Here is a 56,746-nt window from a genome sequence, read left to right as displayed (position 1 = left end):
AAAAGAGCACAGCCTCGCGACAGCTGTCCCGGCCGAATAAGGAGGGCCGAGACAATGAGTGACGAAAAAACACCGAACAACCCCAAGATCAGCGATCCGGAGGACGATCCGAAAGTATCCACGCTCGAGGATCTGCCCGATGAGGTGCCGAACGAGCTGCCACATCACACGTGGTTCCTCGACAAGCACAAGTTCATCGAGACCAACGCGACGCTGCTGCTTGTGCTGAGCTTTCTTGTGGTGACCGTCGGCGGGATCGTGGAAATTGCGCCTCTGTTCTATCTTCAGAACACGATCGAAAAGGTTGAAGGCGTGCGGCCCTATTCGCCGCTCGAGCTGACCGGGCGCGAGGTCTACATCCGCGAAGGCTGCTACGTGTGCCACAGCCAGATGATCCGTCCGATGCGCGACGAGGTCGAACGCTATGGGCATTATTCGCTGGCGGCGGAATCGATGTATGACCATCCGTTCCAGTGGGGGTCCAAACGGACCGGTCCCGATCTGGCGCGGGTCGGCGGACGCTACTCGGATGATTGGCATCTGGACCACCTGCGCGATCCGCAGTCGGTCGTGCCGGAATCCGTGATGCCGAAGTACGGCTTTCTCGAGAATACCATCATCGAGGGCGAGTACGTGCAGGAGCTGATGGAGACACATCAATTCGTGGGCGTTCCCTATACCGAAGAGATGATCGTAAACGCCTCGGCCGATTTCCAGGCACAGGCAGACCCGGACAGCGATTACGACGGCATGCTGGAACGCTATCCCGGCGCGCAGGTTCGTAACTTTGACCGCCAGCCGGGGATTTCCGAGGCGGATGCGCTGATCGCCTATCTTCAGATGCTGGGTACGCTGGTCGACTTCTCGACCTTCACGCCTGATGCCAGCCGCTAAGGGGGACTTGAAATGGACATGTATTCAATCCTGCGCGAATTCGCCGACAGCTGGATGCTGCTGAGCCTGTTCCTGTTCTTTGTCGGGGTCGTCCTTTGGGTGTTCCGGCCGGGCAGCAGCAAGACCTACGCGGAGACATCTGAAATCCCGTTCCGCCACGCAGACAAGCCTGCAAAGGAGCCAAGAAAATGAGTAAAGTACCTCCTAAAAAGGCAGGTGATCCGGAAACAACCGGCCATAGCTGGGACGGGATCGAAGAGTTCAACAACCCGTTGCCGCGTTGGTGGCTCTGGACCTTTTACGCGACGATCATCTGGGGTCTGGGCTATACGATTGCCTATCCGGCCTGGCCGATGATCAACGAGGCGACTGCGGGTGTCCTTGGCTATTCCACTCGTAACGAGCTGGTCGAAGATCTGGCCCGCGCCGAAGCGGCCAATGCCGAGATCAACGCCAAGCTGGCATCGGTTGATCTTGCCTCGATTTCGGAAGATCCGGAGCTGACGCAATATGCCACCTCGGCGGGCGGCGCGGTGTTCCGCACCTTCTGCGCCCAGTGTCACGGGTCCGGTGCGGCGGGGGCCAAGGGCTATCCCAACCTGCTGGACGATGACTGGCTGTGGGGTGGCGATATCGAATCCATTCATTACACGATCTCGCACGGGATCCGGAACGAACAGGATTTCGACGCGCGCTATTCCGAAATGCCGGCGTTTGGACGTGATGGCATCCTTGACGGTGAGCAGGTGGATCAGGTGGTGAACTACGTGATGTCCCTGTCCGGTGAGCCGCAGGATTCGGCGGCAGCGCAGGCGGGTGAACAGGTATTCGCGGATAACTGCGTAGCCTGCCACGGTGAGGATGCAAGGGGCAACCGCGACATGGGGGCGCCGAACCTTGCCGATGCGATCTGGCTTTATGGTGGGGATTACGATGCGCTGCATGAGACGGTGATGAACGCCCGCTTTGGCGTGATGCCGCCGTGGTCGCAGAACCTGAGCGAAGCAGAAATTCGCGCGGTTGCTTCTTATGTCCACCAGTTGGGTGGTGGCGAATAACCTTTCGGCGTAAACCGAAACGAAAGCCCCCCGATCCTTGGTCGGGGGGCTTTATTTTTGGCCGATCATAATTTGTTCGGGTCGATGTCACGCGTCGATTGAACGAACCAGTGCCCTCTGGGCAACCACCGCTTTTTCCTGTCGTGACGTTCCGGGGTTACATCCCGGAGTTGTACGGTGCCGGTCCGCGTCGCGGTCATGAAAGATCTGGCATAAATTCCAAGCATTGGTACTAATCCTAACATTTCTTGTTTCCGATCATTGTCTTTCGACACGCTCATCATTGACCGAAACGTCGATGGATGCGACTTAATGAGATATGCAATATGTAAGTCTGATTTACAAATGAAGTGGAGAGACATGCCGCCCCTCGCCGGGCTGAGGGCATTTGCCGCCTTTGCTGAAACCGGCAACGTGGTGTCGGCTGGTGAAGAACTGAACGTGACCCATGCCGCGATCAGCCAGCATCTGCGGGCGCTTGAGCGGCATATGGGCGTGGCCCTGCTGGACCGGAGCGGGAGAGCATTGAGCCTGACCGATGAAGGTAGGCAATTGGCGCATTCTCTGACAGTGGGTTTCGGGGCAATCGCCTCGGTCGTGCAGGAACTGACCGGGCGAGATGCGGCGCGGCCCTTGCACATTTCCACGACGCCGTCTTTCGCCGCCAACTGGCTGATGCCTCGTCTGCCCGACTTTCGAATGGCGAACCCGGACGTGGAACTGATGATTGACCCGACCGCGACCGTTGTCGAACTCAATCCGGGTGGGATCGACGTTGCCCTGCGTTACGGATCGGGTGGCTGGGCCGGACTGGACACCGAACTGCTGATCGCCACCCCGATGGTCGTCTCTGGTGCGCCCGCGCTGATCAAGGGACGCAAGGTCGACGAGCCGAAGGATCTGGCTGAGTTTCCATGGCTTGAGGAACTCGGGACTTCGGAGGCATCGACATGGCTGGAAAAGCGCGGCGTATCCGGTGCGCTGGCAAAGAACCGGTCACAGATGCCCGGGAACCTCGTGTTGGACGGTGCAAGAAACGGTCAGGGGCTTGCCGTCAGCACGCGGCTGTTCGTTGAAGGCGATGTCGCGGCGGGTCGCTTGCAGATCCTTTTCGAAGAACCGGACCACGGGGCCGGGTATCACATCGTCACGCGACCGGGCGTCATGCGCCCCGCCGCGCGGAGTTTCGTGAACTGGCTGCGACGAACGATCTGAAGCCCGTCAGACGATGGTCAGAACGTCCCACAGGCTGTCGACATCCGTGAAATTCTGCAGTGTCAGGCTGCTGTTCTGATCAATCGAGAAGACCGTGTCGCCGCCGGAAACGCTGGCAAGCGCGAGAACGTCCCATGTGGCCGGCGCGGATCCGCTCCAGAGGCTTTCGTCAAAGCAGAGCAGATCATTTTGAAAGTCGGTGATGACATCCATGCCGCCGGAGAAGATGAAGGTGTCCTTGCCTCGGCCGCCGCTCAGCGTGTCATTGTCGGACCCGCCGGAGAGCGTATCGCTGCCACCATTGCCGATCAGCCGGTCGTCGCCTTCGCCGCCAATCAGCGTATCCTTACGGTTGCCACCCTTTAGGATGTCATTCCCGGCCCCACCGTCGAGATCGTCTTTGCCTGCGTTGCCAAGCAGCTTGTCGTCACCGTCACGTCCGTAGAAGGTGTCATTGCCCTTCTTGCCTTTGAAGAGATTGTCATTCGAATCTCCCCAGACTGTGTCGTTATGGGCCGTGCCGATGATCCGTTCGATATCGACCAGCACATCGCCTAGCGCTGCGCCGTCATTCAGATCCGAATCCTGGAGGTCCAGCGTGATTCCGCTGCTTTCGCCAAGGAATATGGCGGTATCTTTCCCGTCGCCGCCATCAAGACGATCGGATCCGCTGCCGCCGTTCAGCTTGTCATTGCCTGCACCGCCTTCAAGGATGTCATCGCCGTCGCCGCCGAACAGCTTGTCCTTGCCGTCTCCTCCGCGCAGCCTGTCCGAGCCCCAGTTGCCGCGTATGACGTTGTTGGCCGCGTTGCCGTCGACGATATCGTCGCCGTTTCCTGCGTCGTATTCCTCGATCAGAGTACCACGTGCGATATACATGTTGCCGGTGCTGCCGAGCACGTCCGAGACGGATTCAGGGTTCAGATCGACGACCTGATCGAAATAGTCTTGGGAGAAATTGATCCTGTCCTGGCCATTGGCGTCGTAGATGGTGAAGGCGACGTAGGTATCTTCGAAGACGCTGTCATTCGGGTTGCCGTTCATGACGTCAAAGATCTGGCCAAGCCAGCTGTCGCCAAGCGTATGGCCAACGCCGTACACGGTATCGCCGTCGCTAATGCTTCCGGTGGTTGCGGCACCGTAGAGCTCCTGCACCGCGACGATATCCGCGGCCATGGCCGTGATCAGCGTTGCATAGCTTGCATCGGTTTCAGTGTTCTCGTCCTGATCGAAATAGGACATCACCGAGACCTGCCAGCTGTCATTGGCAAAAGTGTTGTTATTGCCGTAGGTCGCGTCGCCGTTGTAATCGCCCAGATGGCCAAGCCCCAGTGCATGGCCGATTTCATGGATGAAGGTCTGGAAAGCGTAGGTTCCCATGGTGACGCCGTATTCGTTCAGCCAGTCCTGACCGACATTAACCTCGGCAAAGCTGGTCGTATCGCCGAGAGCCGAATAGGTGGCATAGGCACCGTTATCCTCATCATCAAAGGTGATCTGGGCGCTGCCCGCGGTTTCTATGAAGTCGATATCCGCGACGGCTTCCCATGTTTCGAGCGCCCACCTGGCGAGTTTCTGGCCATCCGTGGTCAATGCGTCGAGATTCACGGTGATGATGTTGCTGGCGCTGGTATCGAAGTGATGCGCGGTGCCTCCATCATCGTTCCAGTAGCCTTCGATCAGGTAGTCGGCCAGCGTATCGAGGTCGGCGGTGATCGGCGCTGCACCGGGCAGCGCCTGCGACTCACCCGCCTGCACATCGACGAGAACTTCGTAACCACCCGTGGCGCCAGAATACCCCTGGACCGAGATAAAAAACGTGCCAGTTGCAGTGGCCTCGAAAGCAAGGAAGGAATTCGTGCCTTTGCCGCCATCATCGTTCTCGGCAAGGTAATTGCCAGTGGCGCCGTAGATCTTCATGACCGGGTCGGACAGGATTTCGGTCAGATCGGCGGAACCGTTGACTGCGATATCGTAGACGACACCTTTTTTCAGCGAGACACTGATCCAGTCGGCGTCCGAGCTGTCGTTCAGAACGCCGGTGAACCTGTCGCCGACCGAGATTCCGTAGGTGGTGGAAATACCGTCCGCGGCCTCTGCGACCTCGGTTATTTCCTTAGCAGAGACGATGCCCTGATATTCGCAAGGGACTACAGGGTGGCGGATCGCCGAACATACCGTACACATACTTAACTACCCACGTTTTACCGTTCTGGTAGTCGGGTTTGATTCAGGCAATTTCAGCCTCTGAATGTGGCAATGCCGTGAAATGTGGTTTCAAGGCATTCGACGCAAAGCTGACTTCGGAATGCTTTTTTTTGACCCATGTCAAAGAGCGCCGGTGCTTGGCATGAAATACAAACATCAGAAATTCTGCATTCGATGTGAGTATCGTGACCCAAGCAAGCCAACCGCCAAGCCTTTACGCCGCGAGAGAGCCGATTTTTCCGCGCCGCGTGTCAGGTAAATTCCGAAACCTTAAATGGATCATCATGGCTGTCACATTGGGGATCTACTACCTGACGCCATGGATTCGCTGGGACCGGGGGCCGAGCCTGCCCGATCAGGCTGTTCTGCTGGATATGGCGAACCGCCGATTCTATTTCTTCTGGATCGAGATCTGGCCGCACGAATTCTATTTCGTCGCGGGGCTGCTTATCATGGCGGGACTTGGGCTCTTTCTGTTCACCTCGGCGCTGGGGCGTGTCTGGTGTGGCTATACATGTCCGCAGACCGTCTGGACCGACCTGTTCATCCTTGTCGAAAGATGGATCGAGGGTGACCGCAATGCCCGGCTGCGTCTGCACAGGCAAAAGAAATGGGACCTGCGTAAGGTTCGTTTGCGGTTGACGAAGTGGATTGTCTGGCTGCTGATCGGGCTTGCGACAGGTGGGGCCTGGGTTTTCTATTTTGCGGATGCCCCGACTCTTGCCCGCGATCTGGTAAGCGGGCAGGCGGCGCCGATTGCCTATACAACAATAGGTGTTCTGACGCTGACCACCTTTGTTTTCGGCGGCTTCATGCGCGAACAGATCTGTATCTACGCCTGTCCATGGCCACGGATCCAGGCGGCAATGATGGACGAAGATACGCTTGTCGTCGGGTATCGCGACTGGCGCGGCGAGCCTCGCAAACACTCGGCCGAGGTGAAATTGGGTGCAGAGCAGGGCGATTGCATCGATTGCATGGCCTGCGTCAACGTCTGCCCGATGGGGATCGATATACGCGAAGGACAGCAGATGGAGTGCATCACCTGTGCGCTCTGCATCGACGCCTGCGACGACATTATGGACAAGACCGGAAAGCCGCGCGGGTTGATCGATTACATGGCCTTGTCGGATGAGCCCCGCGAGCGATCCGGGAAGCCGCCGCGCCCCATCTGGCAACACGTGCTGCGCCCGCGTACGATTATGTATACGGCCCTGTGGTCGCTGGTCGGCATCGGGCTGGTCTTTGCGCTTTTCATTCGCGCCGACATCGAAATGACGGTTGCGCCGGTCCGGAACCCGACATTCGTCACCCTGTCGGACGGGTCTATCCGAAACACCTATGACGTACGGATGCGCAACAAGAATGGCGAGGCGCGCGAATTCATCCTGAGCCTGACCGAAGACGACGACCTTGTGGTTCAACTTGAGGGGCAGGAGGGCCAGACCGTAGATGTGCCGGCCAATACAACCAGCCTGCAGCGAGTCTATGTCATCGCCCCGCTGGGCACCGAGCCGGCGATGCAGGAGAGTTCTCCCTTCCGGCTTTGGGTCGAAGACAGCAAGACAGGCGAACGGGCCTACAGAGACACAACGTTCAATGGCAAGGAGTCCTGACGATGGCGCAACGTGAATTCACTGGCTGGCATGCCGCGGCCGTTTTCATCGGAGCCTTTGGAGTCATCATCGGGGTAAACCTTGTGCTCGCGTTCAGCGCCGTCGAAACCTTTCCTGGGCTTGAGACCAAGAACTCCTACGTGGAAAGCCAGCTTTTCGACCGCCAGCGCCGGGCGCAGGAAGCTCTGGGCTGGTCAATTTACGCCAGCGCACGTGAAGGTGAGGTGCAGCTGGATATCACCGATAAAGAGGGTAAGCCGGTCGAGGTGACCAAGCTGCACGCCGTTCTTGGGCGCGCCACCCATGTGCGGGACGATGTCGAGCCGGACTTTGTGTTCAACGGCAACGCCTATGTGGCACCGGTGCACCTTGGACCCGGAAACTGGAACATCCGCATGACGGCACGAGCGGCCAACGGAGTCGAGTTCAGGCAGCGGGTCATCCTGCACGTAAGAGGCTGAACAGGAATGAGAGACGAAGCGCCAAATGCGATCATCGCCTGCCCTGGATGCGTTGCCGCGCCGGCTGCAGCGGTCGCAGAGCCGCCTGAAAAGGTGCAACTGGCGTTATCCCTGCCGACCATCCATTGCCAGAACTGCATCACCTCGGTCGAGCGTGGGCTGGCGGGGATCGATGGCGTCAAATCCGCCCGGGTCAACCTGACCCTCAAGCGGGTCCTGATTGATGCCGGCCCTAGTGTCATGCCCGGCGTATTGATCGAACGGCTCAAGGATCTGGGCTTTGAGGCGCATGAGCTGGACACGGCGAGCCTTGGCGCGACGCAAACCGATCTAGCCGGGCGCGCCCTGCTGACAAGACTAGCCGTTGCGGGGTTCGCGTCGATGAACGTGATGCTCTTGTCGGTTTCGGTGTGGTCCGGGGCGACGGATGCGACGCGCGACATGTTTCACTGGATTTCGGCGGCGATAACTCTCCCGGCGATCGCCTATGCCGCGCAGCCTTTCTTTAATAGTGCTTGGTCAGCGCTGCGCGCCCATCGCCTGAACATGGATGTCCCCATCGTGCTGGCGATCCTGCTGGCGCTGGTGACGTCGCTATGGGAGACATCGCTTTCCGGCGCGCATGCCTATTTCGACGCGGCGCTGACGCTGACGTTCTTCCTTCTCGCCGGGCGCTACCTTGATCATCGGACAAGGGCAATTGCCCGTTCCGCCGCCGAAGAACTGAGCGCGCTCGAAGTGCCGCGTGCGTTGCTGTTGGGAGGTCCGGAACCGAGAGAGGTGCCGGTGGCGGAGCTGAGGCTTGGCGATCTTTTGCTGGTCAGACCGGGCGCAAGGATGCCGGTTGATGGGGAGATCGTCGAAGGGCGGTCGGAAATTGACCGGTCGCTTTTGACGGGAGAGACCATTCCGGTCTTTGCCGAACCGGGCCGGAAAGTTAGCGCGGGTGAGATCAATCTCACGGGGCCTCTTCGGGTCCGTGCCGAGGCGGTCGGTCGCGACACCTCTCTGCATCGGCTGGCCGACCTTGTTGCCGTCGCGGAATCGGGCCGGGCACAGTACAATTCACTGGCAGACGCGGCGGCGCGGCTTTATGCGCCCTTGGTGCATATCCTCGCGGCGGCAAGCTTTCTGGGCTGGCTGCTGTATGCAGGGGACATGCGCGTCGCTCTTAACATCGCGTCGGCGGTCCTGATCATCACCTGCCCCTGTGCGCTTGGGCTGGCGGTACCTGCGGTAACGACAGCGGCCTCTGGGCGCTTGTTTCGCAAGGGGATGCTTATCAAGCACGCGACGGCGTTGGAACGGTTGGGGGCGGTGGACCACGTGGTTTTCGACAAGACCGGAACCCTGACGACCGGCAAACCGGAACTTAGGAACCTGTCGGATTTCAGCAGCGACGAGCTCGCAGTCGCTGCGGCCCTTGCGCAGGCGTCTTCGCATCCTCTGTCGCAATCGCTGGTTCAAGCTTTTGAAGATGCGCATGTTGTGCCCGCGCCCGTTACCTCGATTGCAGAGGTGCCGGGTTATGGTACGACCGGTCAAATGAATGGTAGGGTTGTTCGGCTCGGCCGGGCGTCATGGGTTGGCGCCGAGCGTTTGGATGCGGACTCCACGGGCGATACGGCGACATGGTTGAGCATTGGCAAGAACCGGCCACCGCGCGCGTTCCTGTTTTCGGACAGCTTGCGTCCCGGTGCCGAGGAAGCAGTGAAAGCGATGTTGGATCAGGGCACATCCATCGCTTTGATTTCGGGTGATACCACTGAAGTCGTCCGGTCGATGGCCAACAGGCTGGGCATCACCGACTGGGTGGCCGAGGCATTGCCAGAGGAAAAGGCCGCCCGTATCGAAGACTGGAAAGCATCGGGCAAAAAGGTTCTTATGGTCGGAGACGGGCTGAACGATACGGTGGCGCTTGCTGCGGCGGATGTGTCGATTTCGCCTGCGTCCGCCCTGGATGCTGCGCGCGTGGCGTCGGATATCGTACTGCTGAATCAGGACCTGAGTGTGATTGCCGGGGCTTGCGAGACTGCGAAGATCGCGACCAAGCGCATCCGGCAGAACTTTCGCATTGCCACGGTATACAATGTGATTGCGGTGCCCTTGGCGGTCGCCGGTCTTGCGACGCCTCTTATCGCGGCGCTTGCGATGTCGAGTTCCTCGATTACCGTTTCGCTGAACGCATTGAGACTGAGGGGGGCGAAATGAACGTCCTGAGTTATCTGATACCGATATCCGTGACGCTTGGGGCAGTCGGGCTTGCCGCTTTTATTTATACGGTCCGGTCTAATCAGTATGATGATCCGGAAGGGGACAGCAGGCGCATCCTTTCAGACGAATGGGATGATCATCCCAAGACCTGAGCCGGTCCCCGCCTTCCCAGCTCGTAAGCCGGGAGAGCATGTCCGAAAGCAGCCTGCTTTGGCTCAGCTCGGGCCGACCATGAAACAGGAGACGTTGCGGGCTTGAAGGCGACGACAGGCGAGATCGGCGCTCTCGCGTGTCATTCCAAGGAAGTTGGCATCGAACCCGCGCGGTGATTGCACGACTTTACGCAGGGTGCCGTCAAGCGTCGCCATTTCCGTAAGAGCCATCTGAAGCAGCACTTTTTCCGCCTCGTACCGACTGCCATAGCGGCCGACGTTGATCCCCCAATGGTGTCCGCCTGAGGTGGACAGGCGGGTCACGATTTCCTGAGAGGCTTCCTCTGTTGGCGTTGTCGAAGCGAGGATGAGATCCTGAGGACGAGCGGTAGGACGCAGCACCGCGTCATCCGAAACTGAGGCCGAAGCGACCAGCGAAGCGGCGTCGGACGGGCGCTTTTCCTTGGGTGCGGGCTTGGCCGGTTGCGCGGCGCTGCCCAGTCCGGCAACGGCGGCATCGATACCCGCTTGCAGGGTGGAGCTCGCCTCGACTGCCGTATCGACCACGGCCTGCGCAACTTCGATCGAAGGCACGGTTCTGGCCACCGGACGCAGGCTGGATTTGACCAACCCCGAGACGCGGATCGACTTTCCGGTCGGAATGGAATCGTCGGCACCTGCGACATAGTTGGGGCGATCGGGCTTGCGCAGCGGTGCGCGCGAGGGGGCACGGCGGAAGCCGATGTCAAGCAGCTCGGCGACGCGCGCGTCGCGTGTTGGTGTCGATTTTCCGCCGAAAACAGTTGCTATGACGCGTTCGTTGCCGCGTTCGGCAGAGGCGACGAGGTTGAAACCTGCCGCACGGGTATAGCCGGTCTTGATGCCGTCAGCGCCCTTGTAGCTGCGCAACAGCCGGTTATGCGAGGTCACAGTCTTGATCCCCGCATGCGCGGACTGGCGCGAGAACAGATTGTAGTATTGCGGGTAATCGTAAAGCAGGTGCCGCCCCATGATCGTCATGTCATGGGCAGTGGACAGATGCCCTTCCTCGGTCAGGCCATGCGCGTTCTTGAATGTCGTGCGCGTCATCCCAATCGCTTGTGCGGTGCGGGTCATGCGCCGGGCGAATGCGGCCTCACTGCCGCTGATGGCCTCGCCGATTGCCGTGGCCGCATCGTTGGCGGATTTGATGGCAGCAGCACGGATCAGGTAGCGAAAGGCGATGGTCTGCCCAGAGCGCAGGCCCAGTTTCGACGGCGGTTCGGAGGCTGCGTGCTTGGAAATCCGGACCTCGGTATCAAGGGTGATCTCGCCGTTACGAATAGCCTCGAAGGCGACATAGAGCGTCATCATCTTGGTGAGCGAGGCCGGATGCAACCGCGTGTCGGCGTTCGTGGAGTGCAGCACTTCGCCTGTTCGGGCGTCGATGACATAATCGGCGTATGGCGCAGCCATAACGCTGATCGGAAGGATCACAAGGAACCAGATTGCTGCGAAAAAATACACGCCCATCCGGGCCGGGCTGATGCGCCGTACCTGCACGATAAATTGCCTCTGTCTGCCTCATGTCGCCGATTTTCCGGCTGACCTTTTAAGTTGTGATCAAAGTACCATAAGAAATAACTAAAATAAACCCGTCGGTTGAGCGATTGAGCGGAAATTCGGCGCCGAGAAAAAGCTACATCTGGGGGTGACTAAATAATCGGCAACCATACCAGCGATTGTGTCAAAATTGTGGTTTTTGCCGTTCAAACCCTATCCAATTTCCCGAAGCAATTCAGGCAGCGGGGCAAGCGTTGGTAGCTGGTGAAAACGGTCGCTGTCGGCGGGCAGGTCTGCATGTTCAAGATCCCAAACAAGCTCATGCGGCACATGCACGCCCCATCCTCCGGCCTGCAGCATCGGCGTCACATCGGATTTGACAGAATTCCCGATCATCATGCCCCGGTTGCTTCCGTCTCCGTGACGTTCGAAGATTCGCCGGTACCGATCCGGCGTTTTGTCCGACACGATTTCGACCGCCTGAAACAATTCACCCAGGCCGGACTGTGCAAGTTTGCGTTCCTGATCGAGCAAATCGCCCTTGGTGATCAGGATCACCCTGTGTGTCTGAGCCACCGCGGATACGCTTTCAGCCGCATGCGGTAAAAGATCGATAGGGTGCGCGAGCATCTCATGCCCGAGGTCGAGAATTTTACCGATCGTCGCCACGGGAACCTGCGAATCGGTGACTTCGATCGCGGTTTCGATCATCGACAGAACGAACCCCTTTATGCCAAAGCCATAGCGCGCAAGGTTGCGCTTTTCTGCAGCCAATAGTCTTTCGTTCAGATGATCCGGTTCAGCGAATTCCCCGAGAAGTTCGGCAAAACTGTCCTGTGAGAGCCGGAAGAACCGTTCGTTGTGCCAAAGCGTGTCATCTGCATCGAAACCGACAGTGGTAATTTTTTGCATGTCGCCCCCCAGCAGACACATTGGTCTTTAATAAACCTGTGTTAGGGTTATATACACCCTGATATCCCACACCAATGTCGACTTGAACAGTTCCTGCCATGACGCTTTTGCAAATTTCGATGTCGAACAAACAGGATGACGGTACCGATGATGCCGTCATCGTGGAAACGCGTCCAAAGACAAAGCGCCCGCCGCTCTACAAGGTATTGCTGCTGAACGACGACTACACGCCAATGGAATTCGTGGTTCATGTGCTCGAACGGTTTTTCGGTCTCAACCATGCGCAGGCTTTCGAGATCATGCTGACCGTTCACAAGAAAGGGCTGGCGGTCGTGGGCGTGTTCAGCCACGAAATAGCCGAGACAAAAGTCGGTCAGGTCATGGATTTCGCGCGCCGCCATCAGCATCCGTTGCAATGTACGATGGAAAAAGAAGACTGACGTTTTCATGTCACTTCGACTAAGCCTTGCCCTTTCCGAGGGCGGATTGGCCTTGCCGTCCGAGGGACGGATCGCCGTCTTCCACCCTTTCGCCGGTACTGACCTCTCGATGCTCGACCAGGGCCGGGTCGTGATCGTGCAGCCGAATTTTCCTGATTTCAGGTTCTTTGAAAATGCCGGTTTCGACGTGAGGACCTCGACAGAGGATATCGTCGATCCGGTCGCTGTTTCAATTGTCTTCCTGCCGAAGGCCAAGGTGCAGGCACGTTCCCTGATCGCGCTCGCGATGCAAAAGAGCACAGACACGGTCGTAATCGACGGCGCAAAGACCGAAGGCATCGACAGCATTTACAAGGACCTCCGCAAGCGAACCGATGCGTCGGCCGCGCTCTCCAAGGCGCATGGTAAGTTGTTCTGGCTGGGTTCACATCCCTATGCGGTTGCGGACTGGCTTGTTTCAGGCGAGCAGCGGGTCGGCGAATTCCTGACCGCGCCGGGTGTATTTTCGGCAGACGGTATCGATCCGGCCTCGGCGCTGCTTGCCAAGACGCTGCCGCGCAAGCTTGGGCGGCATGTGGTCGATCTTGGGGCGGGGTGGGGTTTCCTCGCCTCTGCGATGCTTACAGACGATGGCATCGAGACGCTGGATCTCGTCGAAGCCAACCATGACGCGCTGTCATGTGCGAGGCAGAACGTAACCGATCCGCGTGCCCGCTTCCACTGGGCGGATGCACGCGACTGGGAACCAACGGAACGTATTGACGCTGTCGTTTCTAATCCGCCCTTCCACACCGGGCGAAAGGTCGACGCCGATCTGGGGCGGGATTTCATACGAAGGGCGTCTCGTATCCTTGTTTCGTCGGGTCATTTCTGGATGGTTGCAAACCGGCATCTTGCTTATGAGGCCGTTTTGAAGGAATGCTTCGCAGAGGTAACAGAGCCAGCAGGCGACAACAGGTTCAAGGTCCTTCATGCAAAACGCCCGATCCGTTCGCTGCGCTAATCCCCGGTAAACTCCTGCAAATGCCGTGAGCCAAGGAGGCTGTCATGTCCTTTTCCATCGCCGGTAAAACCGCCATCGTCACAGGGGCCGCCAATGGTATCGGTCTCTCCATCGGTCGGCTGTTTGCTGAAAAAGGCGCAAATGTCATGTTCGCCGATATGGACGAAAAGGCTTTGGTCGCCGAGTTGGGAGAGCAGCTCGAAGAAGGAAATATCCGCTCTTTTGCCGGCGATCTGCGGGAAAAGCTGACGATTGCCAATCTTGTTTCCGCCACTCTGGATTCCTTTGATCAGATCGACATTCTGGTGAACGGCGCGCGCCAGATCCAGATGACGGATCCGCTGGATGGCGATGACGAAACCGTTCAGGCGATGCTGTATAACAATGTCATGCCAGCTTTGCGGCTTAGCCAGCAGGTGTCCAAGCGCATGATCAAACAGGCCGAGGGCCGTACCGAGGGTATCGCCGGTTCCATCGTGAACATCAGTTCGATTTCCGCACGGCGGACACACCCGGAACTGATGGGTTATTCCATCAGCGCGGCGGCGCTCGACCAGATGACGCGCTCGCTAGCGGTCGCGCTTGCACCGCAACGTATCCGGGTGAATGCGGTCGCGATCGGTTCCGTCATGAGCAATTCCCTGCAGACCTTTTTGAAGGAAAACCGCGCCTATCGTGCAGAGATCGAAGAATGCACGCCGCTCGGCCGGATTTCGGCGCCGAGCGAAGTGGCAGAGGCGGTGCAGTTCCTGTGTTCGGAAGCGTCCAGCTTTATGACTGGTCAGATCGTGACGGTCGACGGCGGTCGGACCCTGCTTGACGCCGTGCCCGCACCCGCGCATTGAGGGTGGCATGGCAGAAGAGTTCACATCCGAAAAAGCCGAGGCATCGGCGTGGTTTCGACAGCTGCGAGACGAAATCGTAGATGCCTTTGAAGAATTAGAGCAAAGCCACGACGAGGGGCCGCTGTCGGACGCCGAGCCGGGCAGTTTCGATGTCACACCGACCAAGCGAGAGTCGAGCGACGGCTTGGACGCGGGTGGTGGCCTGATGAGCGTGATGCGCGGTGGTCGCGTTTTCGAGAAAGTCGGCGTGAACGTCTCGACCGTATTCGGCACCCTTGGCGAGCGGGCGCAGATGGCCATGGCGGCGCGCAAGGGCATACCGGGAATGACGGAGGATCCCCGGTTCTGGGCCAGCGGGATCAGCCTTGTCGCGCATATGCAGAACCCGCATGTGCCTGCAGTTCATATGAACACCCGGATGTTCTGGACCCCGCACGCGTGGTGGTTCGGCGGCGGCTCCGACCTGAACCCCTGTATCGAATACGAAGAGGACACTGCGCATTTCCATGGCGAGCAGCAGGCGCATCTCGACCCGCATGGGAAAGCCCACTATCCCCGGTTCAAGGAATGGGCGGATGAGTATTTCTACATCCCGCATCGCAAGCGGGCGCGAGGCGTCGGTGGTATTTTCATGGACGACTATTCGACCGGCGACTGGCATGCCGATTTCGCGCTGACCCAAGACATCGGGCGCGCCTTTCTGCCTGCCTATGTGCCTCTGGTCAGAAAGCGCCGGGCGACGGTATGGGATGAGGCTGACAAGGATGCACAGCTTGTGCATCGTGGGCTCTATGCCGAATACAACCTCGTTTATGACCGGGGTACGAAGTTCGGTCTTGAGACCGGCCATGATGCCAACGCGGTGCTCATGAGCTTGCCGCCACTGGCGAAATGGGTCTGAGCCTTTTAGCTGTCTTTAAGTTTCCAGCCTGACTGCGGCGGCAGGAAAACCTCGACCGCCGCGCTTGCGATGACGATCACCGTACCGGCTTGGGGGTTTTCTACGTTGAGACCGCCCTTGACGGCTTGGACTGTTACCTTTCCGTGGGGCAGTTTGGTTGAAAGCTGGTCGGTATCCACCTGCTCGGGCCGCTGAACGCCTATCGTGACGGACACGCGCATGTCGGACTCCGCTATGCTCAGCGACTTGATGATCGGCAGGGAAGAATGCCGGATCGCATCTTCGATAGCCCGGTCGGCAGCCTTGGTATAATCCTGACCGTACTGGTCGTTGCCCATACCCATTTCGATGATGACGCGCTGATCAGTCATTTGCCTGTTCCATAGCGAAACTTACGGAAAGTGCGACGTTGGCGATGACCGTTGCATTGCCATCGCCGTCGGGGCGTGGGATGTCGAGACCTCCCGCAACTACCCGGATTTCCGGCTTGCCATAGGGAAAGATACCAAGCAGTGCCTCAGTATCGACGGCTTCGGGCCTCTGAACGCCGACTTCGACAAGGATGTGCATGTCGCTTTTGTCGAAGCCGAACAGTTCCGCCATGTTGATCGAATTGTGCCAGAGAGCGTCTGAGATGCCGCGACGCGCCGCTTCGGTGTAATCCCCTCTGCGCAGGGACGTCCCCATGCCGAATTCGGTAAGAACGCGGGTCATCGCAATCCTCTCAAATTATTCTCGCCAGTCGAAGAAATCCGGACCCGCCAAGTCGAGTAGCTTAACGGCCATTTCCCGGCCAAGCATGGCGCCGTCTTCCACCGGGCAGGTCTGATCGTCGTCAATCGCTTCTGATCCATCGGGGCGAAGCACCTGTCCGCGCAGGCGCAACTTACCGCCGTGGAGTTCGGCCAATCCCGCGATCGGCGTCTCGCAGGAGCCGTCGAGCGCGGCCAGAAAGGCGCGTTCAGCGGTAAGGCGTTTGCCGGTCTCTGCGTCGTGAACCGCTTCGAGTAGCTTCGCGACGCGCGTATCGTCTGAACGGCGTTCGATGCCGATGGCACCCTGCGCTACGGCGGGCAGCATATCGTCGACGTCGATGGCACGAGCTGGCACATCGGTCATGCCAAGCCGGTTAAGCCCTGCCATCGCCAGAAAGGTACATTCGGCGACTTCGTCGGCCAGCTTGCGCAGGCGGGTCTGCACGTTGCCCCGGAATTCGACAACCTGCAGGTCGGGCCGTCGGTGGAGCAGCTGCGATTTCCGTCGCAGGCTGGATGTTCCCACAACCGCACCCTCGGCCAGTTCCGCGATTGAGCCGACTTTGAGCGAGACGAAGGCGTCGCGCATATCCTCGCGCGGCAGATAAGTATCAAGCAGGAGTCCCTCGGGTTGCAGGACCGGCATGTCCTTCATCGAGTGGACAGCGATGTCGATTTTGCCTGTCAGCAGATCCTGTTCGATCTCGCGGGTGAACAGCCCCTTGCCGCCGATTTCGCGCAGCGCCCGGTCCTGTACCCGGTCACCGGTGGTCTGGATCACCACGACTTCGAATGAATCCGGTTCAAGGCCAAAGGCATTGCCAAGCCGCAGGGCGGTTTCATGCGCTTGCGCAAGAGCGAGCGGAGAGCCGCGCGTGCCGATCCTGAGCGGGGTGGCGGGGGAGGGGAGTTCAGTTGTCATGTACCTGTCTCTAATCGTCGCAACGAAGCGTGACAACTGGTCTGGCGCTTGACATTTCGCTCTCTGGCCGCGACCCATCGCAAAAGCATTCATGGGGGGCGATATGAGCCAGAAGAAACTGTTGCGCGCCTTGGCGGGCGAAACTCTCGAAACCCCGCCGATCTGGATGATGCGGCAGGCAGGCCGCTATCTTCCCGAATACCGCGCCACGCGGGAAAAAGCCGGGGACTTCCTGTCGCTCTGCTACAACCCCGAACTCGCGGCCGAAGTAACGCTTCAGCCGATCCGCCGGTACGATTTCGATGCGGCGATTCTTTTTGCGGATATCCTGCTGGTCCCGCAGGCGCTGGGCGCGGATCTGTGGTTCGTGACCGGCGAGGGGCCGCGTCTGTCGACCATCACGTCGCAGCGCGATCTGGATGCGCTGAAACCGGTTGATGACATTCACGACACGCTGGGCCCGATTTACGAGACAGTGCAGATCCTGTCGCGGGAGCTGCCGTCGGACACGACGCTGATCGGCTTTGCGGGTGCGCCATGGACGGTTGCGACCTATATGATCGCGGGCAAGGGAACGCCCGATCAGGGACCTGCGCACTTGCTGCGGCAGGAAGATACCCAAGTGTTCGAAGCCCTGCTGGACCTGATCACCGAGGCGACCATAGAATACCTGTCGCGCCAGATTTCGGCAGGCGCGGAATGCGTCAAGCTCTTCGATAGCTGGGCCGGGTCACTTTCTGGCGAAGCATTCGACAAATATGCGCTTGCCCCGGCCGCGAGAATCATCGCCGAGCTCAAGGCGCGTCATCCGGGCATTCCCGTCATCGCCTTCCCGCGCGAAGCCGGACCGAAGTACGAGGGCTTTGCCAAGGCGACCGGCGCGGATTGTGTCGCTCTCGATAATTCCGTCGATCTCGACTGGGCGGTGGAACGCGTGCAGCGCGACGGTTGTGTACAAGGCAATCTCGCGTCGTCGCACATGGTGACCGGGGGGCAGGCGCTTGTCGACGAGACGCGCGCCATTGTAGATGCCTTTTCCGGCGGCCCGCATATCTTTAATCTTGGCCACGGTATCACGCCGGATGCCGACCCTGATAACGTTCAGATCATGATCGATACGGTTCGGGCGAAATAGTGTGATTTCAGGCTTGACGGCCCGGCCCACCTGCCTTACGTCCGGCCTCGCTTATGGCGGAGTAGCTCAGTTGGTTAGAGCAGCGGAATCATAATCCGCGTGTCGGGGGTTCAAGTCCCTCCTCCGCTACCAAGCAAATCAATGGCTTAGCTGATATTCGAAAACTGAGTAGTCTCTTTAGGTAACACTCTAGGTAACAAATTCGTCCTAGTTTGATTCCTGAATAGTGGATGAAATGAAAAAGGCCCCACATAACGCGGGACCTGCTTTGATTGCCCATTCCAAATTTACAATGCGCCAAGAATTTGCCCGGATTCCCCATGAGCCGCTCACGCAGCCTCAGCCTTATCATTGGCGATAGAAACCAGCCGGGATTTACCTATATTTCGAGGTCGGAAGCGTAGATTTCATCTCCGTTGCGGTAACGGGACATTATGTCTTTTGCCCAATTATGAACGTCATCTATTGGCCCTTCGTGTTCGTTAAGTTTCTTAACGTACGCATGCATGATGAGCTGCCCAACATCATCCAATTGATTATAAATTTCAAGAATTCGAGCTGAGTTGTCCGTTATCTCAACGCCGCCGACGGTTCCCATTACGTTTGTCATGCCGTTGCTCCCGGTAGATTGATGCTGTCGAGCTTGATTGCTATCTCTTCGGCCAGATCTTGGGCTATCATGGAAACGGCATAGCGCCCGCTGTCGCAGCCGCCTTGGTTTTCCATAAAGTTCACGGCTTCTAGCGCTTCTGCCAGTCGGTGCGCCCTGTTCTGAACCTCCTGGATGTATGCTAAGAGAGCGGGCAAGCCGGTATTGGTCGCTGAGTCGGCGTTGTCATTAGTCATTGTCTTGTTCTCCAATCTGGGTATGATACCAAAAGTATCAACACATTGGGGCTTCGCGTGTCAATACCAAAAGTATCAATAGAGCAAGTGAAGGCTGCTCGCGCTTTGCTGCGTTGGTCTCAGAACGACCTTGCCGAGGCATCTGGCGTTTCAGTTCCAACGATCAAGAGGCTGGAGGCAGGTAAGGGATTGCTTGGCGGGCGCACTGACACAGTCCATGCTATCCGTACCGCTCTTGAGGAGGCAGGCGTGCTTTTCATTCCAGAGAACGGCGGCGGGGCCGGAGTGAGGTTGGTAAAATGATAATTAAGGCTGCATTTGTTGGCGCTCTTGTGATCTGTAGCGCAGCCACGGCTCAAGATGCGCGAACGAATGTACTCTATCGCATCGACTGCGCAGACGTTCTTGAATTAGCAATCGAATACCCTAAGGGTGAGAGGAATCCGGTCTACAATGAGGACGAGCACGCTGCGGCCTATTTTATCCTGCTTGGCGCCGCCATAAGCACGTTCAAAATGGAAGAGGAACGGAAGGCATTCGGGCGCGCGCTCGGACGTTTTGCAGCGTACTGCGAGACTGACCCTGCCCGAGAGGTGGACTCCATCTTACGCTCGTTGAGCAACCCTTGATTGCGACTTCATTTCGCTTGGCTCCCATCTGCGGTCGGTATCGCACATTTCCCTCTTAAAACGCATTAATGGCTTCGGCTTCCTGAGCGGTGCCAGCGTATAGCATCACGTACACATCAGAGTAGCGCCAGCGCGGGCAAAATGTGCACGTGAATGTGCGCTCGCTCCCGGAGTTCGTTCGCCACGCATTTGCGCCGTGCTGCGCCGTCATCAGAACCCATAGGCCCGCCAGCGCATTGAAGACCGCCTCCAAGCGAGCTCTGTGAATATTATTGGTGCGGTCATGCTTTGCTGCGTTGTAGTCATCATACCAGGTTAGAGACTGAGTGGGCGCGTCGGCACTCCAATCTGCGAATGGTGAAAACTCACCAAGCCACGGCATCTCTGTGAAAATCACTGAGTATTCGGCTAACCGCATCACCTCAAGAAGGCGAGCAAAGTCAGAGGTTTTGTAGCGAGGTTTGTCGATTCCGTTGGCACGGAGTATTCCGCGCATCTGATTTTCACACTCGGTACACGTGAGGATGAGCAGGTTTCGGATGCGATTCCCGTGCGTGTCGAAGTTTTGAACTGTCGGCTCCACCGTTTCTAGAATTTCTTCCAGAGTTCGCATTAGGGACGAAAAATGCCGTGCCGAAGTAAATACGTCACGAGCGTTGCGAGGAGCGAAGTTTGGTTCGGAAGGCAAACCGAGCGGGTGTTGGTCATTTGGTCGTGCAATCCTGGGGAAGTACTGCCCAGGTAAAAACGTCATCCGGTGCAACACTGCGCTAGAACTGGTTGCGGTCCTGATTGTTTCCGCAACTGTGGCGCCCTTAGGTACATGGACGGGAGCAGACCTCGGCACTCCAGCGCGCGTCAGCGCGCCATGATCGTTTTTCCAGACCTGATAATAGTGATCCCAAGAAACCCCAAAATAAAGGGCGTCTTCAATGTCCTGATCCCTTCGTTCTTCATCAGAGAGCTCACGATACATAGGACTCAGGCCTGGAATGACGACCGCCAAATCTCACCCTTTCGTTTTGCGTCAGGCTGACACAAATGTCGCATCAATGCCACCGTGGTCCAGCGCCGCGCTAATATGCAAATGCGTTCGACCAACCCTCTCATTGCCGTTTGAGTTGCGTCGTGCGCAAAATGCACGAGTCATTCAGCACTCTGCTCTTTTCAGTGGGGTGATCTCGCTGTTACTCTGCCGTCTTAGCGGTATCTCTCGGAAAATCCTTCGACCTTCCTTGTGTTTTACAGAAAACTTCATGCTTCGCGTGCTTCCTAAAACCCCTTTTGCTTCGCGTGACGATCCTTTGGAGTTTTGCTTTCTGTTACTGCATAGTGAGGCAAGTCGTCTCGTTTCGGTGGAACTGGAAGTTTGGAACCATAGGTAAGATTCCTGAGTTTGGTCCAGAGCTCGCCGTATTGGTAACGAATTGTTACTTTTCTTGTGCGTACGAGTATGTCAATGATGGAGTTGACTTCCAAGGTAGGGAGTGGATGGTGTGGAGCGAAAGGAAAAACCCGTGGCCGTGGTCGGAAAGCCTAGTGGCTTGAAAATGCGTGCTTTCGCAGATGACTTGTTGTCAAGGGTGACAGGCAAGCGGATCTTCACCGATCTGCTAACTGATTCCGCTCTAGCTGAAGCTGTGGCCAAAGATCGGAAACTCCGAGCCGGACGGCGGAAGAACAGAGGCAAGGCTAGCCCTCCGCCTGTTCTCAACGAGCGGTCGGTTTCGGAGGCCGCCGTCGTGTACAAAGCGCTTCGTCGAAAGGCGTCTTGAGTTTCCCGTTCGCGTGTGGTGATAGATAGTTGGTACTATCGCATGCGGGCGGAATGGATCTACAGATAGAAGATATACGATCGAAAACCTGTTTGTACGGGTTCAAGTGTGGTGTTTCTGAACTCGAGAAATTTGCGAAGAAAGCCTTTCGGTCACACACTAGGGAAACCCCGGACTATCGGGTTAGGTGTCTCTACGATCTCGATGCACCTTCTGCGAGTGCTCTCGGCTACTATTCGCTTTCAATTAAAATTCCTCAAAATGGTGAGATGCCGGTCGGGGAGCGTACGATCTATACCGGGGACCGTGCCTTCTTGTACATCGACCATCTGGCGGTTCGGAATGAAGAGAAAAAGAAGGGCTACTCAAGCTGGTTGATGGTTGACCTCCTAGATGCAGCGGACCAGTTCATGCGGAGATTTGGTCGAATCGATTACCTGTCTCTAAATGCAGCAGACAGCGACGCTCATAATTTCTTTCGCGACAAGTGGGGCTTCACTCAGGTGACATCGGAAGCTCACCCTCTTTTGGTGCTGGAAAGGCAACGAGTGATTGAAGTAATGGAAGAAATTGCGCGACGGGCCGAAGGCTCGGGTGGCTAGATCAGTGGCGGCAGAATTGCTCCCCGCACACACGAATGCATTGCATCTAAAGGCAATGCTGTAAACTACCGCGCCAGCTTCCGCGTCAGCGAGACCACTGCCGACTTCGGCAGTCCGTTCAGCCACTCGAAGACAGCATGTGTGTCACCATCGCTGAGCCGGTCCACCACGCGCAACAGCCGCTCCTGAGCGACCGCTAGCTTTCTGGGGGCCTCATGGCCCCACTCACTGATGAGGGCGGCGTAGGCGGGCACCTGACCTAGTTCTGACATTGCCGTTTCAGCGAGCGGCCAAACGGGCGCTGTGCGCGTGTCGAGTAGGGCGCTGAGAGCCGCAGATTGAACTGGGCGGGGCAGAAGAGAGAAAGACCTGTCGAACTCTGCCCTGTCGGCTTCATCCATTCCAGTTATGATGTCATTCGTTTCCCGGATTGCCTTAGCGTGGTTGGTGTAGTCTGCCGCTGGGTTGCCCTGCTTCGTCCAGTCGCTGAGCGTCGGCATCGGGATTAGGTCGACTGAATAGCTGTCGCCGCTGTGAGTCTGAAGCCCTGCCGGGTCTTGCGATGTCAGTAGCGAGAGATACCGCGCTTGCATCTCTTGGTCGCGATCATAACGCTTTCGGTCTGTCCGCATGATTTGCTCAATCTGAGCCTTCTCATTTTGCCTTGCCCTCGGCGGCGAAGAAGCTGTCTGTTGGGCCTGATACAGATCTGTGAGGCGCGACTGCATCGCCGGGTCCGCATCGTAGCGGCCCCGGTCTGTGCGCATGACATCGTTAATCTGCGCGATCTCGGCAGCGATCTCGTCAGTCATGAAACGGTCTGCGGATACTGGTTGCGAAGATGGCGGATCGCGAGGTCTTCCGAGCCGAAGAAGGACCCCATCTGCATCCCGTCTTGCTTGCGCTGAACGTAGAAACCTTGCGGAGTCCACTTCACCGCGTATGTGTCATCGGCAAAGTAAGGTGCAAGACGCGACTTGGTGGAGACGATTTTCTGCAACGCGAGAACTGCCGCATCGCGCGTTGCATCAATCACACGAGCCTCGACCGCGAACTCCTCATCGTGGCCGACGATGTAAAGCTTATCGTGGCGACGCAGGACCTTTTGCCGGTCGTTCTGGATCTTGGACCAGATAGCCGGGTCTTTCAGATCGTCGGTTACAGCTCCTGCCGGGAGCCAGACTAGCCAGGAGCGGGTTTGATGTCCGGGAACGTCGAGATGGACGTGCTGCGGATCTACTTTGATATCAGCCATTGATAATGCCTTTAAGTTGGGGTTCGAGGGTTGCGCCCAGAGCCTTCTCAGCGTCGGACCATGGGTCTTCAGCGAGTACAGCGCCGGGCCGCAGCCTCAGCTCGCCATAAACGCCGTCTTGAACGGACTTGCTGAGCAGGGCGGACAGAGAGCGGCTACGCCGGGTCTCCTGCTCCTTCTGAAACAGGAGGGTAGGTACGCTATCCACTAGGTTGTGGAGAAGGTCCGCCAGTTCCTTACGGAGGGCCTCCGCCTTTACGGACGCATCCACGGCGGCGCGGCTCGACAACTCCATTTCGTTGATAGAGGCTGACCAGTCCTTCAGGAGCTTCAGTGCTCGCTTGGCATCTGCATTGCGGGCCCTCTGAGCCTTCTCTGCGACCTCCGCTCGCTCGCGGCGCACCACTTCCTGCTCGGCATCAACTATGCCTTCCATCTCGTTTTCAGCGGAGCGGAGAAGGGAGGGATCGAAAACGGTCTCATCCAGCGTTGCCGCAGCTCGCGCTAGATGCTGACGCTCGATAACGTCACTGACCTCCGCCTTGCGCTGCGCCAGCCGCTCTGAGGGTGTAAGCGCCGTCGTATTGGCTGAGTCTGTCATTGTTCAACCTCGTTTAAGGCACGTGCCTTGTTGGTGGCCTCGAATTGTCCGAATGCCGACCCAACCAATTCCCCATCACGGTTGCGGATTGACCAACGCTCACGCCCTCCGATGCGCTCGACCAAGGTAATGGTGCATTGCCCGATCTGCTCGCTGTCGCCGGGTTGCAGTTCCGGTTCTTTCGCGGCCTCTTCAGCAGGCTTTGGGATCGCCATCGACGCTTGCTCTCGGGAACGGATCTTGTGATCGGCTTTCGCCAGAATGAATGCGAGCTGGCGTGCTGTCTCAAGGTCATCGTCTGCCAGACCTGCCCGCTTACGTTCCACCTCCAAGGGACCGCCGTCTTTTCCGGTGAGTTCTGTAGCCCGCAGGTCCGGAAGCAGCTTGCTCAGAAGCGTTTCAGCGGCTGCGGCGCGCTCTCTCAAAGATGGATATACCCGTATCTTCTTGCCGGGATTCCCGGGGTCGGCAGCGCTGACTTTGCGGCCATCCGCAATCGCCGCAAGGAATTCCAGAGGACGACCGCGCTGATTGATGAACTGGCGTAGCTCAGTAGGGAGCTTGTTTGAACTGCCGGGTTTGCGTCCGCCTGTCTTCGGGAGACCGGGAGGACGACCGGGGCCTCGTTTTTCGGCCTGATCTGTCATGGTTGCTACCTATACGTTTCCAAATCCTCAAAGATCAATTCAAGATTACAAAATTTATCTATATTTATCAATATATTCTAACGCTAGACAGCGGGATTACTTATCCGAGTGTCATGCCGTCGCATGGTGCTTCAGGGGAGCGCAAAATGGAGGGGGGAGGATTGCTAAGTCAGAAATTTTAGGGGGTGTCCGCATACCGTCTTGGTCAAGAATGTCCTTTACACGGGAACTGTTGAGCAAGCGCGGCGAAGGTCGGCTTCGAACTCACTTTGACAGATACTGGAAGGCGCGAGAGTGTCTACACTTTGCGGCGCGGCCAAAAACATGACAAAATCAATGGCAGTTTTGCCAAGGGGGTAAAAGATCATTCAACGGCTTTGGTGGTCGGACCACCTAGGACAAAAACGACCGTTTTTGGCGACCGAGATATGGCAGTAAGTTTATGACCCAAGATGATACTTATTGGCGGCACTGGTCCCCTTGAAGTAATATGACACAAAAACAAAGGTTCTTATGTCTGATCCTGCCGACCTCCGTGCCTGGTTCGATGCATTCTTTGCCGACGTGATGAACGGCGTTTTTTCTCTAATAGCAGCACTCTGCCTTGTTTATCTTATCTCCGTGGCAAGGAACCTTGCTGATCCCGGAAAACATAGTCCTCTGCATGTGAAAGGGGTGGCTGTCGCCGTTGCCGTGTTTGCAGTGTCATTGCTAGTGGTATTTCTACGAGGTGGCACCGACCAGGGCGAAGAAAATGAACTAGGCGCTGAGCCGGCTGCTTCCCCGGCCGCCACAGAAGAAGCGGCATCCGAAAGATCTGGTACCTCCAACAAACAACACGGTGAAGATAACAAGCTTCCCGACGCATCTATCGATTTCGACGACACCCCAGTGCCCGTCAAGTATTCGATAAGCGGTGTGCTAAGTGAGTATTGGAGAGTCAGCGGCGACATGGATATCGATAATAATTGCAGGCTAACCGGAATAGTCTCATTTGATCCGCCACCGTTTGCGGGATATCCGAACAACGATACAATAACTGGTAGGGTTGCCGGCAGTGATTTCAGTTTCACAAGGCAACTAACGGGACCGCCGGGGGGAGCTGATGTTTTGAATGCTCAAATATCTAGTGATCGAATGAGAGTGGAGGGGCTTTGGAGAGGCAATGATTTCAAGGGCACTATTCGTCCCGCTCTACCGCCTTGCCCCTGACCACGCGCCAGATACACTTTCGTATAAAGGGGTCATTGCAGATAAGCGCGGAATACTGAGCTAAGGACCGTTTCGGTCCAACGCATTACACCTCGCCGCTAAGGTGACGCTGCATCACTACCCCCCCCCGGCCAGCGGTCGTTAGTCCTTGAGCTCCTTGGTGAGGCAGTGAGGCATTTTCCATAACATTTACATTTACAGGCCATATGGCCCCTATATGTATATATATCAGACACTTAGGTTGAATCTTGAGTTGTGTAAGATTTTCCCTCACTTCCCTCACTGCCTCACCAATTACCGGTTGTTGCCTCACTTGCCTCACTGCTAAGTACCCGGCACAAAACGTGCGGCCCCCTTCGCATCCCCGGTGGTTATTTTGCCGGATCGTTCCCACCCCAAAGCAACCAATTCTTTGGCCACCCGCTTACTGAGCTGTGGTGTCATGTCGTGTGGTAATACGCCCATTTCTGCCAAGATTTGCTTGGTAGTAATTTCACGCTTGCCATCCAATGCGCGCACAATGTCGGCTCGCCACGGGTCATCAGCCAGCCTGTTGGCGACTTCTTCCTGCGCCTGTGCTTCTGCGTCGCCTTCAAGCCACCAACGCTCCCCGTCGAGGTACAAAGAAACAGCTTCAGCCCATATTTGCTCGCGGTCACGTGCAAGCCCCTCAACGTCGATTTCACCGACCTTAACGGGCCAAAAGCGTCGCCCGCCAGTTTCGTCGCGCTGCCAGTCGTCTTTGTTGGTGGTTCCAGCGAAGATACAGCGTCGAGGTTCCGATACCTCTTCGCGCCCATATGCCGGTCGGAACGTTTCTACTTGCCGCGTGATGAAAGCCTTGATTGCATCAACATCTTTGCGCATTGCTTCCAATTCGCCCACTTCGATAACCCACTTGCCACGCAGGTAGCTGCTGGCATCCTTCGTGCCCATCTGAGGCAATGAATCTGAAAACCAGACTTCGCTTGCCAGAGCCGCCAAGGCAGTCGATTTTCTCCGTCCTTGCTTGCCTTCGAAAACAAGCATGTGATCTGCTTTGCACCCCGGCTGCATTCCTCGCGCCACAGCCGAAATGCACCAACGCAATCCGACCTCGGATGTGTAGGCGCTGGCTTTCACCCCGCAGTATACAGTCAACCAAGAAGCGAGACGTTCTGTGCCGTCCCAAACCAAGCCAGAAAGAAAGTCTTTGAGAGGATCAAATGCATTCTCTCGACAGACCTTTCGCACAGCCGCGTGAACAATGTCGCCCTTGGCCCGTGGAAATCCATTCTGATTGAACCACGCTTGAGCCGCAGAATAGTCGTCATCTTCGAGCGGTCGCGGGTAATCGCCGCCAAGCTGGCCCGGCACTGGCCGCAAAAGAACCCGCTGCCGCGTAAATTCATCAAATGCCAAGACGCCTTGCCAATCGCCATGGTTGGTCAGAATGCTGATAGCATTTGCCATATTCCAAATTGGCCGGTCCTTGTCGTCGCGGACAAGTTCGAGATCCTCATGGCGAAAAGTCAGACCAAAGTTCTTTTGATGCTTGATGAGTTGCTTTTCCATGCTGTGAAAGTCTCGCATCATGCAGCCTGCCTCCCTTGTGCGTATTCAAGAAAGGCGCGCTGCCGCGCCACTGGCATGGCGTTGAACGTGGCGAGACAGTACGCCTCGATTTCCTCCGGCTGGGCCGACATGGCCCAGAAACCGGCCTCGTCTATATGATTGAATAGCGGCGCTATCGGCATTCCCGCACCGGCCTCACACGGCAAGACAGCACCCACAACGTTTCCCACTTGTTCAGAAGGCAAAGCCCGAAGCGATGACCATGCTAGGGAAGCCCTCTCTGCCTCTGTCAGTCGCGCGCTAAGAACGATTGTGAGACCGTGCCAAGCTTCGGCATTAGCCAGTAGCAGCGAATAGCCCACAGACCGCGCCACGCGCTTGTAAGCGTCTGGCATGGCTTTTCGAATAATCGCATTCATGCCAGCGCCCTCACTATAGAGGGTATCGGCGCAATGCAGTTTGCGTGACGATCCCAATAGTGGGTTGCGCGAAGCGTTTGAATTTGCGATATTTCGTCTTGAAAGTTTGCCGCTTTCCTATTCCCCGCCTCGGTAGCGCCCGCCAGCGCTCCGGGGCTTTCTCTTTTCTGCTCGCTCATGGTTACACCGCCTCGCCCACGCGCGGGCGCGATGCGAGCCAAGCATCGACTTCATGTTCGTAGAAGCCCACGCTGCCATCTGCCATCTGAATTGGTTTCGGGAAGCCGAGGTGTTTGTAGTTGGTGCCGGTCGCCCAGCGCATAACTGTCGCAAGGTGCACATTGCAGCGTTCGGCCACAAACTTCCGTCGAAGTACGCGAATTCCGCTCCGCGTGGGCGAGTGATTTATGTTCATGCCTTGTCTCCATAGTAACGCAGGATACTGCGAATGGAGGCATGTTAAGATGCTGTAATTAAGAGAAAAATCTCAAAAATTTTGCGGAAAATTTTTTGGGGGCAAGATTCAGGTCTTCAGCCATTGGAGGTGCCAAGTTTGTGCCGCCGAATCTGGTTTCTCAGGTCCGGCGTGAGGTTACACTTTGGATCTTAGATCAATAATTGTTCTGTAGTCCGGCACGTTTCTGGCTGTTTCTAGTTGAATATTCACAAATTCAATCGGGAACTTTTTGTGATTGCGAACCCAGTTTCTAATGGTCTCGGCGTCTAAAGACTTGCCTGTGCGTGACAAGAAGTATTCTCGGGAAGTAACGTTCGGCTGAGGGTCCTCAATTAAGCCTTCTCTTACGGCAATCACGTGTATGATAACTTCATCCTGGGCGTTGACCTTGTATAGTTCGCGTGGACGAACATCTTCCGCATGTTTGTCGGAAAAGGCATCTACGGGCAGGCCGTTCAGTGCCAAACTCAGTGCGTGCGAAATTTCGGCTAGAACCTTATGAGAAAGGTCTGCACGTCCTTTGGAGTTTTTTGATGCCGTTGCTTCGGCCTTCTTCACCGTCTGCAGTATTCGCTCCCACTTTTGCATTGAAAGTCTCAGATTTGAACTCTCAGACACTTTCGGCCACCTCCATCGGTATAACGTTGTCGCAGCCGTGACTTGTTAGGTTGTCCACATAGTTTGCCCAGGCCTGTAGCGCTGACCGCATTTCATCCTGATAGCTGTGACGATTGTAGACTGCCGCAACGCCGCTGATTGAGCCCGTGACGTGGTTCAAAACCTTTTCCACCACATGGATGCCGACGCCAAGTCGCGCCATACCGGATGCAGCTGTTCGACGCAGGTCGTGCAGACGCCAGGGAGGGAGTTCGACCTCATCGGGATCGTCCCCTTGTTCCTTCGCCATCGCCTTCAGTTCTGCCAGCATCAGTGCATCAATGCGCTCCTTCGCACGTCCAAAGCCAGAGACTGGACGGGGAGTGCTTGAGCCAGACCGTGAAAACCGAGCCGGAAATAGGAGTGACGTTCCATCGGTACGAGGCAGCGCAGCAATGGCCTCGTGCGCCTGCCGGGAGAGAGGCAGCATGTGCGCACGGGCGTTCTTGACCCTATCCGCTGCAAGCGACCATGTACCCTCAGACAGATCGAACTCCGACCACGTGGCACCCGTCACCTCCTCGCGCCGCTGGCCAGTTAGCAGCAAGAGGTGAAATATAGGTCCGAAAGGTGCCCCTAGCTTTTCGCAGGCCCGCAGGAAGGCCGTCACTTCGTCGTCAGAGAGGATACGGTCACGCGCGGTTTCCTTCGCCGGAGCTTTGATGGCTGCCGCAGGTGACGTCTCAAGGTAACCGCGCTCGACAGACCAGTTGAGGAAGCGCTTTAGATTGGCGAGAATTCGGTTAGCCCTGACCTTCGCGCCGCGCTCCTCGGCTTTGTCCAAGACGCGCAGTATGTCCTGACGCGTCACTGCGATCAGAGGCTTGTGACCAATTTCCGGATAGACATGCAACTCAAACATGCGGGCCGTCTCATCGGCAGTCCGATTTCGCGGACGGCAGTATCTCTCGATATACTGCTCACCGATGGCCTGGACCGTCTCGGGCTCTGCTTGCTTTGCCGCCAGTTTGGCAGCACGCGGGTCTTCATTTGCTTCCACCTTTGAACGAGCTTCGCGCCACGCGGCTCTGGCTTCGGCTAGACTCATTGCCGGATAAGTTCCGAGGCGAAACCGATGCTGTTTCCCATACAGTCGATAGTGGAATGACCAAGATCGACTTCCACCGTATCCGATCCTCAGAGCCAGACCAGGATAGCCGCTATCGAAATGATCTTCCTGCCCTGACTTCGGTGGCTTAAGGCGTTCGACCGCTGCTGCGGTAAGAGCACGCTTTGGCATGTCCGATGCTCCTCATAGGTAACAAAAGGTAACGAAGGTGGTGTGTTTTGCAATCTTGCATCTTGCGACATCATGCGCAAAAAAACATCATAAAATCAATTAAAATCAGTATCTTTTGAAAGCTCCAGGCAATGCCATGCGACGCCATGCAAACATGGACTTTCGGAATCATAATCCGCGTGTCGGGGGTTCAAGTCCCTCCTCCGCTACCAAGCAAATCATTGATTTTACCGATATTCGGGTCGCTGAGTTGCTTCTTTAGGTAACAACCTCATTCCAATTTGACTCTTATATGATGGGTGGAATTAGTAAGTTCACACATAGCGCGGGACCTACTTTGATTGCCCATTTCAATGCTACAGGGCGTTAATAATTCGCCCGGCTTCCACATGCGCTAGCAGCGCTGCCTCTGTTACATTCGAAAATTTTTCCGAAGGGCTGATCGCATCTTCTAGGATTGAGGTGCCTCTAGAATTTTAGACGCTTTACTCGCAAACTTTGGGGTAAGGTTGCCGACATGGGGAAAGCAACTGCAACGACGAAATCAAGCCGGACGCGGTGCATTACATCACGCTGCGAGCGTCTCCAGTTCGGGAGTTGTCCTGGTATTTGAGGTGAGCTCGCATTGGCTTCAAGCATGGATGCAGCTGTTCGAGGAATCGGTGGATGCTTACCATGATTTCTCCTGACAGCGCTTTGGGATGACAGTCCGAATGGTTGAGAAACTGCCCGCCTGTTTGAATGGCCTTGCGAACAACCAGGCGGCGCGTCAATCCGGGACGCTCGGGACTTTTGCCATTCCCGCGATCTTCTGCCGGATAAGGCGCAGCACGCGTTTTACCGCAGGCGTTGCCTCCACCGAGCGCAATTGGATCAGCGAAAAGGGGACCACCGCAAGGTCCGGCGCTGTGTTAAGCCGTCGGATACGACCGCCGAACGCGCGTTCACCGGCGTAGAAGTCCGCTGCGGCCCCTGCTAACGGTGCAATTGCGTTGGTCTCGCAGATGATGGCGAGGGTCAGCAGCATGGACGAGGTGCTGAGAATCCGTTCGGGCGGGTTTAGTCCGTTGCTGAGCAGATAGGCCTCTGCTGTCCGGCGCAGCAGCCCATTCTCAGGCTGCATGACCCAGTCATAGGACAGACAATCCGCCACCTTCAAATCGGTCTTGCGCGACAAAGGGTGCTCAAGCCGCGCGACCAGCGACACCGGCTCGGGACCAACCTCGGTTAGCATGATCGTGCGCGTATCCATACCTTCAGGTACCCGGCCGATGTAGAAATCCAATTCGCCGGCGGTCAGTGCATCGGCTAGCTTGTCGCTCGTGTCGACATGCACCGACAGCTCGATATCCGGGTAGGTGACGCGCAACTCACGGATGACGGGAAGAACCAGTTCGACGGCCGGTCCCGTTACGCTACCGATCCGGACGGTGCCACGTTCGCCCTTGCTGAGTGCGGTGATCTGGTGCTGCACATCGTCCAAGCCGTTCAGCAAATCGCGCGCTTTCAGGGCGAGGGTTTCGCCAGCGGCCGTCAGGGTCACACCGCGCGCGTGCCGGTCGTAAAGGCGGGCATCCACCGTCTTTTCAAGATCCGCCAGCAGCCGTGATGCGGCCGACTGCGTCATGGCGACCTGCGCCGCTGCTCTCGATACCTTCCCAGTCTCCTTAACCGCAACCAACAGACGCAGTTGGGGCAGGCGCAGGCCGCGTCGGATCAACTCGTCACGGACAGGGACGACGGGGGGCGCTGTCACGGGAATGGCGCGAGACATAATCTTCCTTTATTACATTTGTGCTATATCATTTATCTTAATTCGAATTTGATTGCTATAGTGCGCCGCGCGCATTGTCGCGACATGCCTCACGTCCCATGAGTCGCGAGGCGCAAAAAAAAGTCCGCCAGACCGCGGAGGAGCGGCGAACGGACAATCGGGAGGAATTTAGATGGTTTTCACTAGACGCGCCCTGGGCGCGACCGCGCTGGCGCTTGTCATTGCCGCTCCTGCCTTTGCGCAGGATAAGGGGTATGTCGGCATCGCCATGCCTACCAAGTCGTCCGCACGCTGGATCGACGACGGCAACAATATGGTCAAGCAGTTCGAGGAAGCAGGTTACACGACAGACCTGCAATATGCCGAGGACGACATCCCCAACCAGCTTGCGCAGATCGAGAACATGATCACCAAGGGCGTCGACGCCTTGGTGATCGCAGCAATCGACGGCACCACTTTGACCAGCGCGCTGGCCAATGCCGCCGCTGCGGATATTCAGGTCGTGGCCTACGATCGTCTGATCCGTGACAGCGGCGATGTCAGCTATTATGCCACTTTCGACAACTTCAAGGTCGGCGTGCAGCAGGCCGAGACCTTGGTTGCGGGTCTCGAGGAACGCTTCCCCGATGAGAAGCCCTGGAACGTTGAACTCTTCGGGGGCAGTCCGGACGACAACAACGCCTATTTCTTCTATAACGGTGCCATGTCGGTGCTGCAGCCGATGATCGACTCCGGCGACATCGTCATCCCATCCGGCCAAATGGGTATGGACACCGTCGGCACAATGCGCTGGGACGGATCAGTCGCCCAGGCGCGGATGGATAATTTGCTTTCGGCAAATTACACCGACAACCAAGTGCACGGCGTGCTGTCGCCCTATGACGGTCTGTCGATCGGAATCATCTCGTCGCTTCAGGGTGTTGGGTATGGCTCGGGCGACATGAAGATGCCCATCGTGTCGGGTCAGGATGCCGAAGTGCCATCGGTCAAGGCGATCCTGCGGGGCGATCAGTATTCGACGATCTTCAAGGACACCCGCGAACTTGCACGTGTCACCGTCGGCATGGTCGATGCGCTGTTGCAGGGCGGTGAGCCTGAGATCAACGATACCGAGACCTATGACAACGGCGTGAAGGTCGTTCCCTCCTACTTGCTCGAACCGCTGCCGGTAACGGCGGATAACTGGGAAGAGCGGCTGGTGGACAGCGGTTATTACGAAAAAAGCGAGATCGAGTAACATCTCCTCCCCGACTGGTTCTTACTGACCGGTCCGACTTACCTGCCGGACACGTCCGGCGGCTGCTTTCCAGGATCACGAGGCCCCAGATGAGCGTCATTCTTGAAATGCGCGGAATCACCAAAGAATTCCCCGGTGTCAAAGCGCTCGACGACGTGACGCTTTCCGTGGCGGAGGGCGAAATCCACGCCTTGGTCGGCGAAAACGGCGCGGGGAAATCAACGCTGATGAAGGTTCTTTCGGGGGTTTATCCGGAAGGCTCGTTCGACGGCGAGATTATCTACGACGGCAAGCCGCGCGCCTTTCGCTCGATTCGCGACAGCGAAGACATCGGCATCATCATCATTCATCAGGAGCTCGCCCTGATCCCGCTTCTCTCGGTCGCCGAGAACATCTTTCTCGGCAACGAACGCGCCACCCGCGGCGTCATTGACTGGCGCGAGACGCATGACAGGGCGGCCGAACTGCTGGCACGCGTTGGGCTGGCCGAGAACCCCGAGACGATCCTTGATGACCTTGGCCTCGGCAAGCAGCAGCTGGTCGAGATTGCAAAAGCACTGTCAAAGAATGTACGCCTGTTGATCCTGGACGAGCCGACCTCGTCACTGAATGAGGCAGACAGCGCCAAGTTGTTGCAACTGCTCGTCGATTTTCGCGAAAGGGGTCTGACCTCGATCCTCATTTCGCACAAGCTGAACGAAGTGTCGAAGGTCGCCGATACGATCACCGTTCTGCGCGACGGGGCCACCGTGGCGCGGATGAACTGCGCCGACGGCGTGGACGAGAACGACATCGTGCGCAACATGGTCGGCCGCGCGCTGGAGGACCGCTATCCGCCAAAAGGCGTCGCAAGAACCGGCGAGATCGCGATGGAAGTTCGCAACTGGACGGTGCACCATCCGCTGCATTCCGAACGTCGGGTCGTCAATAATGTGAGCTTTCACGTCCGAAAGGGCGAAGTGCTGGGCATCGCGGGCCTGATGGGGGCAGGGCGCACGGAACTGGCGATGAGCCTGTTTGGTCGGTCCTATGGCCGCGAAATCAGCGGCGACGTCTCGATCAACGGCGCGTCCGCCAACCTCTCTACCGTGCGGAACGCGATCAACGCTGGTCTCGCCTATGCCACCGAGGATCGAAAGACCTACGGTCTGGTGCTGGACGACACGATCCGGCGCAATGTGTCTCTGGCCGATCTGCCCGCCATTTCGCGCAACGGCATTGTTGATCGCGAACAAGAAGCAGAGGTCGCTACGCGTTATCGCAAAAAGCTGGCCATCAAGTCGTCTTCCATCGAACAGGCGACTGTGAATCTTTCGGGCGGCAACCAGCAAAAGGTAGTTCTGTCCAAGTGGCTTTTCGCCGATCCCGAAATTCTCATCTTGGACGAACCAACGCGAGGCATCGACGTCGGCGCCAAGTTCGAAATCTACACCGTGATCCGCGAGCTGGCGGCGCAGGGCAAGGCAATCATCGTGATCTCGTCGGAATTGCCCGAGTTGCTGGGCGTGACGGATCGCCTCTACGTCATGAATGAAGGCCGATTTGTGGATGAAATGCCCACGGTAGAGGCCAGTCAGGAAAAGATCATGTCAAAAATCGTCAAGTCGGAAGAAGCCGCATGACCGACACCACAGTCCATTCCACAGCCGACGCGGATCAGCCTTCGAAATCCGGCTGGCAGTTCCTGAAGGGACACCTGCGGGAGTACGGCATCCTGATTGCACTGGTTTTCATCATGGCTTTTTTTCAGGTGGCCACCGGGGGAATTCTGCTGAAACCGGTGAACCTGACGAACCTTATCCTGCAGAATTCCTATATCGTCATAATGGCCGTGGGGATGCTGCTGGTGATCGTCTGCGGGCATATCGACCTCTCTGTCGGTTCCGTTCTCGGTTTCATCGGGGCGCTGGCCGCGGTAATGATTGTGAATTGGGAGTTGCCCTGGCTGATCGCCGCCGTGCTTTGTCTGATCGCGGGGGCCGCCATCGGGGCGGCGCAAGGCTTTTGGGTCGCCTATTTCCGGATCCCGTCCTTCATCGTGACGCTGGCGGGCATGCTGGTCTTCAAAGGTCTGACGCTGTGGCTGCTGGAAGGGCAATCCGTCGGACCCTTCCCGCCAGAATTCCGCCTGATTGCGTCGGGCTTCGTACCCGACATTTTCGGGGGTGAGAACCTGAACCTGCTGTCGCTCTTTAGCGGGATCGCCGTGGCCGTGCTGTTGCTGTGGCTTGCCATCCGCACCCGTGGCCGCCAGCTGGCGGCAGGGGCGGAGAGCGAACCCTTCGCTTTTTTCGCAGGTCGAAACGCGCTTATCTTCTGCGCCCTGGTCTATATGTCCTGGCTGATGGCGGATTTCCGGGGCCTGCCTAATGTCTTTATCGTAATGGCGCTTTTGATCGCGGTTTATTCCTTCCTGACATCGCGCACCACCTTTGGCCGTCGCATCTATGCGATCGGTGGCAATGAAAAAGCGGCGTCGCTGTCGGGCATCAATTCAAAGCGGCTGACCTTTTTGACTTTTGCCAACATGGGGATGCTGGCGGCGCTGGCGGGTCTGGTCTTTGCAGCCCGCCTGAACACCGCCACCCCCAAGGCTGGCGTCGCATTCGAGCTGGACGTGATCGCGGCGGTTTTCATCGGTGGCGCCTCAATGTCGGGTGGCGTCGGCACCGTGGTCGGGGCCGTCATCGGTGCGTTTATCATGGGCGTCATGAATAACGGTATGTCCATCCTCGGCATCGGCATCGACTGGCAACAGGTCATCAAGGGCCTCGTCCTGCTCGCGGCCGTGATCTTTGACGTCCTGAACAAGCAGAAAGGCTAACGACATGCTGCTTTCTCAAATCGACCGCGGGGACGGAAAACCGCAGATCGTCGCCCGCGACGGGTCAGAGGCCTACGAGGTCAAGACCGACCTCTCTCTCTATGCGCTTGCCATGAAATGCGTTGAAGACGGGCAGGGTTTGCGTGACCGCATTGCCACGCTTGGAATGGGGGGGGCGGTGGATCTCGACGCGTTGTATGCAGAGCACCGCCTGCTGCCGCCCGTCACTCATCCCGACCCGGCGCATCTGCACCTGACCGGCACCGGCCTGACCCATCTGGGGTCGGCCTCGACCCGCGCGGACATGCACAAGAAAGCGACTGGCGACGAGACCGATAGCATGAAGATGTTTCGGATGGGCGTGGAGGGCGGCAAGCCCGCCAACGGCGCAGCGGGGGTCCAGCCGGAATGGTTCTATAAAGGGAACGGCTCGGTTCTTACCATGCCGGGTGCGCCACTCAAGTCGCCCGACTTTGCCGAAGACGGAGGGGAAGAGCCCGAAATCGCGGGCATCTATCTTATCGCGCCGGACGGCACGCCAGTCCGGCTTGGTTGGGCGCTGGCCAACGAATTCTCGGATCACGTGATGGAGCGGCGCAACTATCTCTACCTCGCGCATTCCAAGCTGCGTCCGTCCGCCTTTGGGCCGGAGTTGCTGATCGGAGACCTGCCGCATCATATCGAGGGGGTGTCGCGCGTTTATCGGGACGGCGAGCTGATGTTTGAAAAACCCTTTCTGTCGGGTGAGGCGAATATGAGCCATTCCATCGCCAACCTTGAACACCACCACTTTAAGTATCAGCTGTTCCGCCAGCCCGGTGATCTTCATGTCCACATGTTCGGAACTGCGACGCTTTCGTTTGCCGATGGCGTGCAGACCCGCGATGGCGACATCTTTGAAATTGAGGCCGCGCCTTTCGGCCTTCCGCTGCGCAATACGCTTGCCTTCACGCCGCTCGGCCAGCCCGAACCGCGCACCGAAATACGTTCGCTCTAGAGACTGTCATGCCTTTCAAACCGGCCGAATGGCCCCGAAAACTCAGATCGCAGGAATGGTACGGCGGCAAGTCGCGGGACAATATCTATCACCGTGGCTGGCTTAAGAACCAAGGCTACCCGCATGATCTTTTTGATGGCCGTCCCGTCATCGGCATCCTGAACACCTGGTCCGACCTGACACCCTGCAATGGTCATCTGCGCGAGCTTGCTGAAAAGGTAAAGGCTGGCATTTGGGAGGCTGGGGGCTTTCCGGTCGAGGTGCCCGTTTTTTCGGCATCTGAAAATACCTTCCGGCCCACGGCAATGATGTACCGCAATCTTGCCGCGATGGCGGTCGAGGAACAGATGCGCGCGCAGCCGATCGATGGAGCTGTCCTTTTGGTTGGTTGCGACAAGACCACGCCATCTTTGATGATGGGCGCGGCCTCAACAGATATTCCCTCGATCGTCGTCAGCGGCGGGCCGATGTTGAACGGTTGGTTTCGGGGCGAACGGGTCGGGTCCGGAACGGCGCTCTGGCAAATGTCCGAGGATATCAAAGCAGGCAAGATCAGCCAAGAGGATTTCCTTGAGGCCGAACAGGCCATGAGCCGGTCATCCGGCACCTGCAACACCATGGGAACGGCCTCTACCATGGCCTCGATGGCCGAAGCGCTCGGGATGGCCTTGTCGGGCAATGCTGCCATTCCCGGCGTCGATGCGCGACGTCGCGTTATGGCGCATATCACGGGACGACGCATCGTGCAGATGGTTAAGGACGATCTGAAGCCTTCGGACATCATGACCAAAAAGGCTTTCGAGAACGCGATCCGCGTGAACGGGGCCATCGGTGGGTCGACCAATGCGGTGATCCATCTGCTTGCCATCGCGGGCCGGGTTGGCGTCGATCTGACGCTGGATGATTGGGACCGGCTAGGCCGCGACGTGCCGACCATCGTGAACCTGATGCCGTCGGGCAAGTACCTGATGGAAGAGTTCTTCTACGCAGGCGGCCTGCCCGTTGTACTGAAACGGCTTGGCGAGGCCGGAATGCTGCACAAGGATGCGCTGACAGTTTCCGGCGATGGAATTTGGCAAGAGGTCAAGGACGCCGTGAACTGGAACGAGGACGTGATCCTGCCTGTCGACAAGGCTCTGACCCGCTCCGGCGGCATCGCCGTGCTCAAGGGCAATCTCGCGCGTTTCGGCGCTGTGCTGAAACCTTCTGCCGCCACGCCCGAATTGATGCAGCATCGTGGCCGCGCGGTCGTGTTCGAGGATATCGACGACTACAAGTCCCGGATCAATGACGAGGCGCTTGATATAGACGAGACCTGTGTGATGGTGCTGAAGAACTGTGGTCCCAAGGGTTATCCCGGCATGTCCGAGGTCGGCAATATGGGCCTTCCGCCCAAGGTGCTGAAGAAGGGTATCACCGACATGGTCCGCATCTCGGATGCGCGTATGTCCGGCACCGCTTATGGCACCGTTATCTTGCACACGGCACCCGAAGCTGCCGCCGGTGGTGCGCTGGCTATCGTGCAAACCGGTGACATGATCGAAGTCGACGTCGAGGGACGCCGCATCCATCTGGATGTATCTGACGAAGAGATTGCGGCGCGGCTCGCCGCCTGGACACCGCCGGACAGACCCGCAGCCAACGGCGGCTACACGCGGCTATATCACGACGCGGTAGAAGGCGCCGATACCGGGGCTGATTTCGACTTTCTCAAGGGATGCCGTGGACGGGAGGTGCCTCGTGACTCGCACTAACGGAACGGCCATCAAAATCGCGTTGGTTGGCATCGGCAAGATCGCCCGGGACCAGCATATCCCTGCACTCGCCGCATCGGATGCGTTCGAGTTGGTCGCTGCAGTCAGCCGGACCGGCGGTATTCAAGGTGTCGAAAACTACAAAACCGTCGAGGCGTTACTCGCGGCACGCCCGGATATCTCTGCCATCAGCTTTTGCACCCCGCCCCAAGTTCGCTACGCCGGGGCGCGCGCCGCGCTGGACGCTGACCGACATGTGATGCTGGAGAAACCGCCCGGCGCGTCGCTCTCCGAGGTTCATGCGCTCGAGACGCTGGCGCAGGACAAGGGCGTGACCCTCTTTGCCACTTGGCATTCGCGGCACGCAGCCTCAGTTCCGTTTGCAAGGGCCTGGCTTTCTGACAAAACCATTAAATCGGTCAGGATCGACTGGAAGGAAGATGTGCGCGTCTGGCACCCTGGTCAAAAATGGATATGGGAAGCTGGCGGATTGGGCATCTTCGACCCGACAATCAACGCCTTTTCGATCCTCACCGAAATCCTGCCGGTCGAGGTGCACGTCACCAGGGCCGATTTGCGCTTTCCCAGCAATTGCGAGACGCCGGTGGCAGGCGAAATCCGTATGGATGGCCCCAACGGTCCGCTTGTCACTGCCGAGGTCGATTTCCTTTGGGAAGGCGACCCCTTATGGCGACAGACCATCGAGACGGATGGCGGTACCCTTGCCCTTAATCAGGGCGGTGCGGTTATGGAGATTGATGGCCAGAAGCAACACGGCGAGGCTTGGGACAACCCGGCTATTCATGGCGAATACGATGGCCTCTACGCCCGCTTCGCGGAGTTGCTCGACACGAAAACCTCCGAGGTCGACCTGCGCCCCATGGTGCTGGTGGCCGACGCCTTCACCCTTGCCAAGCGCTTCGACGCGCCCGAGTTCATTGACCCTTCACTTATGGAAGACTCACATGCTGGATAGCGCCCCCATCACCGGAAAACACCTGATCGCTGGCGAATGGGTCGATAGCGGTACGGCCTTCACCTCTGACCCCGTGACTGGCGATCCGGTCTCTGTTTTTTGCGGCGGTGCAGAAGACATCGACGCCGCCGTAGTCGCGGCGGAAGAAGCTTTTGCGACGTACGGCTGGATCGATCGCGAAACGCGCGCGACATTTCTTGAGGCCATCGCCGACGAGATCGAAGCGCGCGGTGCTGAGCTGACCACCTACGGCTCTGCCGAAACTGGCCTGCCCGAAGCGAGGCTGGAAGGAGAGCGGGGCCGCACCACCGGTCAGTTGCGCATGTTCGCGGACCATATCCGAAAGGGGGAGTACCTAGATATCCGCCATGACCCCGCACTGCCCGACCGCAAGCCGCTGCCGCGGCCGGATCTGCGGATGATCCAGCGCCCGCTTGGCCCTGTGGGAGTCTTCGGCGCCTCGAACTTCCCGCTGGCCTTCTCCACCGCCGGGGGCGATACCGCTGCGGCCTTGGCCGCCGGTTGTCCGGTCGTTTACAAGGGACACCCCGGTCACCCCGCTACCGGTGAGATGGTCGCCCAGGCCATCGCGGCCGCCATCGAAAAAACCGGTATGCCAAAGGGGACTTTCGGGTTTGTTCAGTCCAACACCAATGAGGCGGGCGAAGCGTTGGTCAAGCATCCCCTGATCCGCGCCATCGGCTTCACCGGGTCTTTCCGGGGCGGCAAGGCGCTGTTCGATCTGGCCATGGCACGGCCCGAGCCAATCCCCTTTTACGGCGAGCTTGGCTCGATCAACCCGGTCTTCGTGATGCCCGAAGCTCTCAAGACCCGCGCCGCCGAAACCGGCGCGGCCTGGGCCGGGTCGCTGACTATGGGCGTTGGCCAGTTCTGCACCAACCCCGGTGTCGTCGTCCTGCCTCAGGGCGCGGAAGGGGACGCGTTCCGCGATGCCGCGATCAAGGAACTGGCCAAGGCTGGCCCGCAGCCTATGCTCACAATCGGCACCGCCAAGGGTTATGCTGCCGCCGTGCAGGAGACCGCGAAGACCGCACACCGTCTGACAGAGGCGACCGAAGCGCCGGACCGCTGCGGCCTACCTGCGGTGTTCGAGGTTACTGGCGCTGAGTGGCTGGCAAACCCGACCCTTGCGGAAGAGATGTTCGGCCCCGCCGCCGTGCTGATCCGGACAACATCGCCAGAAGAGATACTGGACATTGCAAAGTCGTTCACAGGGCAGCTGACTGTCACATTACAGATGGAGGACGGAGATACCGAGGCCGCCCGCGGGCTGATGCCCGTGTTGGAACGTATGGCGGGCCGTGTATTGGTCAACGGCTTCCCAACGGGAGTCGAGGTGGCTGATGCCATGGTCCATGGCGGGCCGTTTCCCGCCTCCACGAATTTCGGAGCAACCTCGGTCGGCAGCCTTGGCATTCGCCGGTTCCTGCGCCCGGTGTCGTTTCAGAATATCCCCGACGCGCTTTTGCCCTCCGATCTTCGGATCGGCTGACCGCGCGTCGGGAAAGACCAAGATCGGCGGTGGATGGTCCGTCGCCGATAGACAGGACCCAGGGAGGAAATGGGTCCTTCATTCTAGGGAGGAAATTATGAAACATCTACTGACCACAACGGCATTTCTGGCTTTTAGCGCCTCTGCCGCACTGGCGCAGACCGTCGGCTTTTCACAGATCGGCTCGGAGTCGGGCTGGCGCGCGGCCGAGACGACCCTCACCAAGCAGCAAGCCGAAGAACGCGGGATCGATTTGAAGTTCTCGGATGCGCAGCAGAAGCAGGAAAACCAGATCGCTGCGATCCGGTCATTTATTGCGCAAGGCGTAGACGCGATCCTGCTGGCACCGGTTGTGGCGACTGGCTGGGATTCGGTGCTGGAAGAAGCCAAGGAAGCCGAGATCCCCGTCGTGCTGCTGGACCGTCAGGTCGACAGCGACAAGTCGCTATACCTGACTGCCGTCGGGTCTGACCTTGTGCACGAAGGCGAAGTGGCCGGTAAATGGCTGGTGGACGCAGTTTCGGGTGAGGAATGCCGCGTCGTCGAACTTCAAGGAACAACCGGGTCTTCGCCCGCCATCGACCGCAAGACCGGTTTCGAAAAGGGTATCGAAGGGGCTGACAATATTGAAATAGTCCGCTCTCAGACCGGCGATTTTACCCGGGCGCAAGGCAAGGAGGTGATGGAGAGCTTCCTGCAGGCTGAAAACGGTGGAAAAGATATCTGTGCGCTTTACGCGCATAACGACGACATGGCCGTGGGCGCGATCCAGGCCATCAAGGAAGCTGGCCTTAAGCCGGGCGAAGATATCCTGATCGTGTCCATCGACGCTGTGCCGGACATCTTTCAGGCCATGGCGGCCGGCGAAGCCAACGCCACGGTAGAGTTGACGCCAAACATGGCCGGCCCCGCATTTGATGCGCTCGACGCCTATCTGGCAGATGGAACGGAACCGGAGAAGTTCATCCAGACTGAATCCAAGCTCTACACGCAAGATGACGACCCGGCGGGCGAGTACGAGCGCCGCAAGGGCCTGGGTTACTAATTTCGACCTGATGACCGGAGGCGGTGAGGCCGCCTCCGGTACCACTGCGCCGAAGTTTTTTAACAAACGCGGCCAGATTTGAAATTCCGGGTGCAGAATGCTGCTTACAATAAGATCGCTGACCAAGACCTTTCCCGGCACCAAGGCGTTGGATGGGGTCGACTTTGACCTCGCCGCTGGCGAGGTCCACGCCTTGTTGGGTGAGAACGGTGCGGGCAAGTCGACCTTGATCAAATGTTTGACCGGGGCCTTTCTGCGCGACGCAGGTGTGATTACGCTGGAGGGAGAAAAGATCTCGCCCAGCTCGACTTCAGAGGCGCAGGAACTGGGCATCGGAACCGTCTATCAGGAGGTCAACCTGTTGCCCAACCTCACGGTGGCGCAGAACCTGACCTTCGGCAATGAACCCCTGCGTTTTGGTATGGTCGATCGGCGCGCGCAACGGCGCCAAGCCGAGGAGATGCTCGAGGGCTACAAGCTGGATATCGATGTGTCGCGCGACCTTTCGGCCTATTCCGTAGCTATTCGCCAGATCATTGCCATCGCCCGGGCCGTCGCGCTGTCCGGCAAGGTTCTGATCCTGGACGAACCGACCGCGAGCCTTGACGCGCGCGAGGTCGAGACGCTTTTCGCGGTGGTCCGGGACCTGCGCGACAAGGGGCTGGGGATCGTGTTCGTGTCCCACTTTCTCGATCAGGTCTTTGATCTGACCGACCGCGTCACCGTGCTGCGCAATGGGCAGAACGTCATCACCGAACGTACCGCCGATCTCGACCGGGTGCAGCTGATCGAGCATATGCTGGGCCACGCGTTGAAGGATGATGTGGTCGGCCATGCCAAGACGCATAAGGCGGGCGGTGAATGGCCCGAGCTACTGAAATTCGACGGTTTTGGCCGTCGTGGCCATATCGATCCCTTTGATCTGAGCGTCGGCGAAGGCGAGGTTCTTGGCCTCGCCGGTCTCCTCGGCTCGGGCCGTACTGAAAGCGCAGAGCTAATGTTCGGACTCGCACCGGCCCATAACGGCGCGGCGCGCGATGCCAACGGAGTGCTCGATCTCTCCTCGCCCCGCAAGGCCATCGCTGCAGGCTTTGGATTTGCGCCGGAAGAGCGCAAGGAGGACGGCATTATCGCGGATCTTTCTGTCCGTGAAAATGTTGCGCTTGCGATGCAGGCTCGCCGCGGCTGGGCGCGTCCAATCCCCAGGGCCGAGCAGTTGCGCCTTGCCGAGGACTACATCGAAAAGCTCGACATCCGCACCTCCGGCCCGGAACAGCCGGTCGGAGATTTGTCAGGCGGTAACCAGCAAAAGGTCGTTCTGGCCCGCTGGCTGGCCATGAACCCGCGTTTCCTGATCCTGGATGAGCCGACGCGCGGGATCGATGTCGGTGCACATGCCGAGATACTGCGCTTGATCAAGCAGGTCACCGCCGAGGGTATGTCAATTCTCGTCATTTCGTCGGAGCTGGACGAGTTGATCGCCGTGGCCGACCGGGTCATCGTCGTCCGCGACCGGCGCCATGTGGCCGAGCTTACCGGTTCCGAGATCACTACTGATACCATCGTTCGCGCCATTGCCGCGCCGGAACGCGACGTGACGGAGGTGCCTGCATGAACGCGCTGCGCCGCGTCACACCGCAACTGCTCACGCTGGCCGCGCTGGTGGCGCTTGTCACAATCTTCTTCCCCGACTTCCTGCGGGTCGAGGTGGTTAACGGTCGCCTAGTGGGAACGACCATGGACATTTTGAAGCGCGGCGCGCCGGTTGGCTTGCTTGCTGTCGGCATGACGCTGGTCATCGCCACGCGCGGCATTGACCTTAGCGTGGGAACCACCATGGCCATCACCGGCGCGGTCGCCGCCTGGTCGATCACTCAGGGCTATGGGCTGGGCGGCGCGCTGGGACTGGCGCTGCTCGCCGGGGTCGCGGCCGGACTGTGGAACGGCACGCTTGTGGCCATCTTCGGTATCCAGCCGATTGTGGCGACGTTGATCCTGATGACATCGGGCAGAGGCATCGCGCAGCTTGTGACCGAAGGGCGCATCCTGACCTTTTCGCATGAGGGCATGGCATTTTTCGGCTCCGGCGATGTGCTCGGCATTCCTGCCCCGGCGCTGCTTTGGGTACTGACCGCTGTGGGCGTGGCCTTTCTGATGCGCCGTTCCGCGCTTGGTATGCTGATCGAAGCCGTCGGGGTGAACCGCGCCGCCTCGGCCCTTGCGGGGGTCAATGCGACGGTACTGCTGATCGCGGTATATGTGGCGTCCGGCCTCTGCGCGGCGCTGGCAGGGATCGTAGCTACCGCCGATATTCGCGGGGCAGATGCTAACAATGCCGGCCTTTGGCTAGAACTGGACGCAATCCTCGCGGTGGTGATCGGTGGCAACTCCCTAATGGGTGGTCGCTTCTCTATCGCAGCCTCGCTGCTTGGAGCGTTGATTATCCAGACCATCGACACCGGCATCCTGCTGGCGGGTTTCCCATCGGAATACAATCTCGTCATCAAGGCGGGCCTCGTGCTGATCATCCTGGTGTTGCAAAGCCCGAACCTGAGCCATTACTGGTACGCGCTGCGTCGCGCCGCACAGTCGCGCCGCGAAACTGCCATGGCCTCTGCCAAGGAGACAGGGCAATGAACCCACGACTCTACCCGCTGGCTGCGACAATCGCGATCTTCTTGCTGGCTTGGGTGATCTGCGTCACGCAATTCCCCTATATGCTGTCGACCCGAGTGGTCGGGAACCTGCTGACCGACAATGCCTATCTTGGAATCGTAGCGGTCGGCATGACCGTTGTGATCCTGTCGGGCGGCATCGATCTTTCGGTCGGCTCGGTCATCGCGTTTTCCGGTGTCTTCATCGCCGTGATGCTGCGCGATACCGGTATTCATCCTATCCTCGTCTTCGCCATGCTTCTTGTGATCACCACCGCTTTCGGCGCGGCAATGGGCTGGCTGATCCATTCGCTCGCAATGCCCCCCTTCATCGTAACGTTGGCCGGGATGTTCCTGGCACGCGGGGTGGCCTACATGCTCACGATCGACTCCGTGCCAATCGACCATGCGTTCTATGACTCGCTGGATGATGCCTATTATCTGATGCCCGGCAAGGGGCGGCTGACCCTGATCGGCGTTGTCATGCTGCTTACCGTTTTCTTCGGCATGATAGTTGCACACCGTACCCGCTTTGGCGCATCGGTCTTCGCCCTGGGCGGAGGAGAGGCTACCGCACGCCTGATGGGCGTAAAGGTCGGGCGCACGACCGTTTTGATCTACGCGTTTTCAGGATTGATGGCCGGACTCTCGGGCATCGTGTTTTCAGTCTACACGAGCTCGGGCTATCCGCTAGCCACCGTGGGTACCGAATTGACAGCTATCGCCGCGGTAGTGATCGGGGGCACGCTGCTGACCGGCGGGGCGGGGTTCGTGTTTGGCACGCTGATCGGGGTGCTGACCATGGGGCTGATCCAGACCTATATCGTGTTTGACGGCTCGCTCTCGAGCTGGTGGACCAAGATCATCATCGGCTTGCTGCTACTGGCCTTTATCCTGCTGCAAAAGGGGCTGCTACGCGTGACCACGGCACGGGTCGCTGTATGACCGTGTGGATCGCGGCAGATTGGGGCACCTCGCGCTTGCGCATCTGGGCGCTGGACGCAGGCGGAGAGGTCACGGGGTCCACAGCCTCAGACGAAGGCATGAGCCACCTGACACCGGACGCCTTCGAACCGACCTTCCTGCGTGCGGCGGTAGGGATGTTGACAGAGCTCGGCCCCGTGGAGATTCTGATATGCGGCATGGCCGGGGCGAGGACTGGCTGGCAGGAGGTCTCTTACGCAGCCGTACCCTGTGTTCCCATCGCTCGGCCAGAGCGTATCAAAACTAGCGACCCTCGGCTGCATGTCAGTATCATCCCCGGCCTCAGCCAATCCACGCCGCCCGACGTGATGCGGGGCGAGGAAACTCAAATCGCGGGTTTTCTAAAGGCAAATCCCGGCTTTGATGGCGTGATCTGCCTGCCCGGTACCCACACCAAATGGGTGCGTGTTGCAGAAGGCCGTGTGCAATCTTTCCGCACCGCTATGACAGGGGAACTGTTCGACCTGCTTGGAACGCGCTCGACCCTTGCCGGACTGCTCGACGACGGTTGGGACGAAGCCGCCTTCGATGAGGCCGTGAACCGGGCCGTGCGATCACAGTCCGCGCTGGCCGCTGACCTGTTCAGTCTACGCGCCGCGGGTCTTCTCGAAAAGGTCGCTCCCGGTGCAGCGCGCGCGGGATTGTCGGCGGTGCTCATCGGACAGGAGGTCGCCTCCATGCGGCCCATTTGGCAGGATCAGCCCGTGGCCTTGATTGGGGATGCCACGCTCGCAGACCTTTACCACCGGGCGCTGAAGGCGGTTGGACATGACGCCGAGAGGTTCGAGGCGGGCGAATTGACCCTTGTCGGCCTCTGCGCAGCCTTTGAAACGTTGAGAGAGGACGCCCAATGAGAGAGATCATTGCCATCCTGCGAGGCGTAACCCCCTCCGAGGTCGAGCAGATCGGCGAGGCGCTGATCACTGCGGGGATCACCCAGATCGAAGTGCCGCTGAATTCGCCTGATCCACTGGACAGCATTGCACGGCTGGCGCAGGCCTTCGGCAAAGAGGCCAGGATCGGGGCCGGAACGGTGCTGGACCCCGCGCAGGTGCTGGGCGTGGCTAAAGCGGGCGGCAGGCTCATCGTTTCCCCTGACACTAACGCCGCTGTGATCGGCGAGGCCAAGCGACAGGGTATGATCTCGTGCCCCGGCGCTATGACACCAAGCGAATGTTTCAACGCGCTGCGTGCAGGTGCCGATGCGATCAAGCTGTTTCCGGGGTCTCTGATTGGCCCCCCTGGACTGGCGGCGATACGGGCGGTTTTGCCACCCGAAACAAAGGTGCTGGCCGTTGGTGGCGCGACCCCAGAGACTTTCTCCGATTGGGCAGAGGCGGGAATCTCGGGCTTTGGCGTAGGCACGGCGCTCTATCGTCCGGGAGACACGGTTGCGGAGGTCGCGGAAAATGCTGCGCGGATCGTCGCGGCCTATGACGCGGCCATGATCTGACCATTTTCTACGACGATTGCTCTTATGAACTGGAAGAAGGCCCGTTCTGGCATGCCGAAAGGGGTGGCTAAGTTGTGTGCGTTTGCTTGAGAGAGTTCTTTAAAGTTAACTATATTCGTTTGCGCTGTGGCATTTGGTGCCTTGCCCACGGCCAAATCCTATCGTCGCCACCGCTTTCCATCCGACGTGATCGCTCATGTCGTGTGGTTGTGCTTCCGCCTCCTCAGTAGCCCGCGGATGGTCGAGAATCTGCTTGAGGAGCGCGGCATCATCCTCTCGCACCAGGGCCGTGAAGCTTGGGCTTTTTTGCGAGGACGGCCCGGCGCCGCTTGGCCGGTCAACTTGGCGACAAGTGGCGTCTTGAATAGGTCACGGTCTCGATAGGGGTTTAAAAACACTGGCTTTGGTGCCCGTTCGATCAGGAGGTGTTCGTGTTTGATGTTCTGGTCCGGAGCCGCCGTGCCGGGAAAGTTGCTATGCGGTTGATTCTCCAGCTCTAGACACGAGCGGGTCATCTTACCCGTGCCCTGATTACCGACAAGCTTCGGCAATATCCGGCCGCGAAGCGCGAGATCATGCCGGGGTTCAAGCATCGCTCTCACAAGGGGCTGGACAATAGCGCCGCGAGTTTCCACCCGCGGGTCCGAAGGCGCGTGCGGGTCGTGACACAAGTCTCCCGTACATCTGCAACGGTTCGTTTCGATCGACGCCCTATTCCACTGGCCCCACCACTCCGCCGCGAGATGACGTCTGCAGATTCCCGAAAGCTGCGTTTAGCTGCCCTATCGCGTGGCGCGAGTTCGCTGAACTTTGGGTAGCTTGATGGCAAAAACGCACAAATGTGTCCGGCGTCAGTCAACGTTACAGTGCCGCGCGAACACCTGATTGATGGCCGATGTGACATTCGTCACGGGCGGGGCTTATTTTCCGAGCGCAGGATCCCGGTGCGTTCATCCACGGCAGTCGACGATCACGTCGCTTTCGGACCCGGTGTAAATCGCATTGGGATTCGTCCCAACAAACATAAGTATCTCGACGGGCTGCAAAGCTATCTTGCAGAGCACTCAATCCGGACCAACTGAGACGGCCTGATTGTGATTGGAAATCAGGCAGACCGGAACGCAGAAAGGGCCGCCAGAACCGGCGGCCCTTAAGATCCTGTTTCAACCGGCTATCTAAAACATGTGGCAGTCAAAGAATGTCGCCAATTCGGCGGGCATGTCTTCTTCCAAGGTCGCGAATTCAACGGGATCGGCTGCAGTCCTCTTGGCGTTTGGCTCTTGTCCAAAGCCTCTGCCAAGCGATTGGTCGCCGTTCAGCGGAAGCTCGTCACCGGGTCCGTCAAAATGGCCCCCCTCGAAAAGCGCCCCTGACTGGATGGCGTCGATGACGTCGTCGACGTCTAGGTCTTCAAGTTTGGCGAACGCTTTCCACCCGGAGTTTGTATGTGCGGAAAGGACGACGTCTCCCTCACCATCCCATGTCTGGAACGCGGCGACCTTTCCAACATAGGATCCACCGGCCGGCACCGGATCCGCAAGGATATTCTGAATTGCCAGAAAGTCCTCGCCAATCGCGAAGTCGGTGATGGTATCCACGCCACCGTCGATACCGAGAAACAGGAAAGAATCTGCGTCAGCGCCCCCGGTCAGAATATCGTTGCCATTCCCGCCTCTCAGCTGGTCTTCTCCGTCGCCGCCGAGAATTATGTCGTCACCATTGGCGCCGAAGGTCGTGTCGTCACCGTCGCCACCCGAGATCGCGTCATTTCCGGCGCCGCCATCCAGGTCATCGTTCCCGTTACCACCCTCTATCGTGTCATTGTGATGGCCGCCCCAGATGGTATCTTCGCCATCACCGCCAAGCAGGGTATCCGCGCCGACCGAGCCATTGATGAAATCGTCGCCATCGCCACCATCAAGCCGGTTGGCGCCCGCATTCCCGACCAGCGTATCGTCACCATTGCCAGTCTCAATATTCTCTATCGAGATCAGCGAGTCTGTTCCCCATGCGCCGGTTGCGGTTCCGGTGCCGTCGTTCTTGAGCGAGACCTCGACGCCGACCGCGTTTCCGTTGATCACGATCGTGTCGTCATAGATTGCGGTATCGGTACCGGACCCGCCATCGATGTAGTCATTCCCATGGCCGCCCTCCAGGCGGTCGTTACCCGCCATGCCGAGGACAAAATCGTTGCCTTCGTCACCTGACAAAGTGTTGGCGTAATCGCCTCCGACAAGGCCATCATTGCCTTGTCCACCCGTCGCACTTCCGGACTCGCCAATTTCGATGTAGTCGTTTCCTTCCCCGCCGTGGATTATGTTGATCCCCTCTTCGCCATAGAGGTGATCGCTACCGTCACCTCCGTGGATGTAGTCATTGCCGGTCCCACCATGAATTTCATCTTCGCCGTCACCGCCGTAGATGTCGTCATTGCCATTACCGCCGTAAATTTCATCCTCGCCTTCATCGCCATAGATATGGTCATGGCCTACATCGCCGTAAAGCAGGTCATTGTGATCGCCGCCGTGAATTTCGTCGCTACCGACGCCACCATGGATTTCGTCGTCACCCTCGTCACCGCGCAGATCGTCGGCGTGGTTTCCTCCGTCGATGGTGTCATTGCCAAAGCCACCTTTGATGACATCGTTTCCATCGTCACCGTTGATGATATCGTTCCCATCGTCACCGAAAACGGTGTCGGCGCCTGTGTTGCCATCAATGATATCGTTATGTTTGCCGCCATGAATTTCGTCATGACCCTCGCCGCCCGAGATAATGTCGTTGCCGTCGCCGCCCTTGATGAGATCGTCACCGTCACCGCCCAGTAGCGTATCGAGGCCGTAGCTGCCGTAGATCTGGTCGTTGTGGTCGCCGCCGTCGATAAAATCGTTGCCAGTGCCGCCGTCGATTTTATCGGCACCTTCACCACCATCCAGCGTGTCGTTGCCGCCACGTCCCTGGATCACATCGTTACCCTTGTAACCAAAGATTTTGTTGGCGTTTTCATCGCCGTAAAGGAAATCGTTGAAGGCCGTGCCAAAGAGATCCTCGATGTTTTCGAGGCGATCTTTATCCAAATATTTATAATTGCCCCCGCCAATGTTTATTTTTCCATTGTCCGGTCGTATTGCCCATCCAGTGGCCAGATCCGCGACGACATGCATCTTTGAAAAGGCGTAGCTGACCATATCGCTGCCCGCGCCACCGTCGAACAGATCGGAGCCTATCGACATCGCGGTTGATTCATAGAATTTTGGATAAGCGCCGTCGTCGGCGATGATCTGATCGTCGCCATTGAGACCGAGAATCTTGACGTTGATTGCGACCGGGCCGTGACTAGCTTCTACTAGCTTCTGCTCAAGCAAGAAATCGTTCGCAAAGTGACTGCCATAAATTGTTTTGTCATATGACATTGTAGTGTTCCTTTTGGATCGACCGACCAGCGTTACAGCCGCACGGCCCTATGGGGTGAAATTCAGGGTTTGAGAATACAGGCTTGGAAAACAGACGCTTATCGCAGTCGATAGAAAGTCGGATGTCGCATGCCTTGTGCCTTTCAGTTGAACGCCGGGGACCATCCCTCGATGCGATAACCAAGGGAGTTAGATGGCTCGTGTTTCAGCTTGGCGTTGCAGAAGGCGGTTTCGGGTATCATTCGTAGCTGCAATGTATGCAGCTGGTATCAGGGCAACAAAATGGCGAGACCGGCCGAGGCCGGGGTCACGCCCTTGTCGGCCTTCCAATTGATTGAGGGTGCGGTGGCTATACCCTTCCACCGCCATAATCGCTTGGCGTCGCGCTATACGTCAGATGCCGGAAGTGCGGGATTGCGACCGTGAAGAACGATCAGGCAGAAAATGGTTACTGGGCGGTACGTTTCGGCCCACCGCTTTGCGCGTCATCCGAGAAGACGTAGCCCAGACCACGTACGGTCTTGATATAGCGGGGCTTGGCCGGGTTAGACTCTATCTTCCGGCGCAGGCGCGAAATGCGCAGGTCGATGGAGCGGTCGAACGGCTCCCACCCACGATGATGTGCCAGGTCGAGCAGCTGGTCTCGGGATAGGACGCGGCCGCGATTTTCAACAAACACTTTCAGCAAAGCAAATTCCATTGCCGTGATGGTTACGTCCCCATGCTCTCCTGACAAACGCGCGGCGTCCAGATCCAGCGTCCAGGGGCCAAAGCGTTGAATTTTTTTCTCTTCCGCGACAGATACCACAGAGGAAGCGCGGCGCCGGAGAACGGCTTTTATCCGAGCTTCGAGTTCGCGCAAGTCCACCGGTTTACCGACATAGTCGTCGGCTCCCATCTCTAGCCCCAGGATTCGGTCGATCACTCCGTCGGCGGCTGTTAGCATAACGATAGGCAGATCACTCTCGGCGCGCAGGCTGCGCAGAGCGCTCAGCCCATCTTCTCCCGGCATCCGGACGTCGAGGATCACGAGATCCACCGGCGCCGCGTCGACCGCTGCCTTGAGGGATCGGACATCGCTCACCATCTCCACATTGAAGGCACGAGCACTCAGATATTCTCCGACCATCTCGCGAAGATCCGGTTCGTCGTCGCAGATCACGATGCGTGGAGCGCTCACCGGCCTGCCTCCTCTAGCAGATTGTCGACCAGCGCGAGTATTTCCACCGGCGGCAATGGTTTTTCAGCATATGGTCGACCCGAAGCGGTCAGAAACGTGTCGACGTCCTGACCCATCGAGTCTCCGGTCAGGAATGCAACGCGTGGAACCAGCCGTGGCGCTGCTTCTTCCAGAGCAACCAGAAAAGCGCGGCCGTCCATGCCCGGCATTTTGATGTCACTCAGTATCGCGTCAAACTTGGTCCGCTGACATTGTTCAAGCGCCTGTGTCGCGTCCGTACACAATGTTACCCTGTGTCCGGCCTGACTTAGCACCTCGCCGAGCAATTCACCGACATCTGGTTCGTCGTCGATGACCAGTATGTGAGCACGCTGTTGACTCCCCGTTTTCGGCGCATCACACACCAATTCACTACCGGGCCGGATTGGGAGTGCCACAGTAAAGATCGCACCACCCTCTGGCCCATTATGCAGCGTGAGCCGCCCGCCATGCGCGGTAACAATACGATGGCAGAAAGCGAGACCGACGCCGGTGCCCACGCCTACTTCCTTGGTCGTGAAGAAAGGTTCGAATACGCGCGAGCGCAGGGCTTCAGGAACACCGGGACCATTGTCAGCCACGCGGATCTCAACGGTTTCGGGACTTGCCGAGGTGACGATAGAAAGCCGCGCATTCTTGCAACCGGCAAGAGCCTGTTCGGCGTTCATGATCAAATTTGACACAACTTGTGCAATCTGATCGGAATCGACACCGATTTCGGGCAGCCCGGCGTCGAGATCAAGCGTAACCTTCACACCGGCTGCTCGCAGCCCATAGGCAGAGATGTCGAGCGCCGCACGCACCAATTCGTTGAGATCGCAATTTTCGACCCGCGCTGGACGTTGCCGCGCCATGGCGAGAAACATTTTCACGATGCGTCCGCTGCGCTGTGCCGCGGAAGAGATCTTGTCGACCCGACGTTTCAATGCAGGCGTGTCCACCTCGTCCGCCAACATCATTGTATGGCCCACAACAATCGAAAGCGGATTGTTCAACTCATGCGCCACGCCCGCCAAGAGTTCACCTAGTGCCAGAAGTTTCTCGTTCTGATGTGCAACCTCGCGCTGTCGTTCGAGCTCGGCCTGAAGCGCCAGTCGCTCGGTCACGTCAAGGCTTGAGGAAACGATCAGACGCTCCCCACGGAACTCGATCACCCGGGCAGAGGTGAGGCAGTCAATCGCGGATCCATCGGCGCGGTGGAACCGCACAGGCCAATCCCTCAGTTCTCCAGTCGGGAGCAGCGCCTCAAGATACCGTTTCCGTATCTCCGGATCGGAAATGTCGCGCGTCATGTCCAGCCCGTTCGCCTTTTCGAGCGTGGCACGCGGTGCAAAGATCACCCTGCCATCATCGACACGGCTGACCATCAACGTGGCCGGGCTGGCATTGACAATCGTACGAACAAGCCTGTCGGTCTCGCGTGTGCTCTCTTCGGCACGCTTGCGGATGGTAATGTCCCGCATGGCGATAACATACCCGCCATCGGGAGACCGGAAATTCGAGGCCTCCAGAACCCGTCCGTCCGCCATGGGCAATTCGACCCCGATCCGGCCCTCCTCAATACATGTCCTGATCCAGTCCATGACATCTATTTCACTTTTACCTGCGGGGACTGAAATCTGACCTGCGCGGATACAGGCCAGAACTTCGTCGTCGAGGGTTGTTCCTGGGGCCGAGAGGTCGCGATCGTCCATCAACAACTTCCGGAATGCGGGGTTGTTCATCAAGAGCCGACGTTCGGAGTCGTAAAGCGCAACGCCTTCTCCCAAGGACTCCACAATCGTGCGCACACGGGCGTCCGCCTCACGCTCCGCGATTTCGGCCCGTTTTCTTTCTGTGACGTCGCGCAGGGCGATAAGGTAGCCGCCCATAGGCGTCGGATGGCTCGAGAACTCCAGATGCCGTCCGTCCGTCCGTTGCATTGGCATATCCCGGGCAAAAGAGCGGGTAGCATCTTTCATTTGGGCCGCAAAATCATCAACTCTGACGCCCTCGGGCAGTGCAAGCTGTCCAATATCGTAGACATAGGCACAGTGTTCGGACATGTGCGTGCCGTGCGGCAGACGCGGATGTCCATCATGCACCAGCCGGTGCAACGCCTCGTTCGACATGCGCAGCCGCAGGTCTGCATCGTAAAGAGCGACGCCTTCTTCCAGGGACTCCACGATTTCACCCAGCGCGTCGTTTATGCGGGCTTCCTCCGATTGCAATTGGGTTACATCGATCGCGGTCCCCATGATGCCGCCCGTCGGCGTACGGAAGCTTTGCATCAAGAGCTTGCGCCCGTCCGGTGTTTTTCCATCGACCGTAATGGTTTGCTGCTGCGCCATGACAAACAGAGCTTGGACCATCTCATCGACAGTCTGACCTGTCGGGACCTCGAGAAGACCATTTCGGATCAGACCCGTTGCATATTCCGTCCCGGACATGCCCGACCGGACCGGACCCAGCAGGTCACTCCAGGCGGAGTTTGCCATCTGTACCGTCAGCGACGCGTCCAGAATGATCATCCCCATGTCCGCGCTTTCGAAAGCCTGCCCCAAAAGCCCGAGCGCTTGCAATTCGCCCATGATTTCCGGATGACGGTCACGAAACGTGACGAGACAGCCGCCGCGAGGCGTCGGATTGGCGCTGCCGATCAATATCCGCCCGTCGGTCATGGGAACGTCGAAACCACGCCGGTAACTTCGGATGGCATTCGCAAAATTGTCGATCATACCAGGAAGATCGAAACCTGGCATGATCGCGGCACCGCCACCGGCAAATAAAAGGCGCATTGTATCTTCAAACCGGTAGCCCGCCGACGGCCCGGCGCTTGTTGCATGGAAGGCACGACGATACCGGCCGTTCGTAGCCACGCAACGCCAGCCTGTGTCGAAAAGAATAGCCGCATCTTCGAGCGCCTCGAACGCGTCGCTAAAGCAGTTTTCGGAGGCAGTTTGCTGCCCTCTTCGCGTCATATCGCTTACTGTATGCTGCGTAGTCGACTTGGGCATGATTTCTTTCTTTCGCTTGCTACCCCTCAATGCGTCCGTTTCACGTCAAAACTGTTTCTTTGCAGACGATAATTGTATCAATTGTATCATTGTCCGGCTTGCTTGGCTTGAGCTAAGCCGCGTTTATTCAGACATGGATCGTATTCGACACCTAAACAGAGCTGACATCGGACAGATACGGAATGGGATTAGTCTGATCCAACAAGACAGAATCGGATCGTCTAAATGTCTTTTGATAAAACTCAAATCGAAGCGCTAAGGGAAAGTGGAGCAATTTTCCGGGGGGCCCCCGAGGCTGTTGCAGCCCGGTTCTATCTTCTGCTTTTCGAAGCGAACCCGGAACTACGTGGCCTCTTCCCCGACAATTTGGACGATCAGGGACGCAAACTTTCGGCAACACTCGCGCTGGTTGTGGACGCGATCGGAGAATGGCAAACTCTCGAACCCGTTCTGTCATCGCTGGCCCGGCGTCACGTCGGATACGGGGTCGAAGCTAGCCACTACGGGGTCGTTTGCACGGCCCTAATGCAGACCTTGACGCAGACAGGCGCCACCGCAAGCCAGGTCGCCGCTTGGCAGGCCGCAGTAGAGAAGATCTCGAGTTTTATGGTATCGGTCGCGTATCCAGACCGCTGGGTGGAGTCGCATTAAGTGACTGAGCCCTCGGCCTGAGCTGTAAAATAGTGCTTCTAATCTTTGTTCGAACTTGAGCGATCCATTTTAGGGATCAATCCGACCTACACGCCGCGATTGAAAGGCTTTCACTATCCTCCGAGGGAGCATCGCCAGAGCGATTTGGACTCGCGTCTCGATACGCCGAAAATTTTTGATTACAGAGTATTTTCTTGAGGCAGGTTATCTGCTGAGTCGGAAGAAAGAGCCTCGATAATCCCGTCGAACGCACTCAGAATATAGCGATCGTAATCCGCGTCCGACGCGACGGGAGTTGAGCTCTGTTTTATGATGGCAATCTGGCGCTCCGTGTCGCAATAGATCCATTGGCCAAAGATACCTTGTGCCGTGATCGCCTGTCGTCCGGGCGTGTGGCGCACCCACCATTGCGCGCGGTAGCTCCAGCTCTCGTTGTCCAGTTCGGCGGAGGCATCCGGTCCTGACAGAAACGCCTCGCGCGATCCGCCCGTGCAAATGTCATCGATGATCGACACTGGGATTAGCTGCTTGTCATTCCATCGGCCGCGTGCCGAGACCATCGCGGCAAAGCGGGCAAGGTCGTGCGGCGTGGCGTTCAAACCGCCAGCGGCGACATCGGTGCCGGCAGGATCAAGCAGCATGTATGCCTCCCCGTCGGCGCCCAACGGGTTCCATAACAGGTCTTCTGCGAGTTGGGAAAAGCTCTTGCCGGTGAGGCGCGAGGTGACCCAATTCAACAGGTCCGTCTTTGGACTTTGGTAGTGAAAGATTTGCCCGTGTGCCACTTCCTCTTCGGTAGTCAGCGTGCAGAGATAGTCTTGGATGGTCTTAGCTATTGGGCGCTCGTTCTCGCGCGGTCCGATGCCGGTGACGCGGGCATAATCGTGGATATGCGACGTAGGGTCAGCATAATCTTCGTTGAAACGGATCGAGTTCGTCATATCGAGAATGACCTGCCCCCCGCGAAATCCCTCATCATGATGTAGAGTCTGCCCAACCTTGAAGGAGCAGACGAATGCGAAAGAGCCGTTTTACCGAGGCGCAGATTATCGGGATGATCAAGGAGCAAGAGGCGGGCATGCCGACGGC

54 protein-coding genes and 1 tRNA gene (1 of these 55 cut by a window edge) are annotated in these 56,746 nt (G+C 58.1%); 32 read left to right on the top strand and 23 right to left on the bottom strand.

Annotated features, from left to right (window positions below; translation table 11 throughout):
• From ccoN to ACU0FH_RS16900, 5 genes are all read left to right on the top strand, one after another.
• A protein-coding gene (gene ccoN, locus ACU0FH_RS16920) for a cytochrome-c oxidase, cbb3-type subunit I (protein ID WP_446195830.1) crosses the window boundary here: on the top strand, nt 1–40 show its final stretch. Its footprint begins 1,565 nt before the window's first position; the window shows 40 of its 1,605 coding nt (coding positions 1,566–1,605); the start codon falls outside the window, past its left edge; its stop codon occupies nt 38–40.
• A gap of 14 nt (nt 41–54) precedes the next feature.
• Complete coding sequence (gene ccoO / locus ACU0FH_RS16915; RefSeq protein ID WP_446195829.1) at nt 55–894, top strand: cytochrome-c oxidase, cbb3-type subunit II; 840 nt, start codon at nt 55–57, stop codon at nt 892–894.
• A gap of 12 nt (nt 895–906) precedes the next feature.
• The gene (locus tag ACU0FH_RS16910; protein WP_238372410.1) at nt 907–1,086 is read left to right on the top strand and encodes a cbb3-type cytochrome c oxidase subunit 3; all 180 of its coding nucleotides are present in this window, start codon (nt 907–909) and stop codon (nt 1,084–1,086) included.
• Complete coding sequence (ccoP, locus tag ACU0FH_RS16905; protein WP_446195828.1) at nt 1,083–1,952, top strand: cytochrome-c oxidase, cbb3-type subunit III; 870 nt, start codon at nt 1,083–1,085, stop codon at nt 1,950–1,952. Before ACU0FH_RS16910 ends, ccoP begins: the two co-directional genes overlap by 4 nt.
• Nucleotides 1,953–2,297: 345 nt before the next feature.
• Complete coding sequence (locus ACU0FH_RS16900; protein ID WP_446195827.1) at nt 2,298–3,167, top strand: LysR family transcriptional regulator; 870 nt, start codon at nt 2,298–2,300, stop codon at nt 3,165–3,167.
• A gap of 6 nt (nt 3,168–3,173) precedes the next feature.
• Here the strand turns inward: ACU0FH_RS16900 and ACU0FH_RS16895 are convergent, their stop codons facing one another.
• Nucleotides 3,174–5,354, bottom strand: a complete 2,181-nt coding sequence (locus ACU0FH_RS16895) for a M10 family metallopeptidase (protein ID WP_446195826.1) — start codon at nt 5,352–5,354, stop codon at nt 3,174–3,176.
• Nucleotides 5,355–5,560: 206 nt separating this feature from the next.
• On the opposite strand from ACU0FH_RS16895, the gene ccoG reads away from it, so the two are divergent.
• From ccoG to ccoS, 4 genes are read left to right on the top strand one after another with little or no spacing between them, the layout of a single operon-like run.
• Nucleotides 5,561–6,991: a cytochrome c oxidase accessory protein CcoG gene (ccoG, locus tag ACU0FH_RS16890; RefSeq protein WP_446195824.1), complete on the top strand. Its 1,431-nt coding sequence runs from the start codon at nt 5,561–5,563 to the stop codon at nt 6,989–6,991.
• Between the two features lie 2 nt (nt 6,992–6,993).
• Entirely contained in the window at nt 6,994–7,452 is a 459-nt protein-coding gene (locus ACU0FH_RS16885; protein ID WP_446195822.1) for a FixH family protein, read from the top strand.
• 6 nt (nt 7,453–7,458) lie between these two features.
• Complete coding sequence (locus ACU0FH_RS16880; RefSeq protein ID WP_446195821.1) at nt 7,459–9,663, top strand: heavy metal translocating P-type ATPase; 2,205 nt, start codon at nt 7,459–7,461, stop codon at nt 9,661–9,663.
• A complete protein-coding gene (ccoS, locus tag ACU0FH_RS16875) occupies nt 9,660–9,818 on the top strand; it encodes a cbb3-type cytochrome oxidase assembly protein CcoS (RefSeq protein WP_238372417.1) in 159 nt (52 codons plus the stop codon). Before ACU0FH_RS16880 ends, ccoS begins: the two co-directional genes overlap by 4 nt.
• A gap of 63 nt (nt 9,819–9,881) precedes the next feature.
• Here ccoS and ACU0FH_RS16870 read toward each other — a convergent pair whose 3' ends face one another.
• Nucleotides 9,882–11,360, bottom strand: coding sequence for a D-alanyl-D-alanine carboxypeptidase family protein (locus ACU0FH_RS16870; RefSeq protein ID WP_446195820.1), 1,479 nt, complete (start codon nt 11,358–11,360; stop codon nt 9,882–9,884).
• 213 nt (nt 11,361–11,573) lie between these two features.
• A complete protein-coding gene (locus ACU0FH_RS16865; RefSeq protein WP_446195819.1) occupies nt 11,574–12,272 on the bottom strand; it encodes an HAD family hydrolase in 699 nt (232 codons plus the stop codon).
• 119 nt (nt 12,273–12,391) lie between these two features.
• Between ACU0FH_RS16865 and clpS the strand changes: the two genes are divergently transcribed.
• The 4 genes from clpS to hemF are packed head-to-tail and all read left to right on the top strand — an operon-like array spanning nt 12,392 to nt 15,461.
• On the top strand, nt 12,392–12,712 hold the full coding sequence (gene clpS, locus ACU0FH_RS16860) for an ATP-dependent Clp protease adapter ClpS (protein ID WP_233145568.1): 321 nt from the start codon (nt 12,392–12,394) through the stop codon (nt 12,710–12,712).
• Nucleotides 12,713–12,719: 7 nt separating this feature from the next.
• Nucleotides 12,720–13,715 (top strand): class I SAM-dependent methyltransferase, encoded by a 996-nt coding sequence (locus ACU0FH_RS16855; protein WP_446195817.1) that lies wholly within the window; start codon nt 12,720–12,722, stop codon nt 13,713–13,715.
• Nucleotides 13,716–13,759: 44 nt separating this feature from the next.
• On the top strand, nt 13,760–14,560 hold the full coding sequence (locus ACU0FH_RS16850) for an SDR family NAD(P)-dependent oxidoreductase (RefSeq protein ID WP_446195816.1): 801 nt from the start codon (nt 13,760–13,762) through the stop codon (nt 14,558–14,560).
• Between the two features lie 7 nt (nt 14,561–14,567).
• Nucleotides 14,568–15,461, top strand: coding sequence for an oxygen-dependent coproporphyrinogen oxidase (gene hemF / locus ACU0FH_RS16845; RefSeq protein ID WP_446195815.1), 894 nt, complete (start codon nt 14,568–14,570; stop codon nt 15,459–15,461).
• A 5-nt stretch (nt 15,462–15,466) separates the two neighbouring features.
• Here hemF and ACU0FH_RS16840 read toward each other — a convergent pair whose 3' ends face one another.
• From ACU0FH_RS16840 to hemC, 3 genes are read right to left on the bottom strand one after another with little or no spacing between them, the layout of a single operon-like run.
• A complete protein-coding gene (locus tag ACU0FH_RS16840) occupies nt 15,467–15,832 on the bottom strand; it encodes a Lin0512 family protein (protein ID WP_446195814.1) in 366 nt (121 codons plus the stop codon).
• Entirely contained in the window at nt 15,825–16,175 is a 351-nt protein-coding gene (locus tag ACU0FH_RS16835) for a Lin0512 family protein (protein ID WP_446195813.1), read from the bottom strand. Before ACU0FH_RS16835 ends, ACU0FH_RS16840 begins: the two co-directional genes overlap by 8 nt.
• A gap of 15 nt (nt 16,176–16,190) precedes the next feature.
• On the bottom strand, nt 16,191–17,138 hold the full coding sequence (gene hemC, locus ACU0FH_RS16830; RefSeq protein ID WP_446195812.1) for a hydroxymethylbilane synthase: 948 nt from the start codon (nt 17,136–17,138) through the stop codon (nt 16,191–16,193).
• Nucleotides 17,139–17,241: 103 nt separating this feature from the next.
• Between hemC and hemE the strand changes: the two genes are divergently transcribed.
• Together hemE and ACU0FH_RS16820 are read left to right on the top strand one after the other, a co-directional pair.
• Nucleotides 17,242–18,273, top strand: coding sequence for a uroporphyrinogen decarboxylase (hemE, locus tag ACU0FH_RS16825; protein WP_446195811.1), 1,032 nt, complete (start codon nt 17,242–17,244; stop codon nt 18,271–18,273).
• 55 nt (nt 18,274–18,328) lie between these two features.
• A tRNA-Met gene (locus ACU0FH_RS16820) sits at nt 18,329–18,405 on the top strand.
• A 247-nt stretch (nt 18,406–18,652) separates the two neighbouring features.
• Here the strand turns inward: ACU0FH_RS16820 and ACU0FH_RS16815 are convergent.
• Together ACU0FH_RS16815 and ACU0FH_RS16810 are read right to left on the bottom strand one after the other, a co-directional pair.
• A complete protein-coding gene (locus tag ACU0FH_RS16815; RefSeq protein ID WP_446195810.1) occupies nt 18,653–18,883 on the bottom strand; it encodes a hypothetical protein in 231 nt (76 codons plus the stop codon).
• Nucleotides 18,880–19,119 (bottom strand): hypothetical protein, encoded by a 240-nt coding sequence (locus ACU0FH_RS16810; RefSeq protein WP_446195808.1) that lies wholly within the window; start codon nt 19,117–19,119, stop codon nt 18,880–18,882. The genes ACU0FH_RS16815 and ACU0FH_RS16810 overlap by 4 nt, the downstream gene beginning before the upstream one ends.
• 57 nt (nt 19,120–19,176) lie before the next feature.
• On the opposite strand from ACU0FH_RS16810, the gene ACU0FH_RS16805 reads away from it, so the two are divergent.
• The gene (locus ACU0FH_RS16805; protein ID WP_446195806.1) at nt 19,177–19,422 is read left to right on the top strand and encodes a helix-turn-helix domain-containing protein; all 246 of its coding nucleotides are present in this window, start codon (nt 19,177–19,179) and stop codon (nt 19,420–19,422) included.
• A gap of 381 nt (nt 19,423–19,803) precedes the next feature.
• Here ACU0FH_RS16805 and ACU0FH_RS16800 read toward each other — a convergent pair whose 3' ends face one another.
• A complete protein-coding gene (locus ACU0FH_RS16800; RefSeq protein WP_446195805.1) occupies nt 19,804–20,724 on the bottom strand; it encodes a hypothetical protein in 921 nt (306 codons plus the stop codon).
• Between the two features lie 852 nt (nt 20,725–21,576).
• Between ACU0FH_RS16800 and ACU0FH_RS16795 the strand changes: the two genes are divergently transcribed.
• The gene (locus tag ACU0FH_RS16795; RefSeq protein WP_446195804.1) at nt 21,577–22,125 is read left to right on the top strand and encodes a GNAT family N-acetyltransferase; all 549 of its coding nucleotides are present in this window, start codon (nt 21,577–21,579) and stop codon (nt 22,123–22,125) included.
• 65 nt (nt 22,126–22,190) lie between these two features.
• On the opposite strand, the gene ACU0FH_RS16790 is transcribed toward ACU0FH_RS16795, so the two are convergent.
• Genes ACU0FH_RS16790 through ACU0FH_RS16775 form a run of 4 tightly spaced genes read right to left on the bottom strand, consistent with a single transcriptional unit; the run spans nt 22,191 to nt 24,628 of the window.
• Nucleotides 22,191–22,937: a hypothetical protein gene (locus ACU0FH_RS16790; RefSeq protein WP_446195803.1), complete on the bottom strand. Its 747-nt coding sequence runs from the start codon at nt 22,935–22,937 to the stop codon at nt 22,191–22,193.
• Entirely contained in the window at nt 22,934–23,380 is a 447-nt protein-coding gene (locus tag ACU0FH_RS16785) for a hypothetical protein (RefSeq protein ID WP_446195802.1), read from the bottom strand. The genes ACU0FH_RS16790 and ACU0FH_RS16785 overlap by 4 nt, the downstream gene beginning before the upstream one ends.
• Nucleotides 23,373–23,981 (bottom strand): hypothetical protein, encoded by a 609-nt coding sequence (locus ACU0FH_RS16780; RefSeq protein ID WP_446195800.1) that lies wholly within the window; start codon nt 23,979–23,981, stop codon nt 23,373–23,375. Before ACU0FH_RS16780 ends, ACU0FH_RS16785 begins: the two co-directional genes overlap by 8 nt.
• Nucleotides 23,978–24,628 carry a hypothetical protein gene (locus ACU0FH_RS16775; RefSeq protein ID WP_446195799.1) on the bottom strand — a complete coding sequence of 217 codons (651 nt, stop codon included), beginning with the start codon at nt 24,626–24,628 and terminating at the stop codon, nt 23,978–23,980. Before ACU0FH_RS16775 ends, ACU0FH_RS16780 begins: the two co-directional genes overlap by 4 nt.
• A 513-nt stretch (nt 24,629–25,141) precedes the next feature.
• Here ACU0FH_RS16775 and ACU0FH_RS16770 point away from each other — a divergent pair.
• The gene (locus tag ACU0FH_RS16770; RefSeq protein WP_446195798.1) at nt 25,142–25,840 is read left to right on the top strand and encodes a hypothetical protein; all 699 of its coding nucleotides are present in this window, start codon (nt 25,142–25,144) and stop codon (nt 25,838–25,840) included.
• 324 nt (nt 25,841–26,164) lie between these two features.
• On the opposite strand, the gene ACU0FH_RS16765 is transcribed toward ACU0FH_RS16770, so the two are convergent.
• The 6 genes from ACU0FH_RS16765 to ACU0FH_RS16740 all read right to left on the bottom strand — a co-directional run bounded on the left by ACU0FH_RS16765 (nt 26,165) and on the right by ACU0FH_RS16740 (nt 31,941).
• Nucleotides 26,165–27,415: a VapE domain-containing protein gene (locus tag ACU0FH_RS16765; RefSeq protein ID WP_446195797.1), complete on the bottom strand. Its 1,251-nt coding sequence runs from the start codon at nt 27,413–27,415 to the stop codon at nt 26,165–26,167.
• Complete coding sequence (locus ACU0FH_RS16760) at nt 27,412–27,576, bottom strand: hypothetical protein (RefSeq protein ID WP_446195796.1); 165 nt, start codon at nt 27,574–27,576, stop codon at nt 27,412–27,414. The genes ACU0FH_RS16765 and ACU0FH_RS16760 overlap by 4 nt, the downstream gene beginning before the upstream one ends.
• Before the next feature lie 418 nt (nt 27,577–27,994).
• Nucleotides 27,995–28,228 carry a helix-turn-helix transcriptional regulator gene (locus ACU0FH_RS16755; protein WP_446195795.1) on the bottom strand — a complete coding sequence of 78 codons (234 nt, stop codon included), beginning with the start codon at nt 28,226–28,228 and terminating at the stop codon, nt 27,995–27,997.
• A 177-nt stretch (nt 28,229–28,405) separates the two neighbouring features.
• Nucleotides 28,406–28,858 (bottom strand): hypothetical protein, encoded by a 453-nt coding sequence (locus ACU0FH_RS16750; RefSeq protein ID WP_446195794.1) that lies wholly within the window; start codon nt 28,856–28,858, stop codon nt 28,406–28,408.
• A 22-nt stretch (nt 28,859–28,880) separates the two neighbouring features.
• On the bottom strand, nt 28,881–30,167 hold the full coding sequence (locus ACU0FH_RS16745; RefSeq protein ID WP_446195793.1) for a tyrosine-type recombinase/integrase: 1,287 nt from the start codon (nt 30,165–30,167) through the stop codon (nt 28,881–28,883).
• 769 nt (nt 30,168–30,936) lie between these two features.
• Nucleotides 30,937–31,941 (bottom strand): LysR family transcriptional regulator, encoded by a 1,005-nt coding sequence (locus ACU0FH_RS16740; RefSeq protein WP_446195792.1) that lies wholly within the window; start codon nt 31,939–31,941, stop codon nt 30,937–30,939.
• 172 nt (nt 31,942–32,113) lie between these two features.
• Between ACU0FH_RS16740 and chvE the strand changes: the two genes are divergently transcribed.
• From chvE to ACU0FH_RS16675, 13 genes are all read left to right on the top strand, one after another.
• The gene (chvE, locus tag ACU0FH_RS16735) at nt 32,114–33,178 is read left to right on the top strand and encodes a multiple monosaccharide ABC transporter substrate-binding protein (protein ID WP_446195790.1); all 1,065 of its coding nucleotides are present in this window, start codon (nt 32,114–32,116) and stop codon (nt 33,176–33,178) included.
• 89 nt (nt 33,179–33,267) lie between these two features.
• Complete coding sequence (mmsA, locus tag ACU0FH_RS16730; protein WP_446195789.1) at nt 33,268–34,800, top strand: multiple monosaccharide ABC transporter ATP-binding protein; 1,533 nt, start codon at nt 33,268–33,270, stop codon at nt 34,798–34,800.
• Complete coding sequence (gene mmsB / locus ACU0FH_RS16725; protein ID WP_446195788.1) at nt 34,797–36,002, top strand: multiple monosaccharide ABC transporter permease; 1,206 nt, start codon at nt 34,797–34,799, stop codon at nt 36,000–36,002. The genes mmsA and mmsB overlap by 4 nt, the downstream gene beginning before the upstream one ends.
• Nucleotides 36,003–36,006: 4 nt before the next feature.
• Nucleotides 36,007–36,999: an AraD1 family protein gene (gene araD1, locus ACU0FH_RS16720; protein ID WP_446195787.1), complete on the top strand. Its 993-nt coding sequence runs from the start codon at nt 36,007–36,009 to the stop codon at nt 36,997–36,999.
• 8 nt (nt 37,000–37,007) lie between these two features.
• The gene (gene araD, locus ACU0FH_RS16715) at nt 37,008–38,753 is read left to right on the top strand and encodes an L-arabinonate dehydratase (protein WP_446195786.1); all 1,746 of its coding nucleotides are present in this window, start codon (nt 37,008–37,010) and stop codon (nt 38,751–38,753) included.
• The gene (locus tag ACU0FH_RS16710; RefSeq protein ID WP_446195784.1) at nt 38,740–39,729 is read left to right on the top strand and encodes a Gfo/Idh/MocA family protein; all 990 of its coding nucleotides are present in this window, start codon (nt 38,740–38,742) and stop codon (nt 39,727–39,729) included. Before araD ends, ACU0FH_RS16710 begins: the two co-directional genes overlap by 14 nt.
• The gene (locus ACU0FH_RS16705; RefSeq protein WP_446195783.1) at nt 39,719–41,242 is read left to right on the top strand and encodes an aldehyde dehydrogenase (NADP(+)); all 1,524 of its coding nucleotides are present in this window, start codon (nt 39,719–39,721) and stop codon (nt 41,240–41,242) included. Before ACU0FH_RS16710 ends, ACU0FH_RS16705 begins: the two co-directional genes overlap by 11 nt.
• Before the next feature lie 97 nt (nt 41,243–41,339).
• On the top strand, nt 41,340–42,287 hold the full coding sequence (gene ytfQ, locus ACU0FH_RS16700; RefSeq protein WP_446195782.1) for a galactofuranose ABC transporter, galactofuranose-binding protein YtfQ: 948 nt from the start codon (nt 41,340–41,342) through the stop codon (nt 42,285–42,287).
• 97 nt (nt 42,288–42,384) lie between these two features.
• The gene (locus ACU0FH_RS16695) at nt 42,385–43,902 is read left to right on the top strand and encodes a sugar ABC transporter ATP-binding protein (protein WP_446195781.1); all 1,518 of its coding nucleotides are present in this window, start codon (nt 42,385–42,387) and stop codon (nt 43,900–43,902) included.
• Nucleotides 43,899–44,924, top strand: coding sequence for an ABC transporter permease (locus tag ACU0FH_RS16690; protein ID WP_446195779.1), 1,026 nt, complete (start codon nt 43,899–43,901; stop codon nt 44,922–44,924). Before ACU0FH_RS16695 ends, ACU0FH_RS16690 begins: the two co-directional genes overlap by 4 nt.
• Nucleotides 44,921–45,886 (top strand): galactofuranose ABC transporter, permease protein YjfF, encoded by a 966-nt coding sequence (yjfF, locus tag ACU0FH_RS16685; protein ID WP_446195778.1) that lies wholly within the window; start codon nt 44,921–44,923, stop codon nt 45,884–45,886. Before ACU0FH_RS16690 ends, yjfF begins: the two co-directional genes overlap by 4 nt.
• Entirely contained in the window at nt 45,883–46,779 is an 897-nt protein-coding gene (locus ACU0FH_RS16680) for a 2-dehydro-3-deoxygalactonokinase (RefSeq protein WP_446195776.1), read from the top strand. Before yjfF ends, ACU0FH_RS16680 begins: the two co-directional genes overlap by 4 nt.
• Nucleotides 46,776–47,378, top strand: coding sequence for a 2-dehydro-3-deoxy-6-phosphogalactonate aldolase (locus tag ACU0FH_RS16675; protein ID WP_446195775.1), 603 nt, complete (start codon nt 46,776–46,778; stop codon nt 47,376–47,378). Before ACU0FH_RS16680 ends, ACU0FH_RS16675 begins: the two co-directional genes overlap by 4 nt.
• Before the next feature lie 1,175 nt (nt 47,379–48,553).
• On the opposite strand, the gene ACU0FH_RS16670 is transcribed toward ACU0FH_RS16675, so the two are convergent.
• The 3 genes from ACU0FH_RS16670 to ACU0FH_RS16660 form a co-directional block, all read right to left on the bottom strand.
• Nucleotides 48,554–50,791: a calcium-binding protein gene (locus ACU0FH_RS16670; protein WP_446195774.1), complete on the bottom strand. Its 2,238-nt coding sequence runs from the start codon at nt 50,789–50,791 to the stop codon at nt 48,554–48,556.
• Between the two features lie 448 nt (nt 50,792–51,239).
• A complete protein-coding gene (locus ACU0FH_RS16665) occupies nt 51,240–51,971 on the bottom strand; it encodes a response regulator (RefSeq protein ID WP_446195773.1) in 732 nt (243 codons plus the stop codon).
• On the bottom strand, nt 51,968–55,006 hold the full coding sequence (locus ACU0FH_RS16660) for a PAS-domain containing protein (protein WP_446195772.1): 3,039 nt from the start codon (nt 55,004–55,006) through the stop codon (nt 51,968–51,970). Before ACU0FH_RS16660 ends, ACU0FH_RS16665 begins: the two co-directional genes overlap by 4 nt.
• 225 nt (nt 55,007–55,231) lie before the next feature.
• Here ACU0FH_RS16660 and ACU0FH_RS16655 point away from each other — a divergent pair, with 225 nt between their 5' ends.
• On the top strand, nt 55,232–55,657 hold the full coding sequence (locus tag ACU0FH_RS16655; protein WP_446195771.1) for a globin domain-containing protein: 426 nt from the start codon (nt 55,232–55,234) through the stop codon (nt 55,655–55,657).
• A gap of 179 nt (nt 55,658–55,836) precedes the next feature.
• Here the strand turns inward: ACU0FH_RS16655 and ACU0FH_RS16650 are convergent, their stop codons facing one another.
• Nucleotides 55,837–56,598 (bottom strand): serine hydrolase domain-containing protein, encoded by a 762-nt coding sequence (locus ACU0FH_RS16650; protein ID WP_446195769.1) that lies wholly within the window; start codon nt 56,596–56,598, stop codon nt 55,837–55,839.
• Nucleotides 56,599–56,746: the final 148 nt, after the last annotated feature.

This window comes from Heliomarina sp. (genome assembly GCF_052826185.1).
Note: the sequence above shows the minus strand (reverse complement) of the source record. Positions and strands in the feature narration are given on the sequence as shown.

Coding starts and splice junctions, on each gene's coding strand:
- ccoO (WP_446195829.1), top strand. CDS start 55: ATGAGTGACGAAAAAACACCGAACAACCCCAAGATCAGCGATCCGGAG.
- ACU0FH_RS16910 (WP_238372410.1), top strand. CDS start 907: ATGGACATGTATTCAATCCTGCGCGAATTCGCCGACAGCTGGATGCTG.
- ccoP (WP_446195828.1), top strand. CDS start 1,083: ATGAGTAAAGTACCTCCTAAAAAGGCAGGTGATCCGGAAACAACCGGC.
- ACU0FH_RS16900 (WP_446195827.1), top strand. CDS start 2,298: ATGAAGTGGAGAGACATGCCGCCCCTCGCCGGGCTGAGGGCATTTGCC.
- ACU0FH_RS16895 (WP_446195826.1), bottom strand. CDS start 5,354: ATGTGTACGGTATGTTCGGCGATCCGCCACCCTGTAGTCCCTTGCGAA.
- ACU0FH_RS16885 (WP_446195822.1), top strand. CDS start 6,994: ATGGCGCAACGTGAATTCACTGGCTGGCATGCCGCGGCCGTTTTCATC.
- ACU0FH_RS16880 (WP_446195821.1), top strand. CDS start 7,459: ATGAGAGACGAAGCGCCAAATGCGATCATCGCCTGCCCTGGATGCGTT.
- ccoS (WP_238372417.1), top strand. CDS start 9,660: ATGAACGTCCTGAGTTATCTGATACCGATATCCGTGACGCTTGGGGCA.
- ACU0FH_RS16865 (WP_446195819.1), bottom strand. CDS start 12,272: ATGCAAAAAATTACCACTGTCGGTTTCGATGCAGATGACACGCTTTGG.
- clpS (WP_233145568.1), top strand. CDS start 12,392: ATGTCGAACAAACAGGATGACGGTACCGATGATGCCGTCATCGTGGAA.
- ACU0FH_RS16855 (WP_446195817.1), top strand. CDS start 12,720: ATGTCACTTCGACTAAGCCTTGCCCTTTCCGAGGGCGGATTGGCCTTG.
- ACU0FH_RS16850 (WP_446195816.1), top strand. CDS start 13,760: ATGTCCTTTTCCATCGCCGGTAAAACCGCCATCGTCACAGGGGCCGCC.
- hemF (WP_446195815.1), top strand. CDS start 14,568: ATGGCAGAAGAGTTCACATCCGAAAAAGCCGAGGCATCGGCGTGGTTT.
- ACU0FH_RS16840 (WP_446195814.1), bottom strand. CDS start 15,832: ATGACTGATCAGCGCGTCATCATCGAAATGGGTATGGGCAACGACCAG.
- ACU0FH_RS16835 (WP_446195813.1), bottom strand. CDS start 16,175: ATGACCCGCGTTCTTACCGAATTCGGCATGGGGACGTCCCTGCGCAGA.
- hemC (WP_446195812.1), bottom strand. CDS start 17,138: ATGACAACTGAACTCCCCTCCCCCGCCACCCCGCTCAGGATCGGCACG.
- hemE (WP_446195811.1), top strand. CDS start 17,242: ATGAGCCAGAAGAAACTGTTGCGCGCCTTGGCGGGCGAAACTCTCGAA.
- ACU0FH_RS16815 (WP_446195810.1), bottom strand. CDS start 18,883: ATGACAAACGTAATGGGAACCGTCGGCGGCGTTGAGATAACGGACAAC.
- ACU0FH_RS16810 (WP_446195808.1), bottom strand. CDS start 19,119: ATGACTAATGACAACGCCGACTCAGCGACCAATACCGGCTTGCCCGCT.
- ACU0FH_RS16800 (WP_446195805.1), bottom strand. CDS start 20,724: ATGTATCGTGAGCTCTCTGATGAAGAACGAAGGGATCAGGACATTGAA.
- ACU0FH_RS16795 (WP_446195804.1), top strand. CDS start 21,577: ATGGATCTACAGATAGAAGATATACGATCGAAAACCTGTTTGTACGGG.
- ACU0FH_RS16790 (WP_446195803.1), bottom strand. CDS start 22,937: ATGACTGACGAGATCGCTGCCGAGATCGCGCAGATTAACGATGTCATG.
- ACU0FH_RS16785 (WP_446195802.1), bottom strand. CDS start 23,380: ATGGCTGATATCAAAGTAGATCCGCAGCACGTCCATCTCGACGTTCCC.
- ACU0FH_RS16780 (WP_446195800.1), bottom strand. CDS start 23,981: ATGACAGACTCAGCCAATACGACGGCGCTTACACCCTCAGAGCGGCTG.
- ACU0FH_RS16775 (WP_446195799.1), bottom strand. CDS start 24,628: ATGACAGATCAGGCCGAAAAACGAGGCCCCGGTCGTCCTCCCGGTCTC.
- ACU0FH_RS16770 (WP_446195798.1), top strand. CDS start 25,142: ATGTCTGATCCTGCCGACCTCCGTGCCTGGTTCGATGCATTCTTTGCC.
- ACU0FH_RS16765 (WP_446195797.1), bottom strand. CDS start 27,415: ATGATGCGAGACTTTCACAGCATGGAAAAGCAACTCATCAAGCATCAA.
- ACU0FH_RS16760 (WP_446195796.1), bottom strand. CDS start 27,576: ATGCCGATAGCGCCGCTATTCAATCATATAGACGAGGCCGGTTTCTGG.
- ACU0FH_RS16755 (WP_446195795.1), bottom strand. CDS start 28,228: ATGAACATAAATCACTCGCCCACGCGGAGCGGAATTCGCGTACTTCGA.
- ACU0FH_RS16750 (WP_446195794.1), bottom strand. CDS start 28,858: ATGCAAAAGTGGGAGCGAATACTGCAGACGGTGAAGAAGGCCGAAGCA.
- ACU0FH_RS16745 (WP_446195793.1), bottom strand. CDS start 30,167: ATGCCAAAGCGTGCTCTTACCGCAGCAGCGGTCGAACGCCTTAAGCCA.
- ACU0FH_RS16740 (WP_446195792.1), bottom strand. CDS start 31,941: ATGTCTCGCGCCATTCCCGTGACAGCGCCCCCCGTCGTCCCTGTCCGT.
- chvE (WP_446195790.1), top strand. CDS start 32,114: ATGGTTTTCACTAGACGCGCCCTGGGCGCGACCGCGCTGGCGCTTGTC.
- mmsA (WP_446195789.1), top strand. CDS start 33,268: ATGAGCGTCATTCTTGAAATGCGCGGAATCACCAAAGAATTCCCCGGT.
- mmsB (WP_446195788.1), top strand. CDS start 34,797: ATGACCGACACCACAGTCCATTCCACAGCCGACGCGGATCAGCCTTCG.
- araD1 (WP_446195787.1), top strand. CDS start 36,007: ATGCTGCTTTCTCAAATCGACCGCGGGGACGGAAAACCGCAGATCGTC.
- araD (WP_446195786.1), top strand. CDS start 37,008: ATGCCTTTCAAACCGGCCGAATGGCCCCGAAAACTCAGATCGCAGGAA.
- ACU0FH_RS16705 (WP_446195783.1), top strand. CDS start 39,719: ATGCTGGATAGCGCCCCCATCACCGGAAAACACCTGATCGCTGGCGAA.
- ytfQ (WP_446195782.1), top strand. CDS start 41,340: ATGAAACATCTACTGACCACAACGGCATTTCTGGCTTTTAGCGCCTCT.
- ACU0FH_RS16695 (WP_446195781.1), top strand. CDS start 42,385: ATGCTGCTTACAATAAGATCGCTGACCAAGACCTTTCCCGGCACCAAG.
- ACU0FH_RS16690 (WP_446195779.1), top strand. CDS start 43,899: ATGAACGCGCTGCGCCGCGTCACACCGCAACTGCTCACGCTGGCCGCG.
- yjfF (WP_446195778.1), top strand. CDS start 44,921: ATGAACCCACGACTCTACCCGCTGGCTGCGACAATCGCGATCTTCTTG.
- ACU0FH_RS16680 (WP_446195776.1), top strand. CDS start 45,883: ATGACCGTGTGGATCGCGGCAGATTGGGGCACCTCGCGCTTGCGCATC.
- ACU0FH_RS16675 (WP_446195775.1), top strand. CDS start 46,776: ATGAGAGAGATCATTGCCATCCTGCGAGGCGTAACCCCCTCCGAGGTC.
- ACU0FH_RS16670 (WP_446195774.1), bottom strand. CDS start 50,791: ATGTCATATGACAAAACAATTTATGGCAGTCACTTTGCGAACGATTTC.
- ACU0FH_RS16660 (WP_446195772.1), bottom strand. CDS start 55,006: ATGCCCAAGTCGACTACGCAGCATACAGTAAGCGATATGACGCGAAGA.
- ACU0FH_RS16655 (WP_446195771.1), top strand. CDS start 55,232: ATGTCTTTTGATAAAACTCAAATCGAAGCGCTAAGGGAAAGTGGAGCA.
- ACU0FH_RS16650 (WP_446195769.1), bottom strand. CDS start 56,598: ATGACGAACTCGATCCGTTTCAACGAAGATTATGCTGACCCTACGTCG.